Raw genomic sequence first — 57,671 nt, forward strand, 5'->3', positions numbered from 1 at the left:
ATATTTTAATTGATGTATCTATTGAACCATCATCGTAAACGATGATTTCAATATTTTTATATGTTTGATGCAATAAGGAATTTATACACTCTTCTAAGTAAATTGCATAATTATAATTATTAATTAAGATTGATGCAAGCATGTTTGCCTCCATTTATAATTTAGGAACTAATAGTTTTGTAAAATCCATACCTTGTTGTAATAAGTAAGTTTTTATATCAAGAACCATTGTACTCGCAATAAGAACATAATCATAGTCTACAAAATTGTTTAATAATATATCACAAGTTAAAACCTGTTTCCCTAAAAACATCTGTCCATTATCATCAACAAAGCTATTTGAAAAACCAATGATTTCAATTTTTTCTTGTAGACTTTCATAAAATTTTTCAGCTAATTTTCCCGTTCCATATATAATATATTTTGCATTAGTCTCTAAAGAAATACTTTCAATCATAAAATTTGCAACAGCATCTACTTCGCCCACTTTACAAATTATATCTTTACCTTCAAATTCCCTTAGTTTATTTAACTTTTTCAATGTAATTTCATTATACTCTAAACTTGACCACTGCGAATTATACCAATAATTCGTATCATGTGCCCTATAATTTCCTTTAGGAGTATCTAATGAAAAAAGATCAAAATAATTTAAAAACATTATCTTTATATATAAATCTGCACAAATTCTATAATCTGCTTCGGGTATTGGAAAAATTGTAGTTAGAGCTTCTCTTTTAAAGGATAAGCCTGAGGTTGGTATTGTTCCCATAAATCCGTATAATTCCAATCCTCTTTTTTGTTTCGATACTTTATCCTCTAATAATGTAAATTTCTTTTCATTATTAATAAGTAAATTATGTTGTATCCCTTTATGAAATTGATGATAATAAACAATCGTTTCTAATTTATCTGGATACCAATAATCATCAGCATCTAAAAAAGCAATTATTTCTCCTTGAGCCAGTTCAAAACCCTTATTAAACGCGGAAGCTTGGCCACCATTTTCCTTCGCAATCACACGAATGTTTTTTGGATACATCTGTTGTAATTGCCCGATAATTTCCAAGGAGTTATCAATGGAACCATCGTCAACAATAATAATTTCATATTTTTGATAACTTTGATTTATAACAGATAAGACTGCTTCTCTTATATATTTTTCGTAATTATAATTAGAAATTATAACAGATACTAACTGCATTGAATCACCTCTCTAACTAACTCTACTCACAGCTTGCATAAAGTACTGTCTCTAAAAAACAATCTGAATGGTGCCCAACATAAAATTTATAACCCAGATTTCCAAAATTCTCAGCAATGTAGTTGGGGATATCTAAGAGATCTTCATTTTTATGATACAAACAGACCTGTAGTCTCGGCTTAAAAGTTGAAATTGTTTTCATTGCCCCTTTTAAAGTAGCTAACTCAAATCCCTCAACATCTAGTTTTATTAAATTAACATTATTTATTGCATTCATTGTTATGTAGCTATCAATTGATAGAACTTGTGTTTCTTCTCTACCGGTATTTCCTATACTATATCCCGAATTAATGACACAGGCTGTAGAATTCATATACAATTTTTCATTCTTTTCACCTAATCCTGCCTTTACAGCAATAATATTCTTTGTTTGACTCTCTACAATAAAATTATTTAACATTTTATAATTACTCTCTGATGGTTCAAATGAATAGATTCTACACTGATTTTCTAGATACTCTAAGAAGATTTCAGCAGTATCTCCTATATATGCTCCCCCATCAAATATAACGTCATTTTTTCTTGGTGATACAATTGGATGCAAGTATTGTGGATATTGGGATTTTAAAATATAACTTGGATCACCAGTTAATCTATATTTTATAATACCTGAAAAAACCTCCCTAGAAGATTGGTCACCCCACAAAAAATTAAGCTGTTCAAAATCGTGTTTATGACTCTCGTAAAAAGTTTGAAATGCTATTGCCTGCTGCTGAATTGTATATTCCAGAAGAAAGTATAATTGAAAATCAAGGATTACAAAATTTTCAATCTCAAATGATAATAATTGTTTGGAGATTTCTTCACTCCAAGTACTACAGATAAAAATTAAATTATTTGATAAATCACTATTCTTTAATTCATTAGCCAATATAATAGGAATACCATTAATAAATTTTCCTTCCTTTGATTCATCATTATCGATATAATACGCAATATTTATATTTTTAGATAAAAACTTACTACCAAAATACTGGCCGAAGCTTCCAGCACCAAAAATCATGATTTGTTCACTAGAATTTAATTTTTCTACTATTTTTTCTAGTTCATATTTCGTATAATTACTTTCATTATTTTTAATTTCCAAAAAATAAACAACCCCTTTTAGTCAATATATTCATATAATTTCGTGCCAAGTTCTTACTAAGATATTTTTATAAATACTTTGTAATTGATGTTTTATCATTAATGCAACATCTATTCTTTCAATAGATATTATAATTGCTGATATAACTGTTTCCTCTATATTTTCAGGAGAAATTATCAACCTTTGATGTAACTCCTTACCTTGCATTTTCATATCATTATCAATAAAACTAAGGACTTCTATTCCTGCTTTTTGTAGTGAATGAAACAAATAAGTAGCATTGTTTTTCGTACCAAATATAGCAACTTTTTTTTCTTTTAAATAGTCTATTTTTTCGATAAAACTATCTTTGTCCATTACCAAAAGTTCTAACCAACTACGGTAATATTGATTAATTTGATAAGTTTCAAAGTTATACAATATATTTCTTGTAAAGTCCGGAACGCTCCCAAAATGGTTAAAATGAATAATTGCATTTTCAACATGCATTTTCTTTTCATGTACAAGTGTATTACTTAAACCACCCAATCTAAAATGAGCAATTTCTATAGGTAAATAAGCTATTCGATTTTCATATTTTTTGAAACACTTAATTGTAAAATCAACGTCTGCTAGTATGCCATATCTTAAATCAAAACCAGCAAATTCAGTAAAAAGTTGATTATGCGTAAATACTGATTGATGTGGACACATTTTACCTAATTCAAAATCTCGATACGTTAGAGATTCTCCCCGATAATGCCAGTGTTTTGTGAATGCGTCAAAAGCTTTAACATCTCCGTGCGACATCAGAATATGAGGGTGTTGGTATAAATAATTAGCTACTTTCTTCACGACAGAATTTTCCGAGAAATAATCATCAGCATTCATAAAGTTTATGTATTCTCCAGTTGCCTTTCTTACACCTTTATTAAAGGCATCATAAATTCCCTCATCCGGTTCCGAAATTATTTTGTCAATCTTATCTTTATACTTTTCAACAATATTCATTGTGCCATCTGTTGAAGCCCCATCGATAATGATATACTCAATATTATCGTATGTCTGATTAATAACACTTTGTATAGTTTGCTCAATTGTTTTTTCTGCATTATAGCATGCTGTGATAATACTGATTTTTGGTCCTTTGCTCATTTTACTATATTTTCAAGATACCAATTATAAGCATCCTGAACTCCTTCCTTTAGTTCAATTTTGTGGTGCCATCCTAGACTATGTAGTTTTGTAACGTCTGTTAACTTTCGCGGTGTACCGTCTGGCTTTGTCATATCGAATTCAAGTGTGCCCTCAAATCCGATGACCTCACAAAGTATCTCTGCCAATTCTTTTATAGAAATTTCTTTTCCTGTCCCAATATTGACAAATTCTCCAATTTGCGAAGCTGTACAATTTCCCATTAAATGAACACAAGCATCTGCTAAATCATAAGAATGTAAAAACTCTCGTAGTGGAGAGCCCGTCCCCCAAACTGTCACTGAATTTTCTCTGTTTACCTTAGCTACATGGATTTTACGCATAAGTGCGGGTAATACATGTGAACTCTCCAAATCATAATTATCATATGGACCATATAAGTTAGTCGGCATCACACTAATAAACTCTGTACCATACTGTTTATTAAACGCAGTACACATCTTAATCCCAGAAATTTTCGCGAGTGCGTACGGCTCATTCGTTGCCTCTAGCTCACCTGTTAGTAAATACTCTTCCTTTAAAGGCTGCGGTGCCATTTTTGGATAAATGCATGTACTCCCTAAAAATAATAATTTTTTTACATTATATTTACGCGCTGCTTCAATGATATTTGATTGGATCATTATATTATCGTATAAAAACTGTGCAGGATATTTAGCGTTGGCTAAAATCCCTCCAACTTTTGCAGCAGCTAAAAAAACATAATCAGGTCGCTCTTCTTCAAAAAAATTTTGGACAGCTTGTTGATTCCGTAAATCTAATTCCTTACTCGTTCTATAAATAATTCTTTCATACCCTTTTAATTTTAAATTACGCATAATAGCAGATCCAACCAATCCTCTATGACCTGCAACATAAATCTTACAATGTTTATCCATTTGACAACACCTTTTTAAAAATTCTCTTTGTTATTATCGGTAAAAAAGAAAAGAACTGAACAGTTACAGTTCTTTCGTAGTTTCTCAAATTGTTACGATTACATTCTCCCAATCATATTCTAACCGCACTATATCTTCTTCTATAACAGCTTCACCCATTTGAACTTCTATAATTTCTGTATCTTTAACTGCATAAAGAGAATGCTTTGTTTTAGCTGGAATTTGAACTATATCTCCTGGTCTTACATTTGTTTGCTTTCCATCCAATATAAACAACGCTTCTCCGGAAATAATTGTCCATACTTCAGAACGATAATTATGATACTGATAGCTTAAATTTTTCCCCTTTTTGATACAAAGCCTTTTTGTTAAAACGTCTTGATTGTCTTTCCTCGTATAATCTAGAACACGATACCAGCCCCATCTCCGCTCCTCATACATCGGTCTTGAAAATAATCCTTCATGTAACATATCTTTCATTCTTGAGCTAGCAGGTTTATCTGTCACTAAAATGCCATCCGCACTAACAGCTACAACAGCATTAGAAATGCCAAGCACTTTCACAGGCAAATCTAATTCATTTACAATATGAGTATTTAGGCTATCATCACTTAAACCGCCGTTACCAATTACTTGTTGTGTCATTTCTTCTGTTAATGTATTCCAAGTGCCAAGATCCTTCCAATATCCATCATAAGTTAAAGCAACAATGTGACTTAGATTTTCCACTATCTCATAATCAAAGCTGTTTTTTGGTAAACTTATGAATTCAGCACATAATTTTTCATACTCTCTGGAAAATTGTTGTTCAGTTAATTTATTTAACATTTGACCGAGCAGAAATGCAAAAACGCCACTATTCCAATAAGCTCCACTTGCAATTAAACCTTCCGCTACTTCTTCTGTAGGTTTTTCCACAAAACGCCCCACCTGCATATGTTCGTTATGTAATTCGGGAATCAAATAGCCATATTTAGAAGAAGGATATGTAGGCTTTATGCCAAGAAGTCCCATTTCAGCACCAGTTGTTAATACAAGTTGCTCTAGCTCCTTGACCTTTTGATAAAAGGCAACATCTACAAAAGCATCTACTGAGACAACGCCAACAATTTCATCATCTTGCATGCCTGTTACTGTAGAAAGATATGTACATGCAAGAGCAATTGCAGGAAAAGTATCTCTTCTCTCAGGCTCAACTATAATCGGAACATCTCCTAATTGATTACGTAACATATCTACTTGTGCGGCGTTTGTTGAAATAATCATATCATCTTGTGCAACAACTTGTGAAAGCTGTCTATAAACACGTTGCACCATTGATTCTAATTGTCCTGTTTCTTCATTATGTAGAACTTTTAAAAACTGCTTCGCTCTAGAATCATTAGAAAGTGGCCATAGTCTCGTACCTGAACCACCTGATAGTAATATTAGTTTCATCAACATCACTCTTTCATCAAACAATATTAAAAAGAGCGATATGAGATTTATATTCAAAATTCATATCGCATCTTTCTTAAGTTAGTATCTTTTTAAATCTTCATGAACCATCATTTTCACTAATTCATTAAAGCTCGTCTTTGGTTGCCATCCTAATACTTCCTTTGCCTTTGTTGAATTTCCTAACAATAATTCCACTTCAGTTGGACGGAAAAATTGTGGGTCAACAGCGACAATTACTTTCCCTGTCGTCTTATCAATACCCTTTTCATCAATCCCCTGACCTTGCCACTCAATTGTAATATCAGCCTCTGCAAATGCACGTTCCACAAATTCTCTAACAGTTCTTGTTTCACCTGTCGCAATTACAAAATCATCTGGATTTTCTTGTTGTAAAATAAGCCACATTGCCTCAACGTAATCTCCTGCAAAGCCCCAATCACGCTTAGCATCTAAGTTACCTAAATACAAGCATTCTTGCTTCCCATGCTTAATATCGGCAACTGCTAGTGTTATTTTACGTGTAACAAAGGTTTCGCCGCGTAATGGGGATTCATGGTTAAACAAAATGCCATTACACGCAAAAATATTATAAGCTTCTCGATAATTGACCGTGATCCAGTAAGCATAAATTTTTGCGGCCGCATATGGACTACGAGGATAGAAAGGTGTTGTTTCGGTTTGCGGTGTTTCTTGCACCTTTCCATACAATTCACTTGTCGAAGCTTGATAAATTTTTGTTTTATTCTCTAAGCCTAGTATTCGAATGGCTTCAAGCAAACGTAGCGTCCCAATTCCATCTGCATTAGCAGTATATTCAGGAGTATCAAACGATACCTTTACATGACTCATGGCAGCCAAATTATACACTTCATCTGGTCGAATTTCTGACATAATGCGAATCAAATTAGCTGAGTCCGTCATATCACCATAATGTAAATAGACATTCGGATTTTCTAAGTACTGTTCAATCCGATCATAACGTTCAATTGATGCACGACGAACTAAACCGTGTACCTCATATCCTTTTTCAAGGAGAAATTTTGTTAAATAAGCACCGTCCTGACCGGTGATACCTGTGATCAATGCAGATTTCATCCCATTCTCTTCCTATCTTAACTATATATTTTTATTAATCTATTTTTAACAATCTGTGACAATTGCTCATAAATCTCGTCCTCAAAACTTGCAGAGGATATTAAAATTGGGACATTATCGTCGATATCATTTATTCCAATAACTTCATACTCTTCCAAAAACTTTGTTCCAATCAAATTAGGATTCCTATCAATAATACTGATAATATATCCACTTAAAAACGGACTTTCCTTCAATAATTCAATAGTATGTGTACCTGCTCCATAAATATAAACCGGCTCAATTACCTTCAATTTCATATAGTCATCTACAAGGATACTTACACTTTCAGTATTATATAATTCAAATGAACTACATTTAATCTGATTTCCACTGAGAATTGCTTCTTTATTTCTTTCAAAAAAAGACCGTGAATAAAAATTACTACCCATAGCTGCGTTTACTATATGGTTATCTTCCCGTACTGATAATACAGGTTGAAAGAACTGTTTTCCATTTTTTCTTATTAAAGTTACACTACTCGTTAAAACATCTGTTGCTACGGTCTTATAAAGCATTGTTTTAAGATAATCTTCTGCAAGATGAAAATTTTCCTTTTTGACAAAAACTATATCTGCTTTTGATAAATTTCTTATATTATCAGAAATAACTGCTAAAGTCTGACTTTCTCGTATTTCTTTAATTAGGGGTTTTCCTTTTAACTGCTCTGCATGTAAAAATAATTGTTGATTTTTTATTACATTCGGAACATGCTCTAAATCAAAATAAAGAGTTTCATCTTTTCTATGCTCAAATAGCTGGACAGCTTTTTCGTATACTTCTATATATTTTCTTGCAATTATCTCATGGTCAAAATTATCAACACAAAAAGTACGTGCTGCATGCCCAAAAGATTTTCTTAAAACACTATCTGTGATTAGCATTTCAGTGTGAGCAAAGAGAGCATCTTCATCTTTTTGATGAGCTACAAACCCCGTTTCAGCATGTTTAACAAGCTCTGGAATCCCCCCCGTATCAAATGTCACAATCGGAATCCCACACGCCATAGCTTCTGATATAACTAACGGACATGTATCTGCTAAAGAAGGAAATAAATACAAATCAAAAGTATTATAAACCTCTGCCATTTCCTCTTCAGACGATATATAACCAACATGATATAAATGATCATTTTCAAAACCCTGCACTGCTCCACCAACATTAACAAGTAAGACATCATATCCTGCTTCAATAAGCCGATCAACGACTTTTTGTACGTATTTTCCGCCTTTACGCTCTTCTCCAAATGTCCCACCATTGGCTACTGCACCAATGATAATTTTATTTGTAGGAATCCCATATTTACGACGTACTGATTGCTTATCCATTGGATGATATATCTGAATATTAACACCGTTTAAGATAACTTCCATAGGGTGCCCTTTAACTATTCCTTTTGAAACAATGTCACCTATCCATTGAGCAACTGGAACTAAAAATAGCTTAGAATTATTATAGATATCTTTTTTCTCTTCCCAATTTAAGTGAGTACGATCTGACTGAATAGCAGGATACTCATCAGGATATGGACAATTTCCACAACCAGTTATCCATTTACTACAATCATATGAGTAAGAACAATGTCCCGTAACTGATTGCATATCGTGCAATGTCCAGACTATTGGTTTAATATGGGACAACATCGAAATGGCGTATGGATTGAAATAATCACCATGCATATTATGTAGATGAATTACATCAGCTTGTTGAAAATAAGGATTTTTAAATAACTCAAATGCACCAAAATCATCATAATTTACATAACCATTTTCTTTAGACTTTTGAATATGTTTATGGAACTTTCTAATGTCAAAAGGATAGACAGAAGGATGTTCCGACTCTTTCCTTCCAACAAGTGCATTACTTTCTAAGCCAAATGATTGCTGACTTTTTATAAGACGCATCATTACCTTAGCTGCACCACCACGCAAGTCATTTGTGTTTATGTGAAGTATGTTCATATTTTCACCTTCACTTCAATTTTTTCATTGCTTCCATAAATAAAGAATCTGGCTTTCGTACTACACCATTTATTTCATCTAATTGATATTCACGAAAGTTCGGAATAGCACTCTCAAATGCTTTCATTTTAATAACGCTTACAAATCCTGTTTGTAAAAGAACTCGCTTTAATAAATATTGATCATACATTTGTCGATGAATTTCTCCTTGATTACGAAATACACCTTCATCAAAAGCTCTCAAATAGTCAATTCCTAGCTTCAAATTTATAATTTCCCTAACTTCCTCTAATTTTTCATCCATTACGGATAATTTTTCAATTTCAGTTTCCACAATATAATAATTAGTGAAATCATGCTCTCTAAGCTGCTTTTCTATTTCTTTCCACCATGTCGAAGCTATTATTATATGTGCACTTTTCGGAATGTTATGTAAGGATTTAACAGGAAAACTATCTACAAATTGACCAATAAGGGCCGTAGAATTATCAATATAGCCATCAATACGCACACTATGAATTGACAATATTTTCTCAATTCGTTGACCAAATACACCTGCTCCAAAAATATAAATACTTTCTTCTTTTTGAATACATGGAAGTCGATTTATAAGCTCTCGTTCTTGAGAATTGAACATCTCATACCCTATCCGTTCAAACATAAAATCAAAACCATTTGTTAAATCGAGCATTCTCTTGGACATGTTACCACCACTTAATGAGCGTGTCGTTTGATCATATAATTCCATGTACATCCAATCATAATTAAAAATAGTTGCTTTACTTTCGTATTCCATAACACTATCTAGTGAATGTAAATACTTTTTAGTAATATCTTCCAAATCAGGAACAACAATGCGAACTATTCCATTTGGCTTCAACACTCGATAAATCTCATTTAGTAGCTTTGATGCGTCTTGTAAAGAAAAATGTTCAAGTACATGTGAAGAGTACACAACATCAAAAGAACTTTCCTCAAATGGTAGGCCCTTTCGAATATCCACATTTATGATTTCTTTATGAATGCCATTCATATCAATGTTAACCCAGGCTTTATGAAAAGTTGTTCCACAACCAACGTTTAATAACTTTAAAGAATGACCATCAATCATGTGTTTTCAATCCTAACCGTCCAGTAAAATCAATTTTATTTAACAACATTTTTACATTATACTTCTTAAAGTATTCGTTTACTGCTTTACGTGCACCTTGCCAATATCCGAAATCATCAATGATTAATACACCGTTTAAAGATAATAATGGGTATAAATGCAATAATTCTTGATAAGTAGATTCATACCAATCTGTATCAAGACGTAGTAAACATAGCTTTTGGGGTAAGTTTTTTGTTAAAGTTTCTTCCACTTTTCCTTGTACAAAATGAATTTTGTCCATTGGATAACTGGTTTTTTCTATATTCTTCTTAACATCATCTAAAGAAGCGTAACACCACAAATTCACAGAGTTTGTTTGAGACTGCAACCATTCTTGTTCTGCCATATTCCCACTGAAATCAATATCAATGTCACTTGGTTCTGACATTCCCTCAAAAGTATCATATAAATAAATTGTTCTATCAGTAACTTCTAGCTTTCTTAGAGTTTCCATAATCATCATGGCACTTCCACCACGCCATACGCCACACTCAACAAAGTCTCCATTTATCCCATTAGCAATCACGTATTTAACAGATTGATACAAAGAGTAGAGACGATCCATAGAAGTCATCGAATAATTCTTTACTTTGATATATAACTCAATAAACTCATCCTCAATATCCGGACTAATATTCAATAGTTCTCTAATTTGTTCTACTGATAACAGTGTAAACGCATCAAAAAAGTGTACACCTTCAACCAAATTCATAGAAGTTAATTGTTTGGAAATATCCTCATATTGTGTAGAAGCAATATGAATGGTGTACTCTTTCAAATCAATTTGCTCAATGCATTTTTGCGGCAAATTAATTGGAAAACCATGAAACATCTCTTTAGACTTTTTTTCGTCATTATCTAAAAATCCATATATATCCTCTATACCTATATTTTGTATAACACACTCTGCAAATCGACCTGTTCCAAAGATAATTTTCTTTTTAATAACAATCCTTCCTTTCTTCTAAACACTCAATACGCTCATTAATCTAGCTTCGCAGATTTACTTTTATGAAACTTTTATGTAGCGATAGAGGCTTCTAAATCAAAATATTTAACTATTTTTTTCAAATTGAAGTTTCCATTTCATTATGTTGTCAACAGGCAATTTTATATTAGTTTTAAAATTTGAATTTATTAAATCATCTAGTTCAGATATATGATCCCTATCCAACACATTCAAATTAAAATCTTTCCCCATTTCAATTGCTCTATTATCAACACCAATAATTATTGTTCTTTTTTTATATTGTAATGCTCTTATACCTGCATGAAGACGTGTACCAACGTAATCGACAGAGATATCTGAATCTAAAAATTTGTTCAAGGCATTTGTATTTGGAGGGATAATCTCATAATCAATATTAAATTTCTTTATATATTCTAAATCTCCAGATCCTTGAATCCAAAAATAAATTTTTTTATAATTTTTTTTCAATATGTTTATTAGTTCTCCATCACTTGGGTGTTTATAGTAATCTGTAAGAGTTAGTAACACACTTTCTGATTTATATTCAGTAATTTCCTTACAATGTTCCTTTGTTAATTCCCACATTGTTGGACAACCTGTCACTATAACATTATCGATGCCTATCTCATTTAGCTTTTTTTTAGTATAACTATCTCTTACAGAGTGATAGTAGCTATGGCTTAGAACCTTATGCAAAAGCTCTTGAGTGTAACCATCAGCTTTATCTTGATATTGCCACCACCCCATCCCCATAGAAATCACATTTTTTATATCATCCATATTATCTTTATCAATACCCCACTGTTTATATGTTTCCATTTGACTTGAAAAAGAGTTTGTTCCACCAAAAAATACAAGGTCACTACTTTTTATATAATTAATGGACGTATTGCAAATTCCTTCTAAATAAGGTAACTTAACAAAAAACGCTTCTGGATTTTGCTCATATAAATATTGGTATACTGAATCCATGATAATTTGATTTCCAAGATTATTGTTACAAATTGTAGTATCAAAAACACTAATTAACATTGCTATTCTCCTTCTTAGTACAAATGAAAATAAAGTCAATACCCCACAACTTGGAAATAACCGGTATATTGATATTGATTTTACGAGCTAACTTTTTCCAAAATCCATTCGATATCTCTGTATACTTGGTATTATGATACGCTGGAAAATAATCTATCACTCGAAAATTCTTCTCTAAATTACTCTTAAAAACACTTATACTTTCTGAATTATTCCATGAAGGATAGTTGGGTTTTTTTATATGCTTCATATTAGAAAACGAAACTATAAAAATACCTCTATCTTCTAAAATGTTACTTATTTCATTCATCTTTTCTATATGCTTATCCCCTAGATATTCAAAAAGGCCAGATGAAACAATTACATCAAACTTTCTTTCATCAAATTGAATAACAGAGTTTGCAATGTCTAATTCTTTAATGTTTGGTTCTTTTGAATGTGGTGCAATATCAATCCCAAAATAATTTAAATCCTCTCGTATAATCGTAGAAAGAGTTGCTGTACCACAACCGATATCTAATAAATCCGCAGATTTTTTTGATTTCATATTTATAATTTTAGCGATTTTCTCTAATCTAAAGTGAACATTCTTATATTTATAATTTTCTTTAATCCAATATTGCTTTGTATAAAAGTTCATAACTGTTCTCCCCTTATAAAATTAGCTATGTCCAAAAGTAAATCCTTGCGAATTTCCCTGTTCTACTTTTTATTTTCCAGTGTCTTGCTCGATAGCAGTGGTACAGATTTATAATCATATATATTAAAAAATCAATATATTACTATTTAAATTACATTAAAAATTTTATGAGGCAATTTAAGTGAACTCGCGCCTACCACGCCGCATGAACGTGAAGAATGCGAACGTGCTCTTTTTGCAGGCTCATGCGAAGCATAGCAAGAGCTTATCAACTTTTATAGTTTAATTTTTATCATTGGTCTAAATGCATTTGAGGGAGAATTATTATTTACCAAATCTGTGGAATCCCAATAATTCAACGATTCTCCGTTTCTATTTTCAGCATTAGCATTATACAATCGATAATTTCCTCTAACCACTACATGAGTATGGGAATTTTTTTCATAGCTATTGCACCAAACCACCACCCCTTTTTCTAAATTCCAACAGGTCTTATCAAAAACACCATTTTCAATATATTTATACCAGTCATTATCCTCATCGCCAATAACCACTCCACCGCTAGGTAGACAAATAAATTGATTCAAAACTTTTTTATCACAAGTTTTTTGCTTTAACCCATCTGTAATCTTAAGCCACGATATTTCATTCTGTAAATTTCGATCAGCAATTAACTTCTTTTTCCCATCAATCTCATCTACCATAATAAAATAAAAATCTCCATTAGGATTTGCAGTTGAGGTGATTGGTAAATGATCACTTATCTCTTCTGCAAGATCTGAGAATTCTCCAACTTGGTTATAAGATGCCTTATAATGACAGCGAATTCTTTTTCCAATCTCAAGATCGTCAACAGACATTACTTCATCTATATGATATGCTCTACCCTTGGAAGCAATTTCAATTTCTTCAAAAACAAATGATGGGTCATCAGATAAAAGCGTAATTTTCACATCATGTAGTTTCTCTTCAAGACCTGACGTTTCAAATATTTTCTGATGCATAAAAGATCCATATTTTTCTTCATCAATATGATTTGTAATTGAGCTTATAGTTACTTTACCATCAATTACAACTTGAAATTTCAACATATTCTGAGAATGAACTGTTCCAAACATTTTTAGGGTTGTACCGCAAAATCGAAAAGCTATTTGTGCACCTTTTTCCTTAGTTTCCACTCCTATAGTAAAAACATTAGAATTGAGTCCATCATTCTCTTGTAACCTATGATATTTTTTTTTCCAATCTCCTATATAATGAAAAACGCCTGAAGTACTAATATAGCTTTTTATTTCTGGTTGTTTCTCTAATTCCGACAATGTAAAATTCGTAATGATTGGTGCAAGGTCTCGATAAACAGCTCGACAACTATTCAGATAGCTGTTGTACACTTGAATAGTTCTCTCAATTTTTTCTATCGAACTATCCACCTTACCTATAATTTGTTTTTCTGCATTAAATTTTTCAAATGCAAGCTTGGTTATTGGAGAAATAGTCGTCAAGAAGAATATGTTACTTTGATATTTTTTGAAAAGCTTATCTAAACCCTCAAGCTTATGCTTAATTTGATTTTCTTTTATAATATATAAAGACTGTTTGAAGTTATTTAAGTAGTTCTCCAACTCTTTATCAGTTTGAATAAAATGGTCAATTTCTTTTCTGTATTTCTTCTTAAATACTTGATTTAACTCAATTAATTCATCTGGCATTAATGATTTCCACCATTGATCTACTACAACTTTTTCCGTTAACTGTTCCTCGATTGCCTGTTGAAGAGGTTGATAATTTGCGCCTTTAATAGCTACACCACCATTAGTCGTATTAATGACAGGTATATTTACAAAATCTATATACTTCTCTATATCTAATCTCATTCTATTTAAACTATCGTTTGTCATGACTTTACCACCATAAACATCTTCCACTTCAAATGAATTGATTAAATCTCGATTCTGTATCGAACTATTCGTTAATTCCTTTTTCTCGTAATCGTATCTTTTAATTTCTTCTGAATAATACTTATTTTTTTTAAAAGCTAAATTTTGTCCAACAAGATAAACTTGTTTTACCTCTAATGCATGGAAAATTTGCATCATAATTAATGCAATCGTCGGGGCATCAGAAATAACTGGTATTTGTCCCTTAAGAAATTGCGGTGTAATTTGATCCTGCGATGTTACAAAATATAGCTTTGGTCCTTGATAAAATTGTAAAGTTTCAAAACCTACCGAAGTTCCATAAATCATTGGAATATCGGTTATCCCTTGCTCGTATATTTCTTTAAATACAGTGTGATTATGTGGTTGCGGATCATACGTACACATTGCGTCTGGGTAAATATTATTCAACACTAATACTTTTGCTGCAGAACCAACAGCGAAAATATATGCCAAGCCTTTTTCTTTAATAGTACGTAAATTTTTAAGTTCCTCATCAAGAGAGGGACCTGCACTTACTAAAATAACTGGCCTATTCTTAAAAAACTTTTTCTTATGTAATATAATATTTTCTTGTTTAAATGCTTCTGGCAAATTCATCAATGTATTGAGTGTCCATCTTTTAGAAAAAAGAGAAGCTGCTAGTATATTGGATCCTTTAGTCATTAAAAAAGATTTAAATGTTTCTCCGAACTTCTTAGTTTGTTCTGCAAATATTCTCTCGTAGACTGGCAACACAATCAACAGCATTTTTTGATGAATAAGCTCACTGAGTAACTCCATATTCTGAGCTAATAGATGTTGGCTATCCTCTACAATGTAATGCGATAATTTATCTTTAGGAAATTCGGTTATAGCAAGCTCCCTTAAAGAAATTGTAGCTATTTGTTCAATCGGTTCATATGCAGAAATCAATTTCTCAGGATAAGCTGCAGAAAAATACTTTACATGATAGCCAAGTCCAATTCCATAAAATAAAATGTGATCTGCTTCCTCAATCTTTTCTCTTAAAGAATCGATAAAACGCTCAGCTTCCTGTACTGGATTATATTTACTATGGAGCATCATTTTTTTATCATCTATCTCTACTTGTAAAGCGGGAGCCCCCATTTTACTTTCAAGTACTTCAACTTGTATTTTGCTCACTTCATCCACCTCCAGTAGGCACTAAAATTTAAGTATGTGCCTTCCATCAAAGACGATAGCATTATTAGAATAAGATATTAATTTTGCCCAATCTGCCTCGATAAACTCTTGCCATTCTGTAACTAGCAAAATTGCATCTGATTCCGACACACATTCTTCCATAGTAGTAGCATATGTTAGCTCTACCCCCTCCAAATAAGGGGATTTCTTTACAACTGGGTCATACGCTGAAATTTCAGCACCTCTTGCAACTAATTCTTTAATAATCATAATTGATGGGGCTTCACGCATATCGTCTGTATTTGGCTTGAATGCTAATCCTAATAACGCAATTTTCTTCCCTACAACAGTGCCCTTAAAGTGTTTGATTACTTTTTGAACAAAGATATACCTTTGCTCACTGTTAGCTTGTATAGCAGATTGTACTATACTTAGGTTCACACCATTTTCACTTGCCAAATATGTTAATGCTCCCGTATCCTTTGGAAAACATGACCCACCATAGCCTAATCCAGCATTCAAAAAAGCGCGTCCTATTCGATGATCCATGCCCATCCCATCTGCTACCGCATTTACATCTGCCCCTAGTGCCTCACATAAATTAGAAATTTGATTGATATAACTAATTTTCACTGCTAGAAAGGCGTTTGATGCATACTTAATCATTTCTGCACTGCGCCGATTCGTATGCATAATTGGTATGTTTAATGGCTTAAATAGACTTTCTATCTTGTCTCTAGCAATTGAATTCTCTGCTCCTATCACGATACGATCCCCGTGAAATGTATCATTAATCGCATGCCCTTCTCGTAAAAACTCTGGATTAGATACTATATGAATTTGTAAACCTGCTGTCATTTTCGCATGAATAATTTCTTCAACTATATCATTCGTACCAACAGGGACTGTACTTTTCACGACAACAATCACATTATGATCTACATTGATTGCAATATCTTTAGCTGCTTGTTGAATATAAGACAAATCGGCCGCCCCGTCTTCTCCTTGAGGTGTACCGACAGCTATAAAGATAATATCTGCATATGCAAATGCTTCTTGAGCACTTGTTGTGAAAAATAAACGATTTGCGGTAATATTACGTTCTAGTATTTCATCTAATCCAGGTTCATAAATTGGTGATTGCCCTTTTTTTAATGTATTGATCTTTTCTTCGTTAATATCTAAACAAGTAACAACATGCCCAATCTCTGATAAAACAGCGCCTGTTACTAAGCCTACATATCCCGTGCCAATAATACCCACTTTCACTTTTTTATCCCTGCTTTCATATTGATGTAAGCCTGAATATCCTCTTTTAAATCATCGCGTTGTAATGCAAAATCAATCGTCGCTTGGACAAAGCCGATTTTACTACCGATATCATATAATTGTCCTACAACAGCTTGTGCAACTACTCGTTCTTCTTGGTTTAATGATTGAATCGCATCGGTTAACTGGATTTCTCCGCCTGCACCAGGTTTGGTTGCTTCCAACTTTTCAAAAATCGAAGGTGTTAGGACATAACGTCCCATTATAGCGTAGTTAGATGGTGCAGCCTCTTTCGACGGCTTTTCAATAAAACCCTTTACATCAAACGCCTTGCCATTTTGAACCTCTGTTGCTGGATCAATCACACCATATTTATGAACACTATCCATTGGTACTTGTTGGACACCGATGACAGAAACTTTTTCGCGATCGTATGTTTCGATTAATTGTTTTAACGCAGGCGTAGATGCTTGTAAAATAATATCTCCTAGTAAGACAGCAAATGGCTCATCTCCGATAAAACGATGTGCGCAATAAATGGCATCTCCAAGGCCTTTGGCTTCTTTTTGGCGTATATAGTGTATATTCGCTAGATTTGAAATGGCTTCAATTTCTTTTAGATCATCCAGCTTCCCTTTCATTTCTAGTGTATGTTCTAATTCATAGTTCCTATCGAAATGGTCTTCAATTGACCTTTTATTACGTCCACTAATGATAATAATATCCTCAATACCTGATGCCACTGCTTCTTCTACAATATATTGAATCGTCGGCTTGTCCACAATTGGTAGCATTTCCTTTGGCTGTGCTTTTGTTGCAGGCAGAAACCTTGTTCCCAAGCCAGCTGCTGGGATTACCGCCTTACGTACTCTTTGCATCATTCATCTCTCCTGCACTTTACTCGCAAAATAAGCGATTGTTTTCTGAAGTCCTTCATCTAACATGACTTTCGGCTCCCAACCTAGGATACGTTTTGCTTCAGCAATGACCGGTCGTCGTTGTTTGGGGTCATCTTGTGGAAGCTCTTCAAATTGTAGTATTGTATCATTCCCTGTCCATTCCACAACTTTTTCTGCGAGATCAAGCATTGTAAATTCATTCGGATTGCCAAGGTTTATAGGGCCTGTAACTTCTTCTGTTGTTGCCATTAATCGTAAAAAACCGTCTATCAAATCATCTACATAGCAGAAAGAGCGTGTCTGTTTGCCATCACCATATATAGTTAAAGGTTTATTCAGTAAAGACTGGACAATAAAATTACTCACAACACGTCCATCTTTAGCATCCATTCTTGGTCCATATGTATTAAAAATACGTACCACTTTAATTTCTACACCATACATTCTTGCATAATCAAAGAACAATGTTTCAGCACCGCGTTTACCTTCATCATAACAGCTACGTTTGCCAATCGGATTGACATGTCCCCAGTATCGCTCAGGTTGTGGATGTACTAAAGGGTCTCCGTATACCTCTGAGGTAGATGCTTGGAAAATCTTTGCTCCAGTTTTTCGTGCAAGTTCAAGTAAATGTAATGCACCAAGTACACTCGTTTTGAATGTATGCACGGGATTTATCTGATAATGCATAGGGCTTGCGGGGCATGCCAAGTTAAAAATTTCATCGAATTTTCCTAGCTCTGGCAAACTTTCCGTAATATCATGCTGAAGAAATGTGATTTTCCCTTGTAAATGCGCTATATTTTCGAGCGAACCTGTTTGCAGATTATCGATGCAAACTACTTCATGTCCTTGTTCCACTAATCGATCAATTAAGTGTGAACCTAAAAAACCTGCCCCGCCTGTTACTAGAATACGTTTCATTGTGTTCCTCCGAATTTTTTTTGATGCCAATGCCATGCCGTTTCTATTATTTGCTGAATATTGTATTGTGGCTGCCAACCTAATATTTGCTTTGCATTTTCAGCTGAACCGATTAGTTTGGCGGGATCACCTACACGTCTATCTGAATATGTATAGTGTATAGTTTGCCCAGTAATCCGCTCAACTTCTTGAATAATGTTGAGAACAGAATAACCTTCACCATTCCCTAAATTAAGCTTTAAATTGTTTTCATGCTTATCTAAATATTCAACAGCTCGACTATGCGCATCTGCTAAATCGATGACATGAATATAATCACGAATACATGTTCCATCAGGGGTTTCGAAATCTGAGCCAAATACTGAAATAGTTTCTCGTTTACCCACTGCAACATCTAGAATAAGTGGGATTAAATGCGATTCAGGCTCATGCCATTCACCAATGTCACATTCCACAGCTGCTCCTGCTGCATTAAAATAACGTAATGCAGCAAATCTCACTCCATAAGCTAAGGAATAATCCTCCATGATTTGTTCTATCATTAATTTTGTGCGACCATAAGGATTAATAGGGTGTTGTGGATGATTTTCTGTAATTGGCCACTCTATCGGGTTCCCATATGTTGCACAAGTTGAGGAGAAAACAATTTTTTTTACATTAAAAGCTAGCATTGTATCAAGCAACTTAATCGTATTCACAACATTATTTTTATAATATTTTGAAGGCTGTTCTATTGACTCACCAACATAAGCAAATGCAGCAAAATGAATCACTGTATGAATTAGTGGATAACCTGTAAACAATCTCACTAAATCTTCTTTATTCGCTAAATCTCCTTCTATGAACGGGATATGCTTTGGCACAAACTCTCGATGACCTGTGCTCAAATTATCGAACACAACTACTTCTTTTCCTTGTTGTATTAAGTATTTCACCGTATGTGAGCCTATATATCCTGCTCCACCAATTACCGCAATCATTTACATATCCTCCGCTAGATTCCGTAATTGCTCAACCATAAGCCACTCAACATTATTATCACTCGTGTAGGAAAACCCGTCCGGTAAAATCTTCCCGCCTTCAGCAAATTTCTTTGACCACCATGGAAATTCTGGCTGAATAATATAATAATCATCAAATTCAACCGTATGACGTGCATCATCCTCCATAATCATCGCTTCATGCAACTTTTCACCTGGACGAATGCCAACAATCTCAATGTTACACTCTGGAGCAATGGCTTTAGCTAAATCTATAACTTTCATACTTGGAATTTTTGGTACAAAAATTTCACCACCATGCATACGTTCTAAATTATCAAGTACAAATTCCACACCTTGTTCTAATGTTATCCAAAAGCGTGTCATTCGTTCATCTGTAACAGGCAATGTACCCGTTTCTTTTATCTTTTTAAAGAATGGTACAACGCTTCCTCGACTCCCCACTACATTACCATAACGTACAACTGAAAAACTTGTTTTCTTTTCTCCTACATATGCATTAGCTGCCACAAAAAGCTTATCAGAAGCCAGTTTTGTTGCTCCGTAAAGATTTACTGGTGAACATGCCTTATCTGTTGAAAGTGCAATCACTTTTTCCACACCACAGTCAATTGCAGCCTCAATAATATTTTGTGCACCATTAATATTCGTTTTGATTGCCTCAAATGGATTATATTCACATGCATCCACATGCTTCATCGCTGCCGCATGAATGACGATATCGACACCATCGAATGCACGATGTAAGCGCTCTTTATCACGAACATCACCAATAAAAAAACGTAAACGTGAATCAATAAACTCCTGCTTCATTTCATATTGTTTCAGCTCATCGCGACTAAAAACAATCACCTTTTTTACACCTAAGTTTAAAATCTTTCGAATAAATTTCTTCCCGAAAGATCCCGTTCCTCCTGTAACAAGTACCGTTTTATTTTTAACTGTTTCCATTCTATATTAAATACCTCAATTCAGCTTTTATGTATTTTAAGAACATACCTACTTTCTATTATATATCGGCTAACCTTCGAGAATCTAAAATTTCCAACAAAAATACGTCACACCTAATAAGATGTGACGCTACTTAATGAAGTACTTCCCGTTTCAATCTGAATTTCGATTAAAACAATTATACTCCTATCCATTACTTTGTAATTCTTATAGTCAAATTAATAAAATTATTTTCTAAAATATTCTTACAAAGAATTTTTTAAAACCCACTCACCGAATTTATCTTTTTCAAATATCTCTTTATTATAGAGACCATCTACAATTTTATAAAAATCAGTGAATGTATAATTTAAAAAATCACAAAATTCTTTTAGAGCCTTTTGATCAACTTTATGATCATATTTTTTCACTAATCGAATCCCTTCTTCTCTATTAATCAAACCATATCTAATAAATTTGGAAGCATAATCTGTTGCACTTGCATGTCCAAATTTAGGGTATTTCAACCAAGGGTGAATTAAATATGCAGCTGTGTCAACTTGATCAAAATTTTCAAATGTATGTTCACGTACCCATTCATGAGTCAAATCTTTGAAACCATTCTTTTTTGCAAAGATATAGTTTGCATAACTATTCCATCTTACAAAATAACTTAAATAAATAGGTTCTAAATTATTTATTTCCTCTTGTGTAGGAGGATTACAGAATATTAAATCATTCATAGTAATTTGATCATCTAATAGTTCTTCAAAAGGAATATCTGAAGCAACACCATTATTTATTTGATTTTTAGCGGAGAAAGTTTCATTTCTATCAATACCACCATATTCATAACTAATATTTTCACCATATACAATCAACGGGATATTAAATTTTTTAGCTAAATGTAATGGATACGTGTAAATCAATCGATCTATATACCAAGTTGGCTTTCCATATTTTTCGAAAGTTTTTTTCATAATTGCTTTTTGGGCCTTTAAATTAGGCTTTAAAGTTATTAAATGACAACCAAATCGTTCTGAAATATTTTTAATATTGTGTTTTCCTGCATTGGTCATTTCAAAATTATCTTCAACTGATACTAATAAAGGATTCATATTCATAACTTCTTTAAAATAATGTACTTGGAAATGACTATCCTTTCCTCCACTAACTGCAATAATACAATCGTACTCGCCATCATTCTTTCTTCTGTATTTATTACAAAGGTCTTCTAATTCTTGCTGTCGTCCAGCCCAATTTGTAATATCTTTTTGTTCTTCTGCCCTACACGCCTGACAAATACCTTCTTCATCAAAGTAAATCCCAGGTCTAGTATCAGGCATTACACATTTTTTACAATAATTCACTTTTAAAACTCCTCATAATTTTATTTATCTAGTTTAGTTATTCTAAACGGTGATTTCACCAATATATACAATATGTAACAAAAATTCAAATCAATAATTTACCAAACACTTAAGCCACCATCAATTAAAATATTCTGTCCAGTTACATAACTCGATGCATCGGACGCTAAATAAATTAATGCGCCGACCATTTCTTCTGCTTGCGCCATTCTTCCTAATGGAATACGGTTCCCGTAATTTTGTTTAAACGTTTCATTCTGACCACTCTCTACTCCACCAGGTGTAATCGTGTTAACACGGATGCCATCCTTTGCCCAGTAAGTAGCAAGATATTTTGTTAACGCAACAACACCACCTTTTGAAGCTGAATAAATAGCTGGTGTATTAATTTGACGATCTAAGTAAAATGATCCCTCATAAATTCGATTATCCGGACCCATCACACCATAAATAGAAGAAGTTTGAATTATAGACCCCCCTGTTCCTTGCTCTTTCATTACTTTTCCAACATATTTTGCAACAAGGAACATGCTATCAAGATTCGTACTCATAATCTCTTTCCATTGATTTAAATCATATTCTTCAAAAGGGGCAAAAAAGGCATTGAGATTGCTGGACTTTCCAGCAGCATTATTATGAAGAATATCAATTGTTCCAAACTCCGAGACAACTGTTTCTACCATTTCTTCCACAGACTGTTCGGATGTTAAATCACAATAAATAGCCTTTGCTGTTACACCATACTTCTTTTTAATTTCATTTGCGATTTCTGTAGCATTTTCAACATTAATATCTACTACTGCTATATTAGCCCCTGCATCAGCTAATCCCATACAAAAATGACTACCTAAAATCCCTGCACCACCTGTTACTATTGCATTTTTACCTTTTATAGAAAATCGTTGGAAATATTTCATTCAAGTAACCCTCTTTTCTTTGCAAGGAGCTCTACTATTTCAAAATCTAATTCCGAATCGATATCTTGAGAGCGTCCTTCTGGCATAACATATAAAATTGTATTATCTGTAAAGACAGATATTGCATTGAAGAAGGATTTGCGATTCCATACATAGATTGAAGCATTCATATCATATGTCTTAGGTGCATCTTGACGTCTAACAACTGTATTTTCTAATGGTTTTGAAAGTCCTACATAACCATCTTTGCCCTTTTCCACTAGATTAAAATAAGGACTTCTTCGCGCTGGTGCTGCGGTTATCAAATTTGTTGCATTGTCATGTAGTTCAAGCATTGAAACGGCATTTTGCAAATCTTCAATCGTTCGTAGGGGGGAAGTAGCATCAATATCTGTTATCGTGTCAAATTTCAAATTGCTAAGTTTTTCAATTTGCTGAACACAATGTTGAATTACTGGTAACTTTGCAGCAGTGTCAGTCGCTAATTTGTCAGGACGTTTAACTACATAATCCACTCCAAATTCCTTGGCTACTTGCAAAATTTCATCACTATCACTACTTACTGCAATAACATCAAAAAGATTACTTTTCTTAGCTTGTAAAATGCTGTGGGCAATTAACGGTTTCCCTAATAATCCACGCAGATTTTTATTTTTGACACCTTTTGATCCCCCACGTGCACATATAGTACAAATTCTAATCATTATATACCCACTCCTTAATTAAAGAAGACTTTTCAACTTTTTCAATCATTTTGACAATATTAAGCCCCTCTTTAAATGAACAACAAAGAGATGAGCCATTCAAAACTGCTTCATGTTGTTTTCTATATGTGTAATCCTTATCTATCTTAGCTAATTGTTCAATCTCTCCATTACAATTAATACTATTATTGATAAAGTCAATTTTTATAGTTTTATTATTCGTTTGCACTATGACATATCGTTGAGTAATACGGTCTAAATAATTTAACTCAACAGATACATGTACTTTCTGTTTCGTCTTGTAAGAAATATGTACGTAGTCTTCTGAATGAATATTTAAATTACTGATTTTATCCATCTTCGCAATTAATGAGTGCCATTCGCCAAATAATGTGGTCAAATAATCTAATTCATGACTTAAATCTCTTAGGACACCTCCACCTTGCTCACGATACGCAGAATAACTCTTTGTATAATTTGTATTTGGTCTCCAACTTGGTAAATACTGCCCAGCATATGCATTCACACTTATAATTTCCTCATTATATAACATTGTCTTTAACTGTTTAATAAGTGGATGAAATCTTAGATTATACGCAACAAATGTCTGACTTTCATTAAAGCTAATAGACTCCATTTTCGCAAAAAGAGGTTTTTCAACAAGGATATTCCCAGTATATCTATTATCCAAAATATTCTTTAAAGTCTCTATATGAGACATTGTTTCATTAGCGATTACAATATAGTCATAATTATTTGATTGAAGGGCACTTTCCAATTTTTTATAGGAATTTTGCTCTCGTATGGGTCTTCTTGAAACAATTGATACTTCTAAACCCATTTCTCTCAAAATTCGTGCATGTCTTTGTCCTATTGAACCATAGCCGATTACTAAACCCTTCATTTCAATACTTCTTCTTTCGTAAATATTTTTGTATATTCTCTATCTGCCCGTTCAAATTCATCAACCTGCCCAATATCTAACCAATATTCCCGAATTGGGAAAACAGATGTTTTTTTCCCTTTTTCAATTAATTGCTCAAAAAGTGTTGGCATATCGTAAAATTCATCCTGTGGAATTAACTCAAACACTTCAGGATTCAGTACATAAATACCTGCATTGACAAAGCTACGATGAATCGGTTTCTCTTTTATTGTCACTAAATCTGTACCCATTGTTTCAATAACACCGTACGGAATTTGGAATTCGTATTCCCTCACACACATCGTTGCAACTGATTGATGCTCAGTATGAAATTGCATAAGCTGTTCAAAATTAATTTGTGTGAGTAAGTCTCCATTCATCACAAAAAATGGTTCAGTTGGTCGGTTTACTAGTAAGGAAAGTGCTCCAGCTGTTCCCATACGTTTATTTTCTTCTATATACTCAATCATGACATCAAATTCTTCACCATTTTGAAAATACTCTTGAATAACCTCTTTTTTGTAATTTACTGAGAAAATAAAATGTGAATATCCATATTGTTTAAAACCTTCAATAATTGTTTCTAAAATAGGTTTATTACCTACTTTCAACATCGGTTTGGGTATATCGTTTGTAAGTGGACGGAGCCTAGTCCCCAATCCCCCAAGCATTAAGATTACTGTATTTTTATTTGTAGATACATCTATCTTGTCCATAAAAAAAATATCAATTATTTTATTAGATTCATCTACTATCGGTAATTGCTTGAGCCGTTTAGACTTCATTAGCTGCTTATATTTAAACGACCTTTGCCCGTGTTGAGCACTTATCGGGTTCGTATTCATAATAGAAGTAATCGGCACTTCAAGCCCTTCTCCTCGTAAGATACCTCGTCGAATATCTCCGTCTGTTACCGTGCCAAGTAAACGTTTTTCCGCATCAACAACAACTGCAAATTGCAAAGAAGAGTTATCAATAATTTTCATTGTTTCAAGTAAAGTTTGATTATTTCTAACGATTGTTTTTTGCCAATGCTTCATAGACTACACTTCCTTTGCAGGTACGCCAACCGCTTTTATGCCACTTGCTATATTTTTAACTACAACTGCCCCTGCACCTATTAAACAGTTTTCTCCAATATGAATTCCTTGTATAATTGTTGCACCTGTTCCGATATGTGTTCCTTTTTTGATATGGACATTTCCGGATATTTTAGTGCCTGGCGCAATATGTATATGGGGACCTATCTGGCAATCATGATCAATCAGCGCACCAGTGTTTATAATACTATTATCGGCAATTTTTGTATTCGTTTGAATAACAGTACCAGCCATTATTTGAACTCCTTGTCCCAATTGAACAGATGGAGCAATGATGGCTGAAGGGTGTATAATGGATTTAAATTGAAAATCTTTACATCGAAAATGATTAAATAATTTTTCTCGCAATGGTGATGGATGTATCATTCCCAAACCAAGAACTAATTCTATCTCTGATGAATGATAGTTTTGTATTATTTCATCAATACCTAGATAGGGTAAACTGAAACAATTCTTTTCAAAGACAGGTGCAGTAAATCCGAGTATTTTCTCTCCTTGAGCTAATAACATTTCCATCAATACCGAAGCATGCCCACCATTTCCAATGAAAATAATCGGTTTATTCATCTATTAGGTCATCCTCGTCATATGATTTTGAAGCAATCTGTCCAATGTAAGACCAATATTTAGACGGCTTGATTCCATCTCCTGGTCTTTTTGTAGTCAAATTACTCGTAGAAAATTCTTCACCTGCTTGTATCGACTTTTTCGCAATTAAGCTTTTGCGTGCAGGGATACGATTTTGTAGTTCTATAGTTGTCGGGCTTTTTATTCCATCTCCTAATGCCTGTTCTACTTCTCTTATGCTTTTTATCATTGCTTTTAACTCATTAGGATTTAAAGAGGCTACATGATCTGGTCCTTCTAATGTTTTATCTAACGTAAAATGCTTTTCTACTACAGTTGCACCCATACTTACAGCAGCAATAGGGATATGTATACCTTCAGAATGGTCTGATAAACCAATAGGCAATTGAAAGACCTTCTTCATTTCAATCATTGCTTTTAAATTTATGGATTCTATTGGCGCCGGATATTGTGTTGTGCAATGTAAAAGTGTTACATATTTTTTTAATACTTCTTTCGCTTCTTCTGTCCTATAAAAAGAATGTACTTGCTCTAACACAACCGGCTCTAGTGGTCTTGCAAATCCATAAGCAATAAACGCCAATGCTTCATGAATTTCATCAATTGTTGCCATACCCGTCGATAAAATAATTGGCTTTCTTTTAGTTGCAATGCAATGTATAAACGGTGCATTCGTTAACTCCCCTGAAGGAATTTTGGCAGTTGTTATGTCTATTTCATCGAGCAGAAAATCGGCACTTTCAAAGTCAAAAGGTGTCGATAAAAATTCAATTTGCACTGTTTGGCAAAATGACTGCAAATTTACAAATTCCTCATGAGTTAGTTCCAGTTTTTTTAACATCGCTAATTGTGACGTAGCTTCTCCTAAATTTTGAACTTGATAATCCGCTTGTTTCGCTTTCTTTGTTACTAAATTTTCTGCTTTAAAGGTTTGAAATTTAACTGCATCTGCCCCGGCTTCTTTTGCAACCTTTACTAGCTTTTTTGCCATATCTAATGAACCATTATGATTGACACCGGCCTCTGCGATGATATATGTCTTATTCATAGGTCATAAAACTCCTTTTGTATAGAAAATGAAGATAAACTTTGCAATACGTCTAATATTTTTTCTGATGCATTACCTTCACCAAAAATCTGATCATAAACACCGTTAAAATACCTTGCCTTTTCAATAGTTAAATAGATTTGTTCAGCATCAAGCACTGTATTAAACACTGAGTTCGGCTGCTCTCGACCTTCTTGACGGCTTCCACAATTAACAGTAGGCGTCGCTAAATAAGGAACTTCAATTAATCCGCTTGATGAATTTCCAATAACCACTTCAGCATACTTCACTGCACTTAGATACTTTAATTGACCTAAAGAATCATATAATTTAGCATTACTATGCGTTAATACAAATTGTTGAATAGCCTCATTAATCATACGTCCACCATTATCTGCATTCGATTTAGTAAATAATAAATTAACATCCTTAAAGTTTTCTAATGCTTCTAATAATTTATAAATCCCATCTATCTGACCATTCGTTTCAGGGTGATATGTAATTAAAAACATAGGACGAAGATTATCAAGTTGAAGATTTTGATATAATTCATTTTTCGTTAGTAGATTTTCTTTCACAATATTTTCTATGCCTAGAGCACCTACATTAAAAACGCACTTAGGTGACTCTCCTAATTGAATGACTCGTTTTCGATGAGATTCTGTACTTGTAAAATGCCATGTAGCCATTTTTGTAATAGAATGACGAATGGCATCATCATACGCACCAAAAGTACATTCACCCCCATGTATATGAGCAATAGGAATTTGCATAATTAGTGCTGACTGCGCAACTGCTAACATTTCAAAACGGTCACCTAAAATAACAATTAAATCCGGTTGTAAACGGGCAAGTACATCTGCAAAACTAATAGTAGCAAGCCCCATCGATTTTACAACACCTGTAGCTGTATCTGTAGATAATAGTATTTCTACTTTCTCATCAATAGAAAAACCGTCACTTTCAATTTGTCTGTAGGTATTTCCAAACTCCGGAGATAGGTGCATTCCCGTTACAACCATTTGTAATTCAAATCCATTATCATGTTGAATTTTCTTTGCAAGGTTTGTCAGTAAACCATATTCTGCTCTAGTCCCAGTTACAACACAAATTTTACGTTTCAATTGTTATACCTCACTTAATGGTGTACTAGGAATGTTAACAACACTTTCATTTAACTGCTCTGTCACATTCAAATCTGCTTTCGGACATTTTTGATACATTGCAAGTTTGTGCATCGGCGTCCAAATTGGGCGACTCATTACACCTTGTTCATTTAAAAAATTCAATACTTCATCACGGTTATATCGCTCATCAAGTATCAATGTTTGTAGCCAATAATTACTTCTGGTATTTGCAGGCTCTTTAAATAAATGTACACCTTCTAAATTTACTAACCATTGCTCATACCGCTTTGTTAACTCACGCTTTTGCGGAATAAACATTGGCATTTTTTCTAGTTGTGCACAACCTAATGCTGCATTCAAGTTTGGCATTCGATAGTTATAACCAATTTCATCATGATCATAAGCCCAACGGTGAGGAACTTTGGCAGTTGTCGTTAAATGCTTGGCATAGTCAGCTAACGCATCATCATCCGTCACAAGCGCACCGCCACCACCGGTTGTTATAATTTTATTTCCGTTGAAACTAATAGCACTTACTTTCCCAAAGCTCCCTGTAGGTTTTCCTTTATAATATGTTCCTAAAGATTCTGCAGCATCTTCAATTAGAACAAGATGATACATTTCACATATTTCAAGTAATCCATCAATATCAACAGCATGTCCAAATGTATGCATCGGAACAAGAGCTGAAATTCGTCGGCCCGTTTCTTTATTATAAAGATTACCATTACGCAATTCGCCAATAGTCTCAAGATGTATCTTTAATCTTTCCATATCAACACCTAATGTCTGAAAGGAAACATCTACAAAATGAGGTACAGCACCCATATACGATACAGCGTTTGCCGTAGCAATGAAAGTAAGGGAAGGTACTAAAACTTCATCCCCTGCTTCTACACCTACAACCTTTAAAGCAATATGAAGTGCAGCCGTTCCGTTAACAACAGCAACTGCACGCTTCACACCTACAAAGCGAGCTAAATCCTCCTCAAAGCGATTAACATATTCCCCAACAGAGGATACCCATCCCGACTTAACACAATCCGTTACATATTCGATTTCTTTGTTATTGAACGTTGGTTCATGTAAAGGTACAAATTCTTTCCCGTAATAGGATTTTATATGCTCTGTAAATGCCACCCATTGATTATTCATATGTTATATACATCTGCCTTATATTGAGATAAATTCTTTGGATTTGTAAACCATTCAATCGTTTCTTCAAGACCTCGTCGGAAGCCTTCTTTACCACCATATTGTGGTGACCAATTTAATAATTCTTTTGCTTTTTTATTTTCTGCCCATAGGCGTTCTACTTCACTTTTTTCAGGACGCAGGCGTTTCTCATCGGTGTCAATTGTTAAATTAACCCCCATTATATCTGCAATCATTTCTGCTGTTTCACCAATCGAAACTTCATAATTTGACCCAATATTAATCACTTCACCAATTGAATTAGAAGATTCCATTACGGTTATAAAGCCATTTACTGTATCTTTTACATAGTTAAAATCACGTGTCGGACTAATGGAGCCTAGCTTAATTGTATTTTTGCCGTTCGCTAGCTGACTAATAATGGTTGGTATTACCGCACGAGCCGATTGACGTGGTCCATATGTATTAAAAGGACGAATAATTGACACTGGTGTATCAAATGAACGATAAAATGATAAAGCCATTTGGTCGGCTCCGATTTTAGATGCTGAATAAGGGGATTGTCCTTGTAATGGATGGTCCTCATCGATTGGTACATATAAAGCTGTTCCATATACTTCACTTGTTGAAGTATGTACAATCTTTTCTATCCCTAATTCTTTTGCAGCTTGTACAACATTTAATGTACCAGTTACATTTGTATCAACATATGTCGATGGAGAATGATATGAATATGGGATTGCAATGAGTGCCGCTAAGTTTAATACATGTGTGCAACCTTTCATTGCCTCCTTTACCCCATATGGATCTCTTATATCCCCAGAAAACACATCCAATGATGCCTTTATTTCTGATGATGACTGGTCTAACCAACCCCATGAATTAAATGAATTATAATAAACAAATGCACGTACATCATAGCCCTGTCGTACTAATGCTTCTGTTAAATGAGAGCCGATAAAACCATCTGCTCCTGTTACTAATACTTTCTTAGCCATACCTACACACCCTCTACTTTTTTACAATGTCAATAAACTCTTCATGATTAACAAGAGGTACATTATTAATCTTTGCGCCCATTTTAGCCGTATTGTACACCTTTATATTGGTACAATTCATTTTTTCATTATACCAATGTAAAAATGCATATAAATTGGAGGTTGTGTTAATTCTACAACCATCGTTAGCTAACACTGTTCGAACTTCCTTTGTATACTTTAGTTCTATTGAAGTTGCTGAAGTTGCATGAGATTGTTTGCCTGTAAAACCTAAATCCTGACCAAATAATATTATAGATTGATAACCGATTAACTCTAACAAGCTGAATGTCGTTGTCCCTACCGAACCACCTGTTTCTATGAGTAGGCATTGTTTTTCTCTTGCTACTTCTTCAGCTAAACGATAGCCTTGTTGAAATAAGATATAACGCTTCCCGTTATACGTGCTAACTGCTTTGTTATTAGCTGTCGATAAATAAAATAAATCACCTGTAAAGTTACTATTATATAATTGATTTTCAATAACATTATTAGCATCTGAAATAATAGTTGCAGTAGGTTCAATATTTTGATCCAATAGCTTCTTTAATACTGCACCTACAACATAAATATCTACATATTTTTGTTTATCCTTTAGCCAATGTATAGTTTCGTCAAGAGAGGGTCCTGCTGCTACTAAACAAGCTACTTTTTTAGTTGGCTTTGGATAATGACAGTCATCACCTAATTTTATATTTTCGTTAAAATTATTGGCCATTAATTTTGCATCTTTTTTATATGCGATTTGATTATTTTTAATTATATCTAAAATATTGAACAACGGATGATTTTCACCTATTGCTTGTAACCACACATTGGGAATCAGTATCTGCATATCAGCATGTATCGAGGAATTATTCAAATCATGGACAATTTTAATATTTTCTTGCTGCCACCATGTTTCATTACTGTTTTTTAAAAGAAAGAGTTCTAATTCCTGTTGTTCAAAATAGTAAACAGTTATTCTTTTTCCTTGCGTACTTTCGACAAGTGCCTTTAAATGATAACCAAGACCAAGACCAATCATAAAATATTCTTCACTTTTAGTATCACATTCGGCATTAATCCAACGCTTCGCATCATCTATTGGTCGATACTTACTATAAATAGTTACTCCATTTAGTTGTAATGTAGATTCACCATTTTTAGCCTTCTCTAACGACCATTTCATCATTAAATAATCCCTACAATCGGATGTAACTCTTCAAAAAATGGAGAAATCTCATACTCAAACATATCTGCTACTAACACATAGTCTCGTATTTCTAAACCAGTATTTACTTCATGTAAAAACTCATGAATTTTTTCTGCCTCAAACTTCACGTTTACATCATTCTGCCCTAACAATTCTACAGCTTGTATTAGCCAATCCATCCCTTCGGAAAAATCTAATATCATTTGTAAAGCATTTCCAATTTTATCCTCGCGTAAATAATTCGCAATTTGAATGTTTCCAGCTGGTACTTTTGCCAAATAATCATTATAACTAATAATTACTTCAATTACTTCTTCTCTCATTCTAATTCCTCGCTTTTATGTTTTTCGAAAACTTCATTGCAATAGTTCTTTGTTTTCTTTATAGCCTGTATCATTTCAGTATAAAGATCTTTTGTTTGATTATAAATTCGTTTATATTTCTCATCAGCTTCTTCATTTTCCCTTGGTAAATAACCACGCATAACCTTCATCGTAATAGGTGAAACAATAGATTCAATAGGTAATTGTTTTAATAATTTTTGCGATTTTTCTTCAATTTTATCCAATTCCCTTAAAACACGTTGTTCAAAATATGTATTTGAACGATTAGATGATAATTCTATTAAGCCACTAGTAAAAATACGGATAAGCTTTTCATATAATTTTATTTTTTTTTGTAAAACCTCATTAACATCTAATTGGATTTGTTGTGATGCATCGTGATTCTTGATTTCAACTTTTTCGTTTGTTACATATTGAGCACAGAATTCTGCAAAAGGCATTTGCGGAAAACCATTAATCTTCACACCACCTTCTGTGCAATTAAAAAACAAAACTTCTGGAATAATTCTCTTAATCATTTTTTCAAAATCAAGTTTCATTGCATACAATGGTGGCGTAGTCCACACAGAATCATCATAATAACCTTCTACTTTAAAAGCAGATTCTGCTTTTAAAACTTCTACATCTACTTCTCGTGCCTGACTGTTATATGTGGCATGCGTCACATTATTTGTATAAGCAAGGTCTTGCCCTATAAATGCTATAGGTCCAGTTGTTATATATTGTGCGATAGAAAAAACAAGATTTGCTACAGAAGCACCTCCTAACAGAATGGGAACTTCGATATTTAATTCATCACGAATATATCTTGAAAAGGTACCCCATCCACTAGTATCGACCACATATCCACTCTGTTTAAAAGAATCTCTTACTCTAGGGTGATTTAATAAAGTATAAATTATTTTAGTATTATTGAAATATAAATTTTCAAACGTTTCATAATTTTCTTTCGCAGGATCCACAGAAACTACGTAGTCTGGATAAATACCTTCCGCTATTAATGAATGGATCGTTGTACCTGCTGCAATGATTATAATAGAATCACGAATTTTTTTTAACATAGGTATCTGTTTACTTAAGGAAGGTCCACCAGAAGCAATTACTATTGGACAAGAATATGACTTGTGTAACAAATTAAGACTACAATCCTTATTTAAGTTGAATAAATTATCTATAAAGTTTTTTTGCCATTGTTCAGCAAAAAGTATTAACGTCAAATCATTCGTTCGATTAGACATTTGCACATCCTTTATTTTTTGCAAAACTTTCTTATACAACTCTGGAAAAATTTTATCATAATTAGTTAGGCAAAATACTTGAAAAGAAGTTCGAATTTCTTCTGCAAAATCTTGTAAATGAATATTAAAATCTTCAATTACAGTGCTGTTAAAAATAATTAGATTTTCATGTGATTTTTTAACCTTTATCTTTCCATTGTCTAATAGTGGATCAATAACGATAAGGCGCTCATTAAATTGAAAACGGTCTATCAATGCATCCACTAAATAACCACAACCGTACCCAAATACGATATGCACATGGTGTGGTACATAATATTTTTCAGCTAGTTTTTCACTCTCTAATTTTGGATTATATTTACTGTGTATAAGAAAATCATTTACCTTTAATGTCTCATCGCCACTCTTCATCAATATTTTTTCTATATAGATATCTTTATTCATCAATATTTCACCTCTATATAATATCGACTTTCAAATGAAAATATAAAGAAAAACCTTCAGCTATAAACGCTGAAGGTTTAATTATTATTAATAAATTATTGAAGTAACTGTAAAACACCTTGTGGTTGTTGGTTAGCTTGCGCTAGCATAGATTGTGCAGCTTGCATTAAGATATTGTTTTTCGTGAAGCCCATCATCTCTTTTGCCATATCAGTATCGCGGATACGAGATTCAGCAGCTGTTAAGTTTTCAGAAGTTGCACCTAAGTTGTTGATTGTGTGTTCTAAACGGTTTTGTACCGCACCTAAAGATGCACGTGTTTCAGAAACACGTTTTAATGCAGAGTCAATAACAGAAATTGAGTTATCTGCATTTGTTTGAGTAGTGATGTTAATACCAGCACCAATTGAACCAGCAGCTCCTAAAGATGCAACATTACCTGTATCAAGTGCATTTACACCAAGTGCTGATGCACTCATGTTCATGACTGATAAGTTAATAGATTGGCCTGAGTTCGCACCAATATGGAATACTTTACCGCCAGCATCAGTTGCAGAGCTAGGCGAAGAAATAGCTGTACCGAATGAACCGTTTAATAATTTTTGTGTGTTGAACTCTGTGTCAGTTGAAATACGAGTAATTTCTTGAGCTAAAGAGTCAATCTCTAATTGTAATGCTTCACGGTCTGAAGTTACGTTTGTATCGTTTGCAGATTGTACTGATAATTCACGCATACGTTGTAGGATAGAGTGTGTTTCGTTAAGTGCACCCTCAGCAGTTTGAATTAAAGAAACTGAGTCTTGAGCGTTTTTAGTTGCCATGTCAAGACCACGGATTTGTCCACGCATTTTTTCAGAGATTGCTAAACCAGCAGCATCGTCACCAGCGCGGTTGATTTTGTAACCTGAAGATAATTTCTCAAGGTTTTTAGAAGCTTGAGTGTTGTTGAAAGTAAGGTTACGGTGTGTGTTTAAAGCTGAAATGTTGTGTTGAATTCTCATTTGGAATTCCTCCTTGAATGTTTGTTTTGTTATTCCACATCCATGTGGAATTTCGGATTAGGTAGTATGTATGTACTTCCTGCCCCTTACAATTTATATATCGTATTTAATTGGAAATGTTTAATAGTTTTTTTGAAAGTTTTTTTATTTTTTTATGTAATAGATTACTAATTTAAAATTATCTCTAAAAACGTATTCTTTATTTTTTCTTTAGATGTTCCAAGAAGCTTGAAGATGCTGATAAAGCTTCTCTATTTTGTGCTTGAATGGCTTCAAAAACTTCAGAACGGTGTACTTTAACTGATTTTGGTGCAACAATGCCGATTTTAATTTGCTCACCTTCGACAGCTAGTATTTTAATTTCGATTTGATCGCCAATCATGATAGATTCGTCTTTTTTTCGAGAAAGCACTAGCATTATTTCGCACTTCCTTCCAATGTTTGCATTGGATAACGTAATGAATAAGATTTATTATCTTGAAGAACAATTTGTTTACCACATTTTTTATCCATGTTAATGATTAAAGGCGCAAGCAAGTTCATAGTGGATTCTTGGAATGTTTCCTTCATTGTTACAATAGCGTATGTAAGTACGTCCTCTTCCTTCCCAATTTGTAGCTGCTCACGATCATCTTCACTTATATCAAAGCTGTAATCTTTTTTGAAGGCGAACGGATAGGCAATTACAAAGCCAATTTCCACGTTATCAACAGATTGCAACATCGCTAAAGGAAGATCTGCATCTATTGGTAATAATACAAATTTTTTTTCATTCTCTAATCCAAGTAATCCATGCTCAAACGTTAAGATGTCCTGTTCTACAATTTCGACTTCACCTAAAAATTTAGTAGCAATTTTCATTCTTTTATACGCTCCTTTAAATGCTGACATTAATGTCAACATCCGGTCTTTGTACCATTGTACCAGTTACTTTTCCTGGTGTGTATTCGTGTATTGGTTTGTTCACTTTTGCGTCAATTATTGGCTCTCTCCGCTGAATCTTGACATCTGTTGTACCTGGTGTATAGTCTATTTTCACTGAACCCACTGATGGTACAAATTTAATATTAAACGGCGTACGGTGTGGACCATGATTTTGTTTTGCGATATTTTGGATAGTTGCACGGCCCTGGCCTTTACCAGCGTTGTCCATCATTTGACGTCCCTCTCTCGCCCTACGTGCCATTCCCTGTAGGTTCTCTTGTTTTCCTTTTTCTGCGTAGTTGGCACTTGATTCTAATGGACCTATCATCCCAATATCCCGTCTTGCCTGAGAAGAGTCTATCTTTAAAACGCCTTTAGTCGTACGAATTTCTAAAATAGCGGCTGGCTGTTCAATATGCTGTGTTGCTTTTGGTTGTTTAATATATTGTTGTGGTTTTGATATATTAAGGTCTAATTTTGCATCTGTCGTATTAATTTGAATTTGTGGGAGTCTCATCTGCTTCTCTCCTTTCAAGAAAAGCGTCTGAACAAAATGTCCAAACGCTTCATTTTAATCTTATTCGTTAAGATTTCTCAAATCTGATTCAATTTGAAAGACTACTATAATTATCTTATAAAATCTACTAATGTTTGTTGAATAATTTTAGCACCAACAGAAAGTGCAGCTTGATGAATTGATTCACTAGTAACCATTTCAGTAATAGCCTTCGCATAATCAACATCTTCATTATCAGACAACTGCTTTGTTACACTTACTTCACGGATAGAAAGACGATTCTCCATTAACTCCACACGATTTTGACGTGCTCCGACATCAGCCTGCGCCTCGAGAATTTTATTATGAATCGCTGTAATGTCATCTCCAGTGCTATGTTCAGCTACTCCTCCAAGAGCATTACCGATTTCTTCACCAGTCGCTGGTCCACCAGCACGATTAGGATCTAAAAGATCTGAAATTTCCCCCATCATATTATCAATATCTTGGAATAGTCCAGCTCCAGGAGTGTTAACTTTCATCTGAATGCCATCATAAACTTCAATAACTACATCTTCTGAGTTTACTGTTGTTGGGTCAATTGCACCATTCTCAAACAATGGCTGATTCGTACGTGTTCCACTAAAAATATAACGATCAGCAATCTTTGTGTTTCCTACATCTTGAATTTGCTGACGAATTTGATCGATTTCAGCTTTGATTTTTGCACGTTCATCCGGTGTATTCGTATCATTTGCTGCTTGAATCACTAGCTCACGCACACGCTTCATCCGTTCACCAACTTGGTCAAGCGATTCGTCTGTTGTATCAATCCAGTTATTAACCTCATTCATATTACGTGTATATTGTTCAACTTGCCCTAAATCACGGCGATAGCCCATTCCTTTTACTGCTATTACAGGATCATCAGAAGGTCGAGTAATTTTAGAACCCAAAGTTATTTGGTCCTGCAGCTTAGACATTCTACTGTAGCCATTATTTAAATTTAAAAGCATGTTATTGGATAGCATAGATTGCGTTACGCGCATTTTTTAAAAGCCCCTTTCTATCAATCTAGAATATTTTCTATAGTCCTACACGGCCCATGCCGTTAATGATTTTGTCTAATGTTTCATCGACAACTGTAATCATACGTGCGTTGGCATTATATGCTTGTTGGAACGTAATCATATTTGTCATTTCCTCATCAAGGGACACTGAACTTACTGAGTCACGATTACCAGAAAGTGTTACTAATAATTTTTCAGACGTTTTGTTTAAACGATAAGCTTCTTCACCGTCAGTTCCAAGTTTACCGATCATTCCTTGATAAAAAGAGTTAAATGTCGCACCCTCTAAACCACCTTGGACTTTGGATTGAATATTAGCAAGTTCAAGTGCCCATTTACCGTTTCCTTCTTCGTTCGGTCCAGAAGAAGCAGCTAATTTAGAAGGATCTTTTAATAACTCATCGTTTACCTTAATATTTCCAGCAGTTATTGGTCCAGTTTCCGTAGTAAAGAAATCTATATTATTTTTATTACCTGATAAATCATAGCCTTGCTTATGCATATCATTGAAGGCTTTAGCAAATTCAGCTGCCAATTTATTAAGGTCTGCTAATGTTTCAGAATAATAACCTTTAGTAATAGTATCCCCATTAGCATTTGTTGCAGTATAACCATATGAATCAATAAGGGATAACAGTTTCCCTTTACCTGGTTCTAACTGGTCATATGTAATCGATTCTATTTGGCCAAGTCCACTTACTTGAATAGATGAGAATACATTAGACAAGTCGTTGCCATTAATTTGTTTTGAACCAGTGCCATTTACTTCGATAGTAGCACAGTCTTTACCATTAACTAGCTCAATTTCATCTGTACCATTTGGTTTAAACACAACTGTAAGGGTTCCTTCAGCCACTGAACTAGCATTTCCGCCAGATTCAACTCGTTTAATTGAAACAGGTATGTAATTATTTAATTCATCGACTAAAAGATCACGTGCATCGTATAAGTCGTTCGGTACAAGACCATTCGGCTCTACTTCCTGAACTTGTTTATTGATGGCAGCAATTTGTTTTAAGAGTGAGTTAATACGATCCGTCGCAACACTAATTTCGTTCCCTAAATTACCTTGAATTGTTTTTAGCTGCTTGTCCATATATCTAAATGATTCAGCTAGGTGATCAGCACGTGAGATAGCTACTTTACGAGAGGCCGTATTTTCTGGATTTGTACTGACATCTTGAAGCCCTTTCCAGAACTGTTCTAATGCCGCGTTTAAACCAAATTGAGATGGCTCGTCCATAATATCTTCCATTTGAGAAATCGCATTTGAACGTGATTCCCAATAGCCAAATTTATTTGTTTCTTGGCGATATTGTCGATCAATAAATTCATCACGAATACGTTGAATTGATCCAGTTTCAACCCCAGTTCCAAGATGCCCAGGGTAATACGGTGAGTTTAAACCCGGCGTTGGAAAACCAGGAGTCGCTTGCATATTTACCCGTTGGCGAGAGAAACCTAATGTATTTGCATTGGAAATATTATGTCCAGTTGTGTATAAAGCTGTTTGTTGTGTAAATAAACCACGTTTACTTGCTTCTAAGCCCATAAATGTTGAGCGCATTTTTTTTCCTCCTTTTTATTAACGTTTATAATTCCAAGCAAAATTTCTTACATGGGCGCAAGAAACTATGCTTGAGAATCGAAAAATGATTTTTTGGCAACCTTATTTGTTCCGCGTATCTCATTACCAGAGTAGTTCATTTGCTCTGTCCGAGGTCGCAAAGTATCCATTGTGAGATTGACAAATTGTAGTGATTGAAACACTAGTTTTTGATTTAAATCGTTTTGTTCTTTTAAGTCGTTGATGATTTGCAATAATCGATTGCGCACTGCTGAAAGCGTATCTTTTTCAGTCTGTTGTTCAGCAGCCTCGATGACATCAGCGACAGTTGTTTTGTCAGTTGAAGCAAATCCTTTTGCTTCAAGGTAGTCCGTTACCTGTTTCTGACGCTGTTGCTCGAGCTTATCGATGGCCGCTACATGCGCCTGCTCATCCTTGAGCATTTGGTCCAGTGCTTCGATATTCCCAACTGTAATGATTTCAGTTTTTTTAATGGCTAGTTCAAGTAAGCTTTTATGCATTCTTTCTAGCTTTGTTAATGTAGAACAGATCGCTTCTGTAGACATTTTGCTAAGCACCCTTTCTGATATTCCTTAGAAACGATAATATTTCAGCATATCTTCTGCAACTTTGCGAGCGTCCACTTTGTATTCACCAGAATTGATATCTTTTTTTAGTTGTTGTACGCGTTCTGCACGCTCTGTGCTGTATGTTGAAACTCCTTGCATCTCCTGTGCAGTTTTTGAAATTTCGATTTTATCTGCAAAAGATGCCTTGTTAGCGCCTGATTTTACATTGCGCACTTGATTTTTATAGGCGTTCACTGCATTAATCCCATAAGATGTAATTTTCATTTAATAACCCCCCTATCTAAAAAGCTTATCTTCCTATTATTTCGGATTGTCTCACATAATGTTAAGTTTTCAAATATAAAAAAGTGTGCTAATTTTGTTTAAAATTAACACACTTTAGACCTATCAATTATGCCTCGGCACAATTGCGTCCGGAATCGGCTTTGTGCTTAGGCCTGCAGATGTTTTTTGCGCGAAAGCGTAGCGTCAGCAGCATGATGTTGGTCACTCAGTTGTTGCCACAGGACGTGGCGTTCTTAGACTGAGTTCCTCTATTTCAGCGGGTGTTTGGACACTCGCTGAAAGAAGTTAACGTTTTCGTTCTGCGTGATATGTTACACGATCACGTTCTGCCACACTCTCACGGAACTCCTTCGCCGCTTCAAATGTACGTAGCTCCGACTTCAATTCATCCTGACATTTTGTACAAAGCTTACCTTGTGTCGTTAGATGACCACAGTTATCACATGGATAGCCAAGATTCGGGAACATCGCAGTCTGTAAGCGCCCCTTGCGTACCCATTTATACAATAGATCCTCTTCAGCACCAGTTGCTTCAACAATGCGTTCTACTGTCGCTGCACGGTTTTCACGTTTACGTAAAAAGCGATAAACGATTTGATATAAGTCCTCTTCAGATTGAGCACATTTATGACATACTTCTCGGACCCCTGTATAATTAAAAAACTCATTACATTTCGGACAATTACGAACCTCTGCCATCAACTCTTCCTCCTCTTACATATAACAGCTAAACGAAATTTATATACTCGTAATCTATTATACACAATGCATTAGCATTTTCATCCATTAATTAGTGTGAAGCTTTTGACATTTTTAGCGCCTGCGTTTAATAAAACCTCAGTAGCATGCCTTAAAGTCGTTCCTGTAGTTTTTATATCGTCAAAAAGAAGATATTCTTTATGCTCTACTTGTGCTCCAGCCATCAGACGGAAAAGAGAAGCTGCTTGGATGCGCTGCTCTCTGTTTTTGGAGCTTTGCGTTGCTGTCGTCGTCTTTTCTAAAAGTTGTATAAAAGGAATATTAGCAGCTTTTAATAGCTCCTCCATATGCGAAAAGGTACGTTCCCTTTGCTTGAGGGGATGCATAGGAATCGGAATGATGGTTGCTTTTTCATGTTTAAATCGTGCATGTAGCTCCTGCCGAAATACTTTAGCAAGTGCGACATCCTGAAGAAATTTATATTGATGCAAATAATCTTTCATCGCATCGTTATATTGGTAAAGTGCTGTTGCTGTTGAGGAATATTCAAATCGAGCCGAGCACCTATCACAGATCGTTGGTTGAAATTGTTTTGTTAAAAGTATTTTCCATGAAATTGCTGCTTGCAAAGGCTGTGAGCATAATAAGCAAAGTGTTTCAATTTTATTCATTATGATGAAAATCCTTTCTTATTATAATAAAGAATTTTGATACGCGCATCATCCATTTCAATCGTAATACCATGATGAAAAAATACGACGTCTCCATCTGCAAAATTAGCATTTCGTCCAACTCGCCCAGCGATTTGTATTAGTGCACTGGAAGTGAAAATTGTTGATTCTGCCCCAATCACTGCGACCTGTACGTTTTTTATCGTAATTCCTCTTTCTAAAATGGTCGTTGTCAGTAAGCCTGGAACTTCTTCATGGCGCAGTTTAAGCACTTTTTCTTTACGCTGAGGATCTTCAGCGTACACCGCCATAATGCTTCTATCTAATAATTGAAAAAGGGGCGTAGCTGTTTTCATTAATTCTACTTTCGGGAAAAATAATAGAAAAGGTTCTTTGCGTGCAAGGCGCTCCTCTGTCCATTGTTTTAGCTGTCGTGGGATCTTTCCTCGTTTTAAACTTTTTTCATAGCTCCATAGGGAATGAAATCGAGGGACTGGTAATGGACGGTTATGATAGCGCTTCGGGATAAATGAATAGCTTTTATTTTGATACTGAGTAAGTAATTTTTGCGAAGGTGTTGCTGTGACCAACATTATTGGTGCGTTTTCTGTTTTCGCCTTTTGCACAGCGCTTTGTAAGGTTTCGTCAAATGTATATGGAAATGCATCAGCTTCATCAACAATCATGACGTCAAACGCTTGTTCAAAACGATAAAGCTGATGAGTTGTAGCAAACACAAGCTGTGCGTAGCCCTCCTGCTTTGGTGATCCACCGTATAGTGCATGGATGATCGTTTGCTGGAAAACAGTTTGAAAGCGCGGATATAACTCGAGCACTACATCTGTACGTGGCGTAGCGATACATACCCGTAAGCCCTGCTCTAACGCATAGTGTACAGTCGGGAAAAGTAGCTCTGTTTTTCCTGCCCCACATACGGCATGGATAAGATGCGAACGCTTTGCTTTAACACTTTCTAGCATTTCATTTGCGGCCTGTTGTTGAAGCACTGTAAATTGCCCTGCCCATTTGAGTGAGTGCTTTCTTGTTCTCATTGCGCGAGGGCCAGCCCAGATCGTCAATTGCGTACAGCTACTCACTCTGCCCATGTTCAGACAATGTCTACAATATATACATTGCTGCTGGCATTTTGAACAAGCAAACGTTGTAAATTGCTGAGGATTATCATTATGGCAGCGATTGCATTTTAGATGCGGCTCTTTTTGAATTCCTTCTATTATATGGAAGTATTTGTGATTGATCGATTTCTCGATATCTCCCTTTGAAAATGGGACATGCTCCTTTAAGCAAATACGTCCTTCATGAAAATCTCGTAATGCAGGTGGCAACAACCAACCTTTGTATTTCATTGCTTTGCTCCTTTCCGTGGGTGGTTTTTATCAGCGGTTCTAGTAGGTTTAGTAGCGATATTCACGGGTTTGCCGGCGATTCTGGCACTTTTAGCGGCGATATCCACTAGTTTAGCGGCGATTCTCCCACTTCACCCGGCCGGTATTCCTCAATATAAAAAACAGCCTCTACAAATTTGCTGTAGAGACTGTCTCACTTAAGATTATTTTTTTGTCCAGCCTAGACCCATTGAGCCTTCACCTAAGTGTGTGCCAATTACGGGACCGAAATAGCTCAATTTAAAGTTAACGTTCGGGTAGGTTGCTGCTAGTTGTGCTAGCCATTCTTCGGCTTCAGCCTGGCAATTGCCGTGAATCACAACCGCGTCCAGTGCTTCATACTTTTGAACATCCTCAGCTAGTAGCTCCTCCGCACGCTTTAATGCTTTTTTACGCGTACGAATTTTTTCAAAAGGTACAATGACCTTGTCCACAAAATGAAGTACTGGCTTTACTTGTAATAAGCCGCCAATTAATGCAGCTGCTGAAGACAGACGTCCCCCACGTTGTAAGTGCCCTAAGTCGTCTACAATGAAGTAAGCACGAATTGTCTGCTGCATGTCCGCTAATGTAGCGAGAATTTCTTTTGCAGAAAAGCCCTGAGCTGCCATTTCAGCTGCTCGTAGAACGTAAAAACCCTGTACCGCACAGGATATTTCACTATCAAAAGCGTACATATCAATGCCTTCTACCATCTCGCCTGCTTGAATTGCACCTTGATATGTTCCACTGATTCCACTTGATAAATGAATAGATATTACCTCATCATACTCTTTTGCCAGTTCTTCAAAGAGAGCGGCAAATTCTCCAATTGGGGGCTGTGTTGTTTTTGGAAATTCTTTTGCCCCGCGTACTTTATCATAAAATTCAGATGCCGTGATATCTACTTCTTCTGCAAATAATTGTCCTGAGATATTTACACTTAACGGAATCATATGAATGTTTAAGCGAGCTCGTTCCTCAGCCGGAATATATGCAGTACTATCTGTTACGATTGCTGTCCTCATCCATGTCCACTCTCCTATTCTACATAGTTTACAATCAATTGCGCCTCGGCGCAATTGTGGCTGTCGCTTCGCTTTCGCACAGATAAAAAAATTGTTGCTGTCGCTTCGCTTCGCACAGATAAAAAAATTGTTGCTGTCGCTTCGCTTTTGCAGATAAAAAGAAATGAATGTGAAATGAATTACGACATTGCGTAATCTCGTCCGAATGTTGAATAAGAGTAGTACGCTTCACTCTTTCATCATTCTAGACATCTGCTAAATTGTTAAATTGTTAAATTTAGCATCCATTTCACATTCATTTTCTATGTATACTGCTCTTAGCAAAACTAATTCGCTAGAGGTTGATCTTCATTCAATTAAATCCTTCGTTTAAGTAGATAAAGGCTCATCACCATAACGTGGGGTTGATTTCCGTTCCAGCTAGGCAAGTCCAATGAACTGTTGCTTTTAGCCTTAGCTCGTTCTAGTGTCTTATCTTTGACGCTAATCCCAGAAAACGCCTAACCTCAACTCTTAGTGATGAGCCTGAATGAAGATATCCTCATTTTATTTGCCAGTACTTGATTTCGTGTCATCCATATAAAAGACGCTAGTGACCTTCCAGCGTCCATCTTCTTTGACGAATACTGTAACTTGTTGTCCTGCACTTTCATGCTTCACATTTGTTTTAGTTTGTACTAAATGTACTGTTAAATTTGAATGGACCTGTGCTTCATTTGCGTTATATTTTATAATTGTAGTATCTTTAGCATCTCGTTTAACGTCTGACTGTTTAAATACTTCTGACGTGTATTTTTTGTCTTCTTCATAATTGAAACCTTTAGGATTCTTCGAGATTGTTTGCATATAACGATCAATTTCATTTGAATTGAAAGCTGCAATATATTCATTAAATGCCGCTATTATTGCTTTTTCTTCATCAGCAGGGATATTTTCTGCCTTTGTTATTTTCCCACCATTCATTTCAAACCCTACGGTTCCATCATCAATGATTTTTTGTTTTTCTTCTGCACTCATTTCATCTTTTTTATTACCACAGGCAGTTAACATTAATGCAGTTAACATTAATAAGGTAAGAACTGCTAGAAAACTTTTCTTTAACATCAAAAAACCTCCCGCGCATATTGTAGCATATAAATCCCGTTGTAGGAATTTTGTTATGCATTTTCAACATTTAGGTGTTACATCTTCCTTATGACGCCCATGATTTTAAAATGTTGCACTATTAAAGTGATCTCTATGTATTTAATTATTTCACGTTATGATGATTCGTCACACACTGGAATGGAACGGTATGAATAGGCATTACACTATAAGGGGAGTCTCCTGAGGGATGACGCTACGATTCCGCCACAAATGCGGCGGTTTATTTTTACTAAAAAAACTGCTTTAAAAACTACTAAATAATATAGTAGCCTTTAAAAACAGCTTTAAATTCAATATATGCTATTAGCGTACTTCAACCCAGCCATTTTTGATGGCTGTAACAACAGCTTGTGTACGGTCGTTTACATTCATTTTTTGTAAAATGCTTGAAACGTGGTTTTTAACTGTTTTTTCAGAAATAAACAGTGTCTCACCAATTGTACGGTTAGATTGTCCATCTGTTAATAATTGTAACACTTCACATTCACGTTTTGTTAGTAAATGGAATGGGCGACGAATTTCTGTTTGATGGAAGTTACCTTTATTTTCATGCTCAGAAAGACGACGGAATTCCGCTACTAAATTTTTAGTTACTTTCGGATGTAGGTATGATCCACCATTCGCAACTACTTTAATCGCTTCAACAATTTCGTCAGCATCCATCTCTTTTAGCATATAGCCAAGTGATCCAGATTTTAGCGCGTGTGTTACGTATGTTTCATCATCATGAATAGATAGCATAATCACCTTCGCATCTGGGAATTCACTAATCAACTCTGCTGTTGCCTCTACTCCATTTTTCCCTGGCATATTAATGTCCATTAGTACAACATCTGGTTGATTTTCAGCATATAAAGTTACCACATCTGTTCCATCATCACCTTCTGCTACTACATCAAACGTATCTTCAAAGTCTAAAATACGTTTTACTCCTTCGCGGAATAGCTGGTGATCGTCTACAATAATAATCTTCGTCATTTGTCTTTACCCCCTAAAATTCTCCAACAATCGTTTTACTATACTTCTAACGGAATTTTAAATAAAACCGTCGTACCTCGATTTATCTCACTTGTAATTGAGATTGTCCCATCCAAAATTTCGATCCGTTCTTTCATACCTAATATCCCAAAGGAATGGTCTTTAACTACCTGCGGATCGAAACCTATGCCATCGTCCTTTACAACGATATTTACGGCATTTTTCAACCACTCAAGTTTTACCCAAATATCCTTACATTTCCCGTGCTTCATGGCATTTGTTACACATTCTTGCACTAATCGGAAAATAGATACTTCATAGTTTGATGGAATACGCTTTTCGGTGCTTCTCGATTGGAAATGAACTTCAACACCAGGATTATATTCAGTCACTGTCGATAAGTATTTTTTTAATGTCGGAACAATTCCCAAATCATCAAGTGCCATTGGTCTTAAATCATAGATAATACGTCGCACCTCTGATAATGCATTACGCACCGTTTTTTTTAAATCAGTAATTTCAGCCAAAGCATATTCAATGCCCTTTTCACGATACGTTCTGTCTATTAAATCAGTGCGCATGAGTACATTTGCCAGCATCTGAGCAGGTCCATCATGAATTTCCCTAGATAGACGTTTGCGCTCCTCTTCTTGTGCTGCAATAATACGTATACCAAAATCTTGTTTCATTTTTGCTTGTTCAAGTGCTAAACCAACATTTTTTAAATCTGAAGTTAAGTAATTCAAAACGACATTTACTTGATTGACAATATGATCTGCACGTTCAATCGTATCGAGTAATGCTCTTAATCTTCTCTCTAAATCATCTCTTTTATCACGTAGCTGCTTTTCTTGTGTTCTAATAACAGAGAGCTTCACTTGAAAATCATGAGCAGTTTCATATGCTTCTCTAACTTGTTCTTCGGTATAATTATCAAAAGCTTTACTCACTAACACAAGTCTTTGCTTAGCAAGCTGTGTGCTTTTTTCTAAAGCATCGCCTTCATCAATAACAATTGAAACTTGTTTTCGAACAATTTCTAGCTCTATTTTCATATCTTCAAAGCTTCTTCGGCTTTGTTCACTTATAATAAAGATATCATCTTTTGAGCTCATGATTGTTTCTAACATTCGATTAAATATGTCATCAAGCGACTTTAAATCGAAGGTATCATTTGAAAACATAGTATACTCCCCAGTCTAATGTCTTATGATTACTTACTATTTCAATAGACCAATTACATAGTCTACACCTATTATAGCATCACCATGTTAAAATTTAATGCTTTTTCTTTATGAAAATTATAGAATAGAACTCTACTTTAAAGGAGATTGATACTGATGAGAGAAAACTATTTAACTGTAAAAGGATATGGAGAAAGCGAAATTGTTATTTCAAAATCTCGCTTCCTTACTTATATAGAACGTATAGAAACGGAAGAGGATGCAATTTCTTTTATTGAACGCATAAAAAAAATGCATCATAATGCGACTCATAATTGTTCAGCCTATATTATTGGAGAGCATGATCATATTCAAAAAGCAAATGATGACGGGGAACCGAGTGGCACAGCTGGCGTCCCTATGTTAGAGGTTCTAAAAAAACAAGGGTTAAAGGATACAGTCGTTGTCGTCACACGTTACTTTGGTGGCATTAAGCTTGGCGGTGGCGGTCTTATTCGTGCGTACGGAAAAGCGACAACAGAAGGTTTACTTGCTGCCCAAGTAGTCGAACGCAAGCTTCATCATTTGATGAAAATTGCCATTGATTATACATGGCTTGGCAAAGTAGAAAATGAAATTCGAGGGTCTTCATATTCATTAGAAGAAATTCGCTACTTGGAAGGCGTTGAAATCATTGTCTCTGTGTTAAAAGAGGAAGAAGAACAGTTTCAAAACTGGGTAACAGAAATGACAAATGGACAAGCAAACATTACTTTTGAGAATGCTCAATTTATCGAATTTGTTGTGAAATAAATAGTTTTAATTGTCGAAAACTAAATATCCATAGTATAATTTTAATATTGAGCTATTTTATCATTTACTCAAATTCTAAAAGTACTTGAATAAAGTTTAGTTTAATCACATTATTATTCCCAAAATTCAGAGGAGAATATATCAAATATGAAAAATAGAACTAAAAATAAAAGCAAAAAGAGGTCTTCTAAAGCTTCACTAATTATAAAAGTTGCCCTTCTTTTAGTTGCTAGTTTACTAATTTGCGCGACTGCTTATGGTGTTTATATCGCGAAGCAAGCAAAGCATGCAGCAGACTCAGCTCATGAAGAATTAAAAGGTCGAGACATTTCTTCACTTCGTGATGAAAAAGTAGAACCAGTACACGATAATGTTTCAATCCTATTTGTCGGTGTTGATGATAGTGAAAATCGCGGGCAAGGCTCTGAGCACTCACGTTCTGACGCATTAATCCTAGCAACATTAAATAATAAGACAAAAACGATTAAAATGCTAAGTATCCCTCGAGATTCTTATGTTTATATTCCTTCTGTAAATCGTAAGGATAAAATTACTCATGCACATGCCTTTGGTGGAACAATTTCAACAATTGATACTGTAGAACAACTATTAGATGTGCCAATTGACTATTATGTGCGTATGAACTTTAATGCATTTATTGACGTAGTTGATGCATTAGGTGGAATCGAAGCTGAAGTGCCGTATAAGTTACACGAAAAAGACGAATTTGATCGCAATTCCATCAACTTAAAGCCTGGTTTACAGCATTTAAACGGAAGTCAGGCACTTGCACTTGCAAGAACACGTAAACAAGACAATGATATTGAACGCGGCAAGCGTCAACAAGAGATTTTAACGGCGATCATTAATAAAGTTTCTTCTGTAGGCTCCATTACAAAATACGATGATGTTATTAGAGCACTTGGTGATAACATGAAGACAAATATGACATTTAGTGAAATGAAGTCATTCTTATCTTATTTAACACAAGGGATGCCACGTATTGATTCTTTAACATTAGATGGTACAGATGATATGTCTACTGGTGTTTACTACTATAAATTAAATCAAGAATCGGTTGATGAAATATCTGAAACGCTGAAAAACCATCTTGACTACAATAAAGCATCTAGTAACTTAACGAATAAAAATACTGATAAAGCTAACGCTGTTGGCGATGATGCAACAGAAAACAATAGCGCTCAGTAACTATAAAAGCCTTTCCACTTTTAAATAAATTTGTGGAAAGGCTTTTTGTATGGCATGATTTTGTGATGTTTCCTTAGCGAGGAGATTATAGGCTGAGGGCACAAATAGACCTGAACTTTTCACCATGTTACTCGAGCAGTTCCAAGGTCTACCTGAGCGGATTTTCTCTTTACCCGAGCAGTTTTCCGGTCTACCCGAGCACCTTTTCCACCTTGCCCGAGCGGATTCACCACTCTAGCTGAGATTTTTTTCACGTAGACCCGAGCTTCTTTATGTTACCTGAACACGTCCACTTCCCTCTATACTTCCAAAGTAAACTACATGGTGCGAGACACAAAAAAAGCAATCATTCATAAAAATGGATGATTGCTTAAATGTTTTATTTATTAAATATCCGCACAAAATTCAATAGTGGTTTATAGTTTTTACCCGCGAGTCCGATGACTTCAACCAAAATTTCAATTGCAGTTAAAATGACAGCAACGAGTAAAATCGCACCCCATACTTTTGCCATTGAGAAAATGATGGCTGCTAACCCAAACATCACGGCAATCCCATAAATAATGAGTACTGTTTGACGATGTGTGAAGCCCATATCCAGTAAACGGTGATGCAAGTGTGATTTATCTGGATCAGACCATTTTTGCTTCATGCGAACACGACGAACAATCGCAAAGAATGTATCAGAAATTGGCACACCTAGTATAATAACTGGGATAATTAATGTTAGGACCGTTATATTTTTAAATCCAAGCAATGCGAGCACTGATATCATAAAACCAAGGAATAATGCTCCTGTATCTCCCATGAAGATTTTCGCTGGGTGGAAATTGTAAAATAAAAATCCAAATGTTGCTGCTGCTAAAATGGCTGCGATTGCTAAGACGAACATATTGCTCATAATAAATGCCATGACGGCTAAAGTAATAAGGGCAATCGTTGAAACACCTGCCGCTAGACCATCTAAGCCATCGATTAAATTAATAGCATTTGTAATACCAACAATCCAAAGAATTGTTAAAGGGATACTTAGTAATCCAAAATTTAATTCACCTACAAATGGTAAATTAACCATGTCGATTTGAATGCCGCCTACAAAAATAACGATAAGTGCTGCAATAAGCTGACCAATTAATTTTGCTTTTGCGGAAATTTCACGCATATCGTCTATGACACCTGTTGCTACGATAATACAAGCTCCAATTATAATTGCCAGTAAAAAATCGCTAGCATTTTCATTGTATATTAAAATCGGCTGGAATATAGCCACAGCTATTAAAAACGCAAAGAAAATCGCCAATCCGCCAAGTCTTGGCATTATTCGTGCATGTACTTTTCGATAGTTTGGTGCATCGACTGCACCTATTCTGAATGCTAATCGTTTAACTAGTGGAGTTAACAATATTGAAGCAACAAATGCTGCTATTAAAGACACGTAGAGCATGTCTCTCCTCCTCAAAAAATAATCTACATTTAAATTCTAATTGATTATAGCACGAACAGACGCCGAAATATACTTTTTCTATTTATTTTCCACCATTTCACAAATATTATTCCTCTTTTTCAAATTGGAAGAATGCTGCATGTCAAATGTAGTCATCATTCGTAAAATTTGATAAAATAATGTAGTGTCTAGCATTTAGACAACTTAAAAGGAGCGTAAATTTCATGTTCTCAATTTTTAAACGCAACGATGAGCAAACTAGTGCTCGTCAATTGAAACGCTACTATAAAATAGTAGATCAGATTAATAGTCTTGAAGAAAAATATGTCAATAAGTCAGATGAAGAATTAAAAGAAATGACTTTTATTTTCAAGGATCGTTTAGAACAAGGTGAACCAATTACATCGATCATCCCAGACGCATTTGCTGTTGTACGCGAAGCCTCAAAACGTGTATTAGGTATGCGTCATTTTGATGTACAGCTTATCGGTGGTCTTGTTTTAACTGAAGGTAATATTGCAGAGATGCCTACAGGTGAAGGTAAAACGCTTGTCGCTTCCCTTCCTTCCTATGTACGCGCATTAGAAGGTAAAGGTGTTCACGTCATTACAGTTAATGACTACCTAGCTAAGCGTGACTACGAGCTTGTCGGTCAAATCCATCGTTTCCTTGGCTTAACAGTTGGTTTAAATATACCGATGATGGAGCCGGATGCAAAAAAAGAAGCCTACAACGCAGATATTACATATGGTGTAGGTACTGAGTTTGGATTTGACTACTTACGCGACAACATGGCTCATAGCTTAGCTGATAAAGTACAGCGCCCTTATCACTTCGCCATTATCGATGAAGTAGATAGTGTCCTTATTGATGAGGCAAAAACACCGCTTATTATCGCTGGAAAAATGCCTGCGAATGATGAGCTACATCGCATAGCCTCTATGCTAGCTAAACGTTTTAAAGAAGAAGAAGATTACGATTTTGATGATGAAACAAAAGCTACTTCTTTAACAGATGTAGGCATTGAAAAGGTTGAGGCTGCCTTTAATGTTGATAATCTATATGATCTTGAACACCAAACACTTTACCATTATGTTATCCAAGCAGTTCGTGCACATGTGATGTTCAAGCGCGACGTTGATTACATCGTAAAAGATGACAAAATCGAGCTTGTTGATATGTTCACAGGTCGTGTTTTAGAAGGTCGTTCGCTATCTGATGGCTTACATCAAGCGATTGAAGCAAAAGAAGGCGTAACGATTACTGAAGAAAATAAAGCACAGGCACAAATCACAATTCAGAACTATTTCCGTATGTATCCGAAGCTTTCTGGGATGACGGGTACGGCGAAAACACAGGAAAAAGAAATTCGCGAAGTGTACGGCATGGAAGTTATTCAAATTCCAACAAACCGCCCGCGTCAACGTGTCGATCAGCCTGATCTTATTTTCAACAAACAGGAAGATAAATATAAGTATGTAGCAGCTGAAGCTAAACGTCGTCACGAAAAGGGACAACCTGTCTTAATTGGGACAACGTCAATACTGCAATCTGAAACAGTGGCTGAACACTTAAAGAAAGAAGGCTTAAAATTCCAATTGCTGAACGCTAAAACAGTTGAGCAAGAGGTTGAGCTGATTTCACAAGCTGGTCAAAAAGGTCGTATTACTGTAGCAACAAATATGGCTGGCCGCGGTACAGATATTGTGCTTGATGAAGCAGTTCACGAGCTTGGAGGCTTATATGTCCTCGGTACTGAAAAGCATGAAAGCCGCCGTGTAGATAATCAGCTGCGTGGTCGTTCAGGTCGCCAAGGTGACATAGGTGAAAGCCGCTTCATTCTCTCTATTGAAGATGATATGTTCCGCCGTTATGCAAAAGAAGAGGTTGAAAAATTCTCAGAAAAAATGGTTGTCGATGAAAAAGGCATTATCCAAACTAAAGAAGTTCAAGAACTTATTAACCGTACACAACGTATTGTTGAAGGCTCTCAATACGGTATGCGTGAATATAACCTAAAATTAGATGATGTTATCAATGACCAACGTACAGTTATTTACGGTCTACGTGATAAAATTTTAACTGGTGAAGATTTAATGGGTGAGCTGAAAAAAATGCTAAGTGAAACAGTTGATTTCGCTGTTCGCGAAGCTGCTCCAGATGAACTTCCTTCAGTGGAATGGGATTACGACCAAATGGAGAGCTCGCTCAATTCCCTATTCATTACTCCTGTCACAATTGATCGTGAAGTGGGCAAAGTAAAACAAATTTTAGCTGATATTCAACCTGCTGAACAAGAGTTGCTTGATCGCATGGAAAAGTTCTCTAGTAATGATGAAGTAATGAAAATTATTCCACAAGTAATGCTAAGCTATCTAGACAGTGGCTGGGTGAAACATTTAGAAAACATGGCACACTTAAAAGAAGGAATCGGATTACGTCATTACCAACAAGAAGACCCGATGCGAATTTACCAACGTGAAGGACTCGAATTATTCGGAAAGAATTTCCAAGAATTACGTCGTTCGATCATTATAGAAATTACTGGCTTCATGAAAATGATTGAAGCACAATTGGAGGTACAATAATGGGCTTATTCTCATTCTTTAAAAAATCAGACAAAGTTGTTCAAGAAAACACAATTGACTCTAAAGACTTATTAGGAAGTGCTACTACGGAGAATAGCGATAATCGCGATGTCGTGACTAAGCTATCATTCCATCCAGATTGGGATGTTCCACAGGAGCAAAAGTATATTTTTAATTTCCTTGCTAATGAGCTAGAACCATTGAAGCCAAATCAATTATCACTTTCTTCTATTAGTATTGAAGAAGATCTACGTTCTAAAAAATGGCAAGTGCGTGCATTTTTCCGCTCATCATTACCTCAAACCATTGAGCTAGGTGAAATTGAGCTGTTCATTATGGATAAAAATGACGAGCTTGTAGCATCTAAAAAATTCGACTTTGCAGCACTTGGCACAATTCCAGCAGAAAGTGCTCGTCCATGGGTATTTGACTTTGAAAAATCAACAATAAAAGTCGATGAAGTACCAGAAGATGGCTGGAAAATTGCATTCAACCTTGTTTCCCTTCGTGGTCACCAATTAGAATTAGACCCATCATGGGAAAAACAACTGCCTACAGCACAAAAAGAAGAGCTTGCGAAAATCGTAAAAACTTTACCTAAGTTAGGCGAAACAGAAGTAAACTTCACTGGCCTACAAGCGAAACTTGCTGATAACGGTAATTTTAATGTGTCAATCTTCATTCGTAACGGACATAATAAAGCTATTAATCTAGAACAATTACCACTAGAAATTATTGATGCAACAGGCAAACAAATTGCTAAAGGCTCATTTAAAATGGATCCAATATTAACTGTACAACCAAACTCAACAAAGCCATGGACATTTATCTTCCCTGCAGAGCTTGTTGACGCAAAAGATGCCGATCTTTCTCGGTGGACAGCACGTGTAACACAATAAAGTGTTTAAGACCCTTCTTTTTATAGAAAGAAGGGTTTTTTCATTTGTTCATTTTCTTATAGAGCAATGGTCAACCCTTTATCAGCGATGTTCTTTGGTTTATCAGCGATGTCGTTGTTCTACCGGCGTTTCCGGCACTTTTACCGGCGATGTTCGATGTCTTATCGGCGATTCTGGGCCTTTTATCAGCGATGTTCGCCGTCTTATCAGCGATTCTGACACTTTTATCAGCGATGTTCGGCGCCCTATCAGCGATTCTGACACTTTTATCAGCGATGTTCGCCGTCTTATCAGCGATGCTCAACCTTTTATCAGCGAAACTATCGCCTTCCCCCGAGCGATTTTATCTAAACTCCATGAAAAAAGCGATTTCTGCGTATATGCAAAAATCGCTTTTACTTTATTTGATAGCGTCGAATCGTTTATAAGCTACTAATCTTGTAGACCAGTAAGAGTATGTAACGTCCGAAATTTCAACACCGTCTGATCCTGCATGGATAAATTTATTGTTACCTATATAAATACCCATATGAGATATTCCATCTTTATACGTATTTTGGAAAAATACTAAATCTCCCGCTATCGGATTTTTAACTTGTGTTGTATTACCGTAGAAATATCCTTCGCTACTGTCTCTGCCAATTTTTAAACCACCTTGGTTAAAGGCGTAGTAAATCAGGCCACTGCAATCTAGACCTTCAGATGTGTTGCCACCGTAGAGATATGGTGTTCCTACTAATGAATTAGCTACGTCTACTGTTTTCTTATAAACAGCTTGTCCATTCGCTGTGGGATCTTTAGATGTTACTGATGATGTTCCCGCATCTGCAGATCCGTTATTATGTACTGTGTCACTCTCGGGTACTGAAGCTACTGGAGATAATTTTAACACCTGTCCAATGAAAATATTATCTGTCGTAAGTCCGTTCCAGTCTTTAATTTCCTTTATTGTCACATTATATTGCTTAGCGATTTTGGATAATGAATCGCCTTTAACTACTGTATGTGAAACAGTTGTGGGCTTTGATGGTGTTGTCGGTTTTGTTGTTGATGGATTTGAAGGTTTTACCGCATCATTAGTAGCTTGTTTTGAAACTTCAAGCTTTTGCGCGACGTAAATCATATCATTCGTTAAATTGTTCCACCTTTTTATGTCTTGTACTGTTATTTTATTGTTTTGAGCGATTTTAGTTAAAGTATCTCCTTTTTGTACGGTATATGTAGCTGCTTCTGCGGTCTGTAGTGCTAAAAATGAAGTAGCTATAGTGCTTAAAGCAAGGATTCTCAATTTTTTTGTCTTTTTCATACCAAATTACCTCCGTTCGTGCTAAAATATTTCCTTGTGTGTCTATCATACTAGTTATTTTAGAAATCAGATATCGGAAAAACTGACTATTTTTCAAACAATTTATGAATCTTACTGATTCCGACAAATTCTTACAAATTGTTAAAGAATATTAATTGCAAGATTAGTATTCATATGATAACATACACTTCTGTATTTAAAATTTTTAGAAAGTTTTATCTTTTCAATCTTAAAGGAGTTTTATTTTTATGAAAAACATCTTGCTTTTCATCAAGGAAAATTTGGCAGTAGGTTTACTATTATTTGCCTTATTTTTAGGTGCTGGAAATATTATCTTCCCCCCATTATTAGGTCAACAAGCTGGTGAACATATAACAACAGCCATGATTGGTTTCTTAATAACAGGTGTCGGATTACCACTATTAGCAATCGTTGCTATTGCGAAAGCAGGTGGCGATCTACAATTACTTGCTAATCGTGTCAGCCCTATCTTTGGTGTTATTTTTACATCAATCGTTTATTTAGCGATTGGACCATTTTTTGCAGTGCCGCGTACAGGCTCTGTATCCTATGAAATTGGGATTGCCCCATTACTCCCTGAGGCAGCAACTCATCATTGGGCACCACTTTTCATTACTTCTGTAGTATTTTTTGCCTTTATACTATTCTTAGCTATTAACCCTTCAAAGCTTGTCGATCGCGTTGGGAAAATTTTAACGCCTGCTCTATTGGCCGTTATTTTACTACTAGCGATTAAAAGCTTTATTTCCCCAATGGGTGAACCAGGGACAGCTATAGGAAAATACACTAAGTCACCGTTGACTGAAGGCTTTGTTCAAGGCTACTTAACAATGGATGTACTAAGTGCACTCGTTTTCGGAATCGTTATTTTGCAAGCATTGCGCGACATGGGTATGTCAGATACTAAAAAGCAAGTCAAAACGACAATTTTCGCGGGAATTGTTGCCGCTCTTGGCTTATCATTTGTCTATATCTCACTTGGACAAATTGGTAACACTAGTATTGATGCAATTGGTACTTTTGATAATGGTGGTACTATTATTGCGAAGTCAGCTGAAGTTCTTTTTGGTAAACTTGGAAGTATCATATTAGCTGCCACAATTTTACTAGCTTGTATATCTACTGCTGTAGGTTTACTGACTGCCAATGCTCAATATTTCCATAAACTATTTCCTAAAGTTTCGTATAAAACGTTTTTAGTAATTTTCACAATTTTCAGTGCAGCAATTACAAATGTAGGTCTTGAAACAATTATTAGTGCATCACTACCTGTATTATTAATCATCTATCCGCTAGCGATGGTGTTAATGGTTCTGTCGCTTTTCGATAACTTCTTTAAAGGTGGACAAATTGTTTACATTTTAGCATTAATTCCTACATTCTTTGTTAGTCTGAATGATGGTTTAAAGGAAATGAAGATTACAATTGCACCATATGTGAACATTTTAAAAGCTTTACCATTATACGAGCAAAGTCTGGCATGGCTTGTCCCTGCAATAATCGGCGCGCTTATCGGCTTGGTCATTCATAAGCTCACAAAAAAATAAAAGAGACTTATCAAATTTCTTCATCTAACTTGAATCTGCTTGCTTTTTGCGAATAAGCCTCAAGCTTCTTTTAGACAATGACTGTCTATGAATCTTGCATAAACTTACTTTCTCGCAAAAGGCTAGCAGATTCATTTTTTTGTAGGTAATCCCCTCCTTTTCCTATTCACGGTTATATGGAAATTCATGTATAATAAAGGTATCTAGAAAAGAGGTGTCCCATGAAAAAAGTATTGTGGTCTTTCGTATTCGTTCTAAGCTTTTTCATCTTTCCATTTACAAACGCTTCTGCTGCAAGCAATGATCAACAGCTTGTAAAGGAAATCAAGGCAATTATAGAGGTAAATTATGTTGGAACCATCCATGGTAATTTGCAGAAAGCTAAAACAATTCCTGAAATCATTGATATGCTAGACCCTTATTCCACATATTTTACGAAAAAGGAATTTGAGGAATTTATAAATAGCATCGATCTATCAACAATTGGGATTGGTGTAATCATCGAAGAACATGAAGATGGCATTCATATTTTACAAGTGTTTGAGAATAGTGGTGCATCTAATGCCGGTGTAGTTGCTGGAGACATTATTATTGCCATTAACGGGCAAACCGTAGTAGGAAGCTCTACACAAGAAGCCTCATCCTTATTAGTTGGTGATGAAGATACTAAAATAGAAGTGACCCTCAAACATGCAGATGGTACAACTTCTACTACAACCATTACACGAAAAAAATTCACATTACCGAATGTGGAATCTGCATTACTGTTTGGGGATGTTGGATATATTGC

General features: G+C 35.1%; 53 protein-coding genes and 1 pseudogene (2 of these 54 cut by a window edge). 6 read left to right on the forward strand and 48 right to left on the reverse strand.

What is annotated here, in order from left to right; translation table 11 throughout:
- From ACQKOF_RS10855 to ACQKOF_RS11080, 46 genes and pseudogenes are all read right to left on the reverse strand, one after another.
- Window positions 1–142, reverse strand: the 5' portion of a protein-coding gene (locus tag ACQKOF_RS10855) for a glycosyltransferase (RefSeq protein ID WP_427556561.1). The gene continues 989 nt to the left of window position 1, outside the view; the window shows 142 of its 1,131 coding nt (coding positions 1–142); it begins with the start codon at window positions 140–142; the stop codon falls past the left edge of the window.
- A 12-nt stretch (window positions 143–154) separates the two neighbouring features.
- Entirely contained in the window at window positions 155–1,204 is a 1,050-nt protein-coding gene (locus tag ACQKOF_RS10860) for a glycosyltransferase family 2 protein (RefSeq protein ID WP_427556564.1), read from the reverse strand.
- Between the two features lie 22 nt (window positions 1,205–1,226).
- The gene (locus ACQKOF_RS10865; protein WP_427556567.1) at window positions 1,227–2,351 is read right to left on the reverse strand and encodes an FkbM family methyltransferase; all 1,125 of its coding nucleotides are present in this window, start codon (window positions 2,349–2,351) and stop codon (window positions 1,227–1,229) included.
- A gap of 30 nt (window positions 2,352–2,381) precedes the next feature.
- Window positions 2,382–3,485, reverse strand: coding sequence for a glycosyltransferase family 2 protein (locus ACQKOF_RS10870; RefSeq protein WP_427556570.1), 1,104 nt, complete (start codon window positions 3,483–3,485; stop codon window positions 2,382–2,384).
- Window positions 3,482–4,435: pseudogene (locus ACQKOF_RS10875) on the reverse strand (GDP-L-fucose synthase family protein); the annotation flags it as partial. The gene ACQKOF_RS10870 and the pseudogene ACQKOF_RS10875, both read right to left, overlap by 4 nt.
- A gap of 72 nt (window positions 4,436–4,507) precedes the next feature.
- Entirely contained in the window at window positions 4,508–5,860 is a 1,353-nt protein-coding gene (locus tag ACQKOF_RS10880; protein ID WP_427556573.1) for a sugar phosphate nucleotidyltransferase, read from the reverse strand.
- A gap of 81 nt (window positions 5,861–5,941) precedes the next feature.
- Window positions 5,942–6,958 (reverse strand): GDP-mannose 4,6-dehydratase, encoded by a 1,017-nt coding sequence (gene gmd, locus ACQKOF_RS10885; protein ID WP_427556576.1) that lies wholly within the window; start codon window positions 6,956–6,958, stop codon window positions 5,942–5,944.
- A gap of 17 nt (window positions 6,959–6,975) precedes the next feature.
- The gene (locus tag ACQKOF_RS10890; RefSeq protein ID WP_427556579.1) at window positions 6,976–8,958 is read right to left on the reverse strand and encodes a glycosyltransferase; all 1,983 of its coding nucleotides are present in this window, start codon (window positions 8,956–8,958) and stop codon (window positions 6,976–6,978) included.
- 10 nt (window positions 8,959–8,968) lie between these two features.
- Entirely contained in the window at window positions 8,969–10,069 is a 1,101-nt protein-coding gene (locus ACQKOF_RS10895) for a class I SAM-dependent methyltransferase (protein ID WP_427556582.1), read from the reverse strand.
- Window positions 10,062–10,919: a TylF/MycF/NovP-related O-methyltransferase gene (locus ACQKOF_RS10900; RefSeq protein ID WP_427556585.1), complete on the reverse strand. Its 858-nt coding sequence runs from the start codon at window positions 10,917–10,919 to the stop codon at window positions 10,062–10,064. Before ACQKOF_RS10900 ends, ACQKOF_RS10895 begins: the two co-directional genes overlap by 8 nt.
- A gap of 246 nt (window positions 10,920–11,165) precedes the next feature.
- Window positions 11,166–12,113, reverse strand: a complete 948-nt coding sequence (locus tag ACQKOF_RS10905; RefSeq protein ID WP_427556589.1) for a polysaccharide pyruvyl transferase family protein — start codon at window positions 12,111–12,113, stop codon at window positions 11,166–11,168.
- Window positions 12,103–12,753 (reverse strand): class I SAM-dependent methyltransferase, encoded by a 651-nt coding sequence (locus ACQKOF_RS10910; protein WP_427556592.1) that lies wholly within the window; start codon window positions 12,751–12,753, stop codon window positions 12,103–12,105. Before ACQKOF_RS10910 ends, ACQKOF_RS10905 begins: the two co-directional genes overlap by 11 nt.
- A 275-nt stretch (window positions 12,754–13,028) precedes the next feature.
- Window positions 13,029–15,836: a motility associated factor glycosyltransferase family protein gene (locus ACQKOF_RS10915; RefSeq protein WP_427556595.1), complete on the reverse strand. Its 2,808-nt coding sequence runs from the start codon at window positions 15,834–15,836 to the stop codon at window positions 13,029–13,031.
- Between the two features lie 21 nt (window positions 15,837–15,857).
- On the reverse strand, window positions 15,858–17,105 hold the full coding sequence (locus ACQKOF_RS10920) for a UDP-glucose dehydrogenase family protein (RefSeq protein ID WP_427556598.1): 1,248 nt from the start codon (window positions 17,103–17,105) through the stop codon (window positions 15,858–15,860).
- On the reverse strand, window positions 17,102–17,983 hold the full coding sequence (gene galU, locus ACQKOF_RS10925) for a UTP--glucose-1-phosphate uridylyltransferase GalU (protein ID WP_427556601.1): 882 nt from the start codon (window positions 17,981–17,983) through the stop codon (window positions 17,102–17,104). Before galU ends, ACQKOF_RS10920 begins: the two co-directional genes overlap by 4 nt.
- Window positions 17,984–17,986: 3 nt before the next feature.
- Window positions 17,987–18,928: a UDP-glucuronic acid decarboxylase family protein gene (locus ACQKOF_RS10930; RefSeq protein ID WP_427556604.1), complete on the reverse strand. Its 942-nt coding sequence runs from the start codon at window positions 18,926–18,928 to the stop codon at window positions 17,987–17,989.
- Window positions 18,925–19,908, reverse strand: a complete 984-nt coding sequence (galE, locus tag ACQKOF_RS10935) for a UDP-glucose 4-epimerase GalE (RefSeq protein ID WP_427556607.1) — start codon at window positions 19,906–19,908, stop codon at window positions 18,925–18,927. Before galE ends, ACQKOF_RS10930 begins: the two co-directional genes overlap by 4 nt.
- Window positions 19,909–20,880 carry a UDP-N-acetylglucosamine 4,6-dehydratase (inverting) gene (pseB, locus tag ACQKOF_RS10940; protein ID WP_427556610.1) on the reverse strand — a complete coding sequence of 324 codons (972 nt, stop codon included), beginning with the start codon at window positions 20,878–20,880 and terminating at the stop codon, window positions 19,909–19,911.
- Window positions 20,881–21,125: 245 nt separating this feature from the next.
- On the reverse strand, window positions 21,126–22,229 hold the full coding sequence (locus tag ACQKOF_RS10945; RefSeq protein WP_427556613.1) for an N-acetyl sugar amidotransferase: 1,104 nt from the start codon (window positions 22,227–22,229) through the stop codon (window positions 21,126–21,128).
- 98 nt (window positions 22,230–22,327) lie between these two features.
- Window positions 22,328–23,146, reverse strand: coding sequence for an SDR family oxidoreductase (locus ACQKOF_RS10950; RefSeq protein ID WP_427556616.1), 819 nt, complete (start codon window positions 23,144–23,146; stop codon window positions 22,328–22,330).
- Window positions 23,143–23,850: a cytidylyltransferase domain-containing protein gene (locus tag ACQKOF_RS10955; protein WP_427556619.1), complete on the reverse strand. Its 708-nt coding sequence runs from the start codon at window positions 23,848–23,850 to the stop codon at window positions 23,143–23,145. Before ACQKOF_RS10955 ends, ACQKOF_RS10950 begins: the two co-directional genes overlap by 4 nt.
- Window positions 23,843–24,754, reverse strand: coding sequence for a Gfo/Idh/MocA family protein (locus ACQKOF_RS10960; RefSeq protein WP_427556621.1), 912 nt, complete (start codon window positions 24,752–24,754; stop codon window positions 23,843–23,845). The genes ACQKOF_RS10955 and ACQKOF_RS10960 overlap by 8 nt, the downstream gene beginning before the upstream one ends.
- On the reverse strand, window positions 24,751–25,815 hold the full coding sequence (locus ACQKOF_RS10965; RefSeq protein ID WP_427556624.1) for a nucleotidyltransferase family protein: 1,065 nt from the start codon (window positions 25,813–25,815) through the stop codon (window positions 24,751–24,753). The genes ACQKOF_RS10960 and ACQKOF_RS10965 overlap by 4 nt, the downstream gene beginning before the upstream one ends.
- A gap of 3 nt (window positions 25,816–25,818) precedes the next feature.
- Window positions 25,819–26,442: an acetyltransferase gene (locus tag ACQKOF_RS10970; protein WP_427556627.1), complete on the reverse strand. Its 624-nt coding sequence runs from the start codon at window positions 26,440–26,442 to the stop codon at window positions 25,819–25,821.
- On the reverse strand, window positions 26,435–27,511 hold the full coding sequence (gene neuB / locus ACQKOF_RS10975; protein ID WP_427556629.1) for an N-acetylneuraminate synthase: 1,077 nt from the start codon (window positions 27,509–27,511) through the stop codon (window positions 26,435–26,437). The genes ACQKOF_RS10970 and neuB overlap by 8 nt, the downstream gene beginning before the upstream one ends.
- A complete protein-coding gene (neuC, locus tag ACQKOF_RS10980) occupies window positions 27,508–28,635 on the reverse strand; it encodes a UDP-N-acetylglucosamine 2-epimerase (protein WP_427556632.1) in 1,128 nt (375 codons plus the stop codon). The genes neuB and neuC overlap by 4 nt, the downstream gene beginning before the upstream one ends.
- 3 nt (window positions 28,636–28,638) lie before the next feature.
- Window positions 28,639–29,793: a LegC family aminotransferase gene (locus ACQKOF_RS10985; protein WP_427556634.1), complete on the reverse strand. Its 1,155-nt coding sequence runs from the start codon at window positions 29,791–29,793 to the stop codon at window positions 28,639–28,641.
- Window positions 29,790–30,791, reverse strand: coding sequence for an NAD-dependent 4,6-dehydratase LegB (locus ACQKOF_RS10990; RefSeq protein WP_427556636.1), 1,002 nt, complete (start codon window positions 30,789–30,791; stop codon window positions 29,790–29,792). Before ACQKOF_RS10990 ends, ACQKOF_RS10985 begins: the two co-directional genes overlap by 4 nt.
- 13 nt (window positions 30,792–30,804) lie before the next feature.
- Window positions 30,805–32,004 (reverse strand): motility associated factor glycosyltransferase family protein, encoded by a 1,200-nt coding sequence (locus tag ACQKOF_RS10995; protein ID WP_427556639.1) that lies wholly within the window; start codon window positions 32,002–32,004, stop codon window positions 30,805–30,807.
- Complete coding sequence (locus ACQKOF_RS11000) at window positions 32,004–32,348, reverse strand: hypothetical protein (RefSeq protein ID WP_427556642.1); 345 nt, start codon at window positions 32,346–32,348, stop codon at window positions 32,004–32,006. Before ACQKOF_RS11000 ends, ACQKOF_RS10995 begins: the two co-directional genes overlap by 1 nt.
- Window positions 32,345–34,051, reverse strand: coding sequence for a motility associated factor glycosyltransferase family protein (locus tag ACQKOF_RS11005; protein ID WP_427556645.1), 1,707 nt, complete (start codon window positions 34,049–34,051; stop codon window positions 32,345–32,347). Before ACQKOF_RS11005 ends, ACQKOF_RS11000 begins: the two co-directional genes overlap by 4 nt.
- 95 nt (window positions 34,052–34,146) lie before the next feature.
- Window positions 34,147–35,052, reverse strand: coding sequence for a flagellin Hag (hag, locus tag ACQKOF_RS11010; protein WP_427556648.1), 906 nt, complete (start codon window positions 35,050–35,052; stop codon window positions 34,147–34,149).
- A gap of 199 nt (window positions 35,053–35,251) precedes the next feature.
- Window positions 35,252–35,470 (reverse strand): carbon storage regulator CsrA, encoded by a 219-nt coding sequence (csrA, locus tag ACQKOF_RS11015; RefSeq protein WP_427556651.1) that lies wholly within the window; start codon window positions 35,468–35,470, stop codon window positions 35,252–35,254.
- Window positions 35,470–35,913, reverse strand: a complete 444-nt coding sequence (fliW, locus tag ACQKOF_RS11020; protein WP_427556654.1) for a flagellar assembly protein FliW — start codon at window positions 35,911–35,913, stop codon at window positions 35,470–35,472. The genes csrA and fliW overlap by 1 nt, the downstream gene beginning before the upstream one ends.
- Window positions 35,914–35,929: 16 nt before the next feature.
- The gene (locus ACQKOF_RS11025; protein ID WP_427556657.1) at window positions 35,930–36,493 is read right to left on the reverse strand and encodes a DUF6470 family protein; all 564 of its coding nucleotides are present in this window, start codon (window positions 36,491–36,493) and stop codon (window positions 35,930–35,932) included.
- Window positions 36,494–36,603: 110 nt separating this feature from the next.
- Window positions 36,604–37,521: a flagellar hook-associated protein FlgL gene (gene flgL / locus ACQKOF_RS11030; RefSeq protein WP_427556660.1), complete on the reverse strand. Its 918-nt coding sequence runs from the start codon at window positions 37,519–37,521 to the stop codon at window positions 36,604–36,606.
- Window positions 37,522–37,558: 37 nt separating this feature from the next.
- Complete coding sequence (flgK, locus tag ACQKOF_RS11035) at window positions 37,559–39,109, reverse strand: flagellar hook-associated protein FlgK (RefSeq protein ID WP_427556662.1); 1,551 nt, start codon at window positions 39,107–39,109, stop codon at window positions 37,559–37,561.
- Between the two features lie 65 nt (window positions 39,110–39,174).
- On the reverse strand, window positions 39,175–39,675 hold the full coding sequence (locus ACQKOF_RS11040) for a flagellar protein FlgN (protein ID WP_427556665.1): 501 nt from the start codon (window positions 39,673–39,675) through the stop codon (window positions 39,175–39,177).
- 27 nt (window positions 39,676–39,702) lie between these two features.
- Window positions 39,703–39,963: a flagellar biosynthesis anti-sigma factor FlgM gene (flgM, locus tag ACQKOF_RS11045; RefSeq protein ID WP_387083762.1), complete on the reverse strand. Its 261-nt coding sequence runs from the start codon at window positions 39,961–39,963 to the stop codon at window positions 39,703–39,705.
- A gap of 306 nt (window positions 39,964–40,269) precedes the next feature.
- On the reverse strand, window positions 40,270–40,683 hold the full coding sequence (locus tag ACQKOF_RS11050; protein WP_400729522.1) for a TIGR03826 family flagellar region protein: 414 nt from the start codon (window positions 40,681–40,683) through the stop codon (window positions 40,270–40,272).
- A gap of 80 nt (window positions 40,684–40,763) precedes the next feature.
- Window positions 40,764–41,354 carry a ComF family protein gene (locus tag ACQKOF_RS11055; protein WP_427556668.1) on the reverse strand — a complete coding sequence of 197 codons (591 nt, stop codon included), beginning with the start codon at window positions 41,352–41,354 and terminating at the stop codon, window positions 40,764–40,766.
- A complete protein-coding gene (locus ACQKOF_RS11060; RefSeq protein WP_427556671.1) occupies window positions 41,354–42,721 on the reverse strand; it encodes a DEAD/DEAH box helicase in 1,368 nt (455 codons plus the stop codon). The genes ACQKOF_RS11055 and ACQKOF_RS11060 overlap by 1 nt, the downstream gene beginning before the upstream one ends.
- A gap of 203 nt (window positions 42,722–42,924) precedes the next feature.
- A complete protein-coding gene (locus tag ACQKOF_RS11065; RefSeq protein WP_370048143.1) occupies window positions 42,925–43,767 on the reverse strand; it encodes a DegV family protein in 843 nt (280 codons plus the stop codon).
- 546 nt (window positions 43,768–44,313) lie between these two features.
- Window positions 44,314–44,871, reverse strand: coding sequence for a nuclear transport factor 2 family protein (locus ACQKOF_RS11070; RefSeq protein WP_427556674.1), 558 nt, complete (start codon window positions 44,869–44,871; stop codon window positions 44,314–44,316).
- Between the two features lie 345 nt (window positions 44,872–45,216).
- Window positions 45,217–45,891 carry a response regulator transcription factor gene (locus ACQKOF_RS11075; protein ID WP_053596394.1) on the reverse strand — a complete coding sequence of 225 codons (675 nt, stop codon included), beginning with the start codon at window positions 45,889–45,891 and terminating at the stop codon, window positions 45,217–45,219.
- A 38-nt stretch (window positions 45,892–45,929) separates the two neighbouring features.
- On the reverse strand, window positions 45,930–47,075 hold the full coding sequence (locus tag ACQKOF_RS11080; protein WP_427556677.1) for a sensor histidine kinase: 1,146 nt from the start codon (window positions 47,073–47,075) through the stop codon (window positions 45,930–45,932).
- A 156-nt stretch (window positions 47,076–47,231) separates the two neighbouring features.
- On the opposite strand from ACQKOF_RS11080, the gene ACQKOF_RS11085 reads away from it, so the two are divergent.
- Both ACQKOF_RS11085 and ACQKOF_RS11090 read left to right on the forward strand, forming a co-directional pair.
- Entirely contained in the window at window positions 47,232–47,867 is a 636-nt protein-coding gene (locus ACQKOF_RS11085; protein WP_427556680.1) for a YigZ family protein, read from the forward strand.
- A 147-nt stretch (window positions 47,868–48,014) separates the two neighbouring features.
- Window positions 48,015–49,076 carry an LCP family protein gene (locus tag ACQKOF_RS11090; protein ID WP_427556683.1) on the forward strand — a complete coding sequence of 354 codons (1,062 nt, stop codon included), beginning with the start codon at window positions 48,015–48,017 and terminating at the stop codon, window positions 49,074–49,076.
- Window positions 49,077–49,455: 379 nt separating this feature from the next.
- Here ACQKOF_RS11090 and ACQKOF_RS11095 read toward each other — a convergent pair whose 3' ends face one another.
- Window positions 49,456–50,520, reverse strand: a complete 1,065-nt coding sequence (locus ACQKOF_RS11095) for a glycosyltransferase family 4 protein (RefSeq protein WP_427556686.1) — start codon at window positions 50,518–50,520, stop codon at window positions 49,456–49,458.
- Window positions 50,521–50,744: 224 nt separating this feature from the next.
- On the opposite strand from ACQKOF_RS11095, the gene secA2 reads away from it, so the two are divergent.
- Entirely contained in the window at window positions 50,745–53,108 is a 2,364-nt protein-coding gene (secA2, locus tag ACQKOF_RS11100; RefSeq protein ID WP_427556689.1) for an accessory Sec system translocase SecA2, read from the forward strand.
- A complete protein-coding gene (locus ACQKOF_RS11105) occupies window positions 53,108–54,007 on the forward strand; it encodes an accessory Sec system S-layer assembly protein (RefSeq protein WP_427556692.1) in 900 nt (299 codons plus the stop codon). Before secA2 ends, ACQKOF_RS11105 begins: the two co-directional genes overlap by 1 nt.
- Window positions 54,008–54,407: 400 nt before the next feature.
- On the opposite strand, the gene ACQKOF_RS11110 is transcribed toward ACQKOF_RS11105, so the two are convergent.
- Window positions 54,408–55,313, reverse strand: coding sequence for a LysM peptidoglycan-binding domain-containing protein (locus ACQKOF_RS11110; RefSeq protein ID WP_427556694.1), 906 nt, complete (start codon window positions 55,311–55,313; stop codon window positions 54,408–54,410).
- A 248-nt stretch (window positions 55,314–55,561) separates the two neighbouring features.
- On the opposite strand from ACQKOF_RS11110, the gene brnQ reads away from it, so the two are divergent.
- Window positions 55,562–56,881, forward strand: coding sequence for a branched-chain amino acid transport system II carrier protein (gene brnQ / locus ACQKOF_RS11115; protein WP_427556697.1), 1,320 nt, complete (start codon window positions 55,562–55,564; stop codon window positions 56,879–56,881).
- Between the two features lie 221 nt (window positions 56,882–57,102).
- Window positions 57,103–57,671, forward strand: the start of a protein-coding gene (locus ACQKOF_RS11120; RefSeq protein ID WP_427556700.1) for a S41 family peptidase. Its footprint extends 817 nt past the window's final position; only the first 569 of its 1,386 coding nucleotides appear in the window; the start codon lies at window positions 57,103–57,105; its stop codon lies beyond the right edge, outside the window.

Origin of the sequence: Lysinibacillus sp. NPDC093190 (assembly GCF_050280425.1) — a bacterium.
In the GTDB taxonomy this organism is placed as follows: Bacteria; Bacillota; Bacilli; order Bacillales_A; family Planococcaceae; genus Lysinibacillus.

Coding starts and splice junctions, on each gene's coding strand:
- ACQKOF_RS10860 (WP_427556564.1), bottom strand. CDS start 1,204: ATGCAGTTAGTATCTGTTATAATTTCTAATTATAATTACGAAAAATAT.
- ACQKOF_RS10870 (WP_427556570.1), bottom strand. CDS start 3,485: ATGAGCAAAGGACCAAAAATCAGTATTATCACAGCATGCTATAATGCA.
- ACQKOF_RS10880 (WP_427556573.1), bottom strand. CDS start 5,860: ATGAAACTAATATTACTATCAGGTGGTTCAGGTACGAGACTATGGCCA.
- gmd (WP_427556576.1), bottom strand. CDS start 6,958: ATGAAATCTGCATTGATCACAGGTATCACCGGTCAGGACGGTGCTTAT.
- ACQKOF_RS10890 (WP_427556579.1), bottom strand. CDS start 8,958: ATGAACATACTTCACATAAACACAAATGACTTGCGTGGTGGTGCAGCT.
- ACQKOF_RS10895 (WP_427556582.1), bottom strand. CDS start 10,069: ATGATTGATGGTCATTCTTTAAAGTTATTAAACGTTGGTTGTGGAACA.
- ACQKOF_RS10905 (WP_427556589.1), bottom strand. CDS start 12,113: ATGTTAATTAGTGTTTTTGATACTACAATTTGTAACAATAATCTTGGA.
- ACQKOF_RS10910 (WP_427556592.1), bottom strand. CDS start 12,753: ATGAACTTTTATACAAAGCAATATTGGATTAAAGAAAATTATAAATAT.
- galU (WP_427556601.1), bottom strand. CDS start 17,983: ATGCAAAGAGTACGTAAGGCGGTAATCCCAGCAGCTGGCTTGGGAACA.
- ACQKOF_RS10930 (WP_427556604.1), bottom strand. CDS start 18,928: ATGAAACGTATTCTAGTAACAGGCGGGGCAGGTTTTTTAGGTTCACAC.
- galE (WP_427556607.1), bottom strand. CDS start 19,908: ATGATTGCGGTAATTGGTGGAGCAGGATATATAGGCTCACATACGGTG.
- pseB (WP_427556610.1), bottom strand. CDS start 20,880: ATGGAAACAGTTAAAAATAAAACGGTACTTGTTACAGGAGGAACGGGA.
- ACQKOF_RS10950 (WP_427556616.1), bottom strand. CDS start 23,146: ATGAAATATTTCCAACGATTTTCTATAAAAGGTAAAAATGCAATAGTA.
- ACQKOF_RS10955 (WP_427556619.1), bottom strand. CDS start 23,850: ATGATTAGAATTTGTACTATATGTGCACGTGGGGGATCAAAAGGTGTC.
- ACQKOF_RS10960 (WP_427556621.1), bottom strand. CDS start 24,754: ATGAAGGGTTTAGTAATCGGCTATGGTTCAATAGGACAAAGACATGCA.
- ACQKOF_RS10965 (WP_427556624.1), bottom strand. CDS start 25,815: ATGAAGCATTGGCAAAAAACAATCGTTAGAAATAATCAAACTTTACTT.
- ACQKOF_RS10970 (WP_427556627.1), bottom strand. CDS start 26,442: ATGAATAAACCGATTATTTTCATTGGAAATGGTGGGCATGCTTCGGTA.
- neuB (WP_427556629.1), bottom strand. CDS start 27,511: ATGAATAAGACATATATCATCGCAGAGGCCGGTGTCAATCATAATGGT.
- ACQKOF_RS10985 (WP_427556634.1), bottom strand. CDS start 29,793: ATGAATAATCAATGGGTGGCATTTACAGAGCATATAAAATCCTATTAC.
- ACQKOF_RS10990 (WP_427556636.1), bottom strand. CDS start 30,791: ATGGCTAAGAAAGTATTAGTAACAGGAGCAGATGGTTTTATCGGCTCT.
- ACQKOF_RS10995 (WP_427556639.1), bottom strand. CDS start 32,004: ATGATGAAATGGTCGTTAGAGAAGGCTAAAAATGGTGAATCTACATTA.
- ACQKOF_RS11000 (WP_427556642.1), bottom strand. CDS start 32,348: ATGAGAGAAGAAGTAATTGAAGTAATTATTAGTTATAATGATTATTTG.
- ACQKOF_RS11005 (WP_427556645.1), bottom strand. CDS start 34,051: ATGAATAAAGATATCTATATAGAAAAAATATTGATGAAGAGTGGCGAT.
- hag (WP_427556648.1), bottom strand. CDS start 35,052: ATGAGAATTCAACACAACATTTCAGCTTTAAACACACACCGTAACCTT.
- csrA (WP_427556651.1), bottom strand. CDS start 35,470: ATGCTAGTGCTTTCTCGAAAAAAAGACGAATCTATCATGATTGGCGAT.
- fliW (WP_427556654.1), bottom strand. CDS start 35,913: ATGAAAATTGCTACTAAATTTTTAGGTGAAGTCGAAATTGTAGAACAG.
- ACQKOF_RS11025 (WP_427556657.1), bottom strand. CDS start 36,493: ATGAGACTCCCACAAATTCAAATTAATACGACAGATGCAAAATTAGAC.
- flgL (WP_427556660.1), bottom strand. CDS start 37,521: ATGCGCGTAACGCAATCTATGCTATCCAATAACATGCTTTTAAATTTA.
- flgK (WP_427556662.1), bottom strand. CDS start 39,109: ATGCGCTCAACATTTATGGGCTTAGAAGCAAGTAAACGTGGTTTATTT.
- ACQKOF_RS11040 (WP_427556665.1), bottom strand. CDS start 39,675: ATGTCTACAGAAGCGATCTGTTCTACATTAACAAAGCTAGAAAGAATG.
- flgM (WP_387083762.1), bottom strand. CDS start 39,963: ATGAAAATTACATCTTATGGGATTAATGCAGTGAACGCCTATAAAAAT.
- ACQKOF_RS11050 (WP_400729522.1), bottom strand. CDS start 40,683: ATGGCAGAGGTTCGTAATTGTCCGAAATGTAATGAGTTTTTTAATTAT.
- ACQKOF_RS11055 (WP_427556668.1), bottom strand. CDS start 41,354: ATGAATAAAATTGAAACACTTTGCTTATTATGCTCACAGCCTTTGCAA.
- ACQKOF_RS11060 (WP_427556671.1), bottom strand. CDS start 42,721: ATGAAATACAAAGGTTGGTTGTTGCCACCTGCATTACGAGATTTTCAT.
- ACQKOF_RS11065 (WP_370048143.1), bottom strand. CDS start 43,767: ATGAGGACAGCAATCGTAACAGATAGTACTGCATATATTCCGGCTGAG.
- ACQKOF_RS11070 (WP_427556674.1), bottom strand. CDS start 44,871: ATGTTAAAGAAAAGTTTTCTAGCAGTTCTTACCTTATTAATGTTAACT.
- ACQKOF_RS11075 (WP_053596394.1), bottom strand. CDS start 45,891: ATGACGAAGATTATTATTGTAGACGATCACCAGCTATTCCGCGAAGGA.
- ACQKOF_RS11080 (WP_427556677.1), bottom strand. CDS start 47,075: ATGTTTTCAAATGATACCTTCGATTTAAAGTCGCTTGATGACATATTT.
- ACQKOF_RS11085 (WP_427556680.1), top strand. CDS start 47,232: ATGAGAGAAAACTATTTAACTGTAAAAGGATATGGAGAAAGCGAAATT.
- ACQKOF_RS11090 (WP_427556683.1), top strand. CDS start 48,015: ATGAAAAATAGAACTAAAAATAAAAGCAAAAAGAGGTCTTCTAAAGCT.
- ACQKOF_RS11095 (WP_427556686.1), bottom strand. CDS start 50,520: ATGCTCTACGTGTCTTTAATAGCAGCATTTGTTGCTTCAATATTGTTA.
- secA2 (WP_427556689.1), top strand. CDS start 50,745: ATGTTCTCAATTTTTAAACGCAACGATGAGCAAACTAGTGCTCGTCAA.
- ACQKOF_RS11105 (WP_427556692.1), top strand. CDS start 53,108: ATGGGCTTATTCTCATTCTTTAAAAAATCAGACAAAGTTGTTCAAGAA.
- ACQKOF_RS11110 (WP_427556694.1), bottom strand. CDS start 55,313: ATGAAAAAGACAAAAAAATTGAGAATCCTTGCTTTAAGCACTATAGCT.
- brnQ (WP_427556697.1), top strand. CDS start 55,562: ATGAAAAACATCTTGCTTTTCATCAAGGAAAATTTGGCAGTAGGTTTA.